At 71.6% G+C, this 56,947-nt stretch carries 46 protein-coding genes (1 of these 46 only partly in view); 23 read left to right on the top strand and 23 right to left on the bottom strand.

The genetic code is table 11. From position 1 onward, the window contains the following. The 3 genes from gyrA to FOF48_RS20465 form a co-directional block, all read right to left on the bottom strand. On the bottom strand, window positions 1-640 hold the 5' portion of the coding sequence (gyrA, locus tag FOF48_RS20475) for a DNA gyrase subunit A (RefSeq protein WP_143904165.1). It extends 2,162 nt beyond the left edge of the window; 640 of the gene's 2,802 nt are visible here — the first part of the coding sequence; the start codon lies at window positions 638-640; the stop codon falls past the left edge of the window. A gap of 238 nt (window positions 641-878) precedes the next feature. Beyond that, a complete protein-coding gene (locus FOF48_RS20470; RefSeq protein ID WP_143904163.1) occupies window positions 879-1,634 on the bottom strand; it encodes a M48 family metallopeptidase in 756 nt (251 codons plus the stop codon). 61 nt (window positions 1,635-1,695) lie between these two features. Next, a complete protein-coding gene (locus tag FOF48_RS20465) occupies window positions 1,696-2,541 on the bottom strand; it encodes a cyclopropane-fatty-acyl-phospholipid synthase family protein (RefSeq protein ID WP_161665212.1) in 846 nt (281 codons plus the stop codon). A 333-nt stretch (window positions 2,542-2,874) separates the two neighbouring features. Between FOF48_RS20465 and FOF48_RS20460 the strand changes: the two genes are divergently transcribed. Beyond that, a complete protein-coding gene (locus FOF48_RS20460; RefSeq protein WP_143904160.1) occupies window positions 2,875-4,215 on the top strand; it encodes a Xaa-Pro peptidase family protein in 1,341 nt (446 codons plus the stop codon). Between the two features lie 137 nt (window positions 4,216-4,352). Continuing rightward, complete coding sequence (locus tag FOF48_RS20455; protein WP_143904158.1) at window positions 4,353-4,712, top strand: response regulator; 360 nt, start codon at window positions 4,353-4,355, stop codon at window positions 4,710-4,712. 100 nt (window positions 4,713-4,812) lie between these two features. On the opposite strand, the gene FOF48_RS20450 is transcribed toward FOF48_RS20455, so the two are convergent. The 6 genes from FOF48_RS20450 to FOF48_RS20425 all read right to left on the bottom strand — a co-directional run bounded on the left by FOF48_RS20450 (window position 4,813) and on the right by FOF48_RS20425 (window position 10,135). Further along, a complete protein-coding gene (locus FOF48_RS20450) occupies window positions 4,813-5,616 on the bottom strand; it encodes an acyl-CoA thioesterase II (protein WP_143904156.1) in 804 nt (267 codons plus the stop codon). Between the two features lie 149 nt (window positions 5,617-5,765). Continuing rightward, entirely contained in the window at window positions 5,766-7,370 is a 1,605-nt protein-coding gene (locus tag FOF48_RS20445) for a TIM44-like domain-containing protein (RefSeq protein ID WP_143904154.1), read from the bottom strand. Further along, window positions 7,367-7,996, bottom strand: coding sequence for a TPM domain-containing protein (locus tag FOF48_RS20440; RefSeq protein WP_143904152.1), 630 nt, complete (start codon window positions 7,994-7,996; stop codon window positions 7,367-7,369). Before FOF48_RS20440 ends, FOF48_RS20445 begins: the two co-directional genes overlap by 4 nt. Before the next feature lie 41 nt (window positions 7,997-8,037). After that, the gene (locus FOF48_RS20435) at window positions 8,038-8,715 is read right to left on the bottom strand and encodes a uracil-DNA glycosylase (RefSeq protein WP_143904150.1); all 678 of its coding nucleotides are present in this window, start codon (window positions 8,713-8,715) and stop codon (window positions 8,038-8,040) included. Window positions 8,716-8,819: 104 nt separating this feature from the next. Beyond that, window positions 8,820-9,386, bottom strand: coding sequence for a hypothetical protein (locus FOF48_RS20430; RefSeq protein ID WP_143904148.1), 567 nt, complete (start codon window positions 9,384-9,386; stop codon window positions 8,820-8,822). Beyond that, the gene (locus tag FOF48_RS20425; protein WP_143904147.1) at window positions 9,383-10,135 is read right to left on the bottom strand and encodes a hypothetical protein; all 753 of its coding nucleotides are present in this window, start codon (window positions 10,133-10,135) and stop codon (window positions 9,383-9,385) included. Before FOF48_RS20425 ends, FOF48_RS20430 begins: the two co-directional genes overlap by 4 nt. Window positions 10,136-10,275: 140 nt before the next feature. On the opposite strand from FOF48_RS20425, the gene FOF48_RS20420 reads away from it, so the two are divergent. The 4 genes from FOF48_RS20420 (at window position 10,276) to FOF48_RS20405 (ending at window position 16,906) form a co-directional block, all read left to right on the top strand. Next, complete coding sequence (locus tag FOF48_RS20420) at window positions 10,276-12,021, top strand: CpaF family protein (protein WP_143904145.1); 1,746 nt, start codon at window positions 10,276-10,278, stop codon at window positions 12,019-12,021. 305 nt (window positions 12,022-12,326) lie between these two features. Then, window positions 12,327-13,286, top strand: coding sequence for a hypothetical protein (locus FOF48_RS20415; protein ID WP_143904143.1), 960 nt, complete (start codon window positions 12,327-12,329; stop codon window positions 13,284-13,286). A 14-nt stretch (window positions 13,287-13,300) separates the two neighbouring features. Then, window positions 13,301-15,037, top strand: coding sequence for a hypothetical protein (locus FOF48_RS36505; RefSeq protein ID WP_161665206.1), 1,737 nt, complete (start codon window positions 13,301-13,303; stop codon window positions 15,035-15,037). Between the two features lie 141 nt (window positions 15,038-15,178). Beyond that, window positions 15,179-16,906, top strand: a complete 1,728-nt coding sequence (locus FOF48_RS20405) for a serine/threonine-protein kinase (RefSeq protein ID WP_143904141.1) — start codon at window positions 15,179-15,181, stop codon at window positions 16,904-16,906. Between the two features lie 15 nt (window positions 16,907-16,921). Here FOF48_RS20405 and FOF48_RS20400 read toward each other — a convergent pair whose 3' ends face one another. After that, window positions 16,922-17,704, bottom strand: a complete 783-nt coding sequence (locus FOF48_RS20400) for a transglycosylase domain-containing protein (protein ID WP_143904139.1) — start codon at window positions 17,702-17,704, stop codon at window positions 16,922-16,924. A 55-nt stretch (window positions 17,705-17,759) separates the two neighbouring features. Here FOF48_RS20400 and FOF48_RS20395 point away from each other — a divergent pair, with 55 nt between their 5' ends. After that, window positions 17,760-18,452 (top strand): NAD-binding oxidoreductase, encoded by a 693-nt coding sequence (locus tag FOF48_RS20395; protein ID WP_143904137.1) that lies wholly within the window; start codon window positions 17,760-17,762, stop codon window positions 18,450-18,452. On the opposite strand, the gene FOF48_RS20390 is transcribed toward FOF48_RS20395, so the two are convergent. The 4 genes from FOF48_RS20390 to FOF48_RS20375 form a co-directional block, all read right to left on the bottom strand. After that, on the bottom strand, window positions 18,446-20,095 hold the full coding sequence (locus tag FOF48_RS20390; RefSeq protein WP_143904135.1) for a WD40 repeat domain-containing protein: 1,650 nt from the start codon (window positions 20,093-20,095) through the stop codon (window positions 18,446-18,448). The two genes, FOF48_RS20395 and FOF48_RS20390, sit on opposite strands and share 7 nt — an antisense overlap. Continuing rightward, window positions 20,092-22,230 carry a penicillin-binding protein activator gene (locus FOF48_RS20385; protein ID WP_235685639.1) on the bottom strand — a complete coding sequence of 713 codons (2,139 nt, stop codon included), beginning with the start codon at window positions 22,228-22,230 and terminating at the stop codon, window positions 20,092-20,094. The genes FOF48_RS20390 and FOF48_RS20385 overlap by 4 nt, the downstream gene beginning before the upstream one ends. Window positions 22,231-22,406: 176 nt before the next feature. Then, on the bottom strand, window positions 22,407-23,528 hold the full coding sequence (dnaJ, locus tag FOF48_RS20380) for a molecular chaperone DnaJ (RefSeq protein ID WP_143904131.1): 1,122 nt from the start codon (window positions 23,526-23,528) through the stop codon (window positions 22,407-22,409). A gap of 123 nt (window positions 23,529-23,651) precedes the next feature. Then, a complete protein-coding gene (locus FOF48_RS20375; RefSeq protein WP_143904129.1) occupies window positions 23,652-24,092 on the bottom strand; it encodes a hypothetical protein in 441 nt (146 codons plus the stop codon). Between the two features lie 159 nt (window positions 24,093-24,251). Here FOF48_RS20375 and FOF48_RS20370 point away from each other — a divergent pair, with 159 nt between their 5' ends. The 3 genes from FOF48_RS20370 (at window position 24,252) to FOF48_RS20360 (ending at window position 27,608) form a co-directional block, all read left to right on the top strand. Then, window positions 24,252-26,015, top strand: coding sequence for an ABC transporter ATP-binding protein (locus FOF48_RS20370; RefSeq protein ID WP_143904127.1), 1,764 nt, complete (start codon window positions 24,252-24,254; stop codon window positions 26,013-26,015). A 202-nt stretch (window positions 26,016-26,217) separates the two neighbouring features. After that, entirely contained in the window at window positions 26,218-26,613 is a 396-nt protein-coding gene (locus tag FOF48_RS20365; protein WP_143904125.1) for a hypothetical protein, read from the top strand. An 80-nt stretch (window positions 26,614-26,693) separates the two neighbouring features. Next, complete coding sequence (locus FOF48_RS20360; protein ID WP_143904123.1) at window positions 26,694-27,608, top strand: hypothetical protein; 915 nt, start codon at window positions 26,694-26,696, stop codon at window positions 27,606-27,608. Here FOF48_RS20360 and FOF48_RS20355 read toward each other — a convergent pair. Further along, window positions 27,592-28,257, bottom strand: coding sequence for a hypothetical protein (locus FOF48_RS20355; RefSeq protein ID WP_235685638.1), 666 nt, complete (start codon window positions 28,255-28,257; stop codon window positions 27,592-27,594). The genes FOF48_RS20360 and FOF48_RS20355 overlap by 17 nt on opposite strands. 209 nt (window positions 28,258-28,466) lie before the next feature. Here FOF48_RS20355 and FOF48_RS20350 point away from each other — a divergent pair, with 209 nt between their 5' ends. After that, window positions 28,467-29,231 (top strand): hypothetical protein, encoded by a 765-nt coding sequence (locus FOF48_RS20350; RefSeq protein ID WP_143904119.1) that lies wholly within the window; start codon window positions 28,467-28,469, stop codon window positions 29,229-29,231. Window positions 29,232-29,233: 2 nt separating this feature from the next. Beyond that, window positions 29,234-29,788 (top strand): hypothetical protein, encoded by a 555-nt coding sequence (locus FOF48_RS20345; protein ID WP_186001986.1) that lies wholly within the window; start codon window positions 29,234-29,236, stop codon window positions 29,786-29,788. Between the two features lie 2 nt (window positions 29,789-29,790). Here FOF48_RS20345 and FOF48_RS20340 read toward each other — a convergent pair whose 3' ends face one another. The 5 genes from FOF48_RS20340 to FOF48_RS20320 form a co-directional block, all read right to left on the bottom strand. Next, the gene (locus FOF48_RS20340; protein ID WP_235685637.1) at window positions 29,791-30,471 is read right to left on the bottom strand and encodes a hypothetical protein; all 681 of its coding nucleotides are present in this window, start codon (window positions 30,469-30,471) and stop codon (window positions 29,791-29,793) included. Next, complete coding sequence (locus tag FOF48_RS20335; RefSeq protein ID WP_143904115.1) at window positions 30,468-31,448, bottom strand: hypothetical protein; 981 nt, start codon at window positions 31,446-31,448, stop codon at window positions 30,468-30,470. The genes FOF48_RS20340 and FOF48_RS20335 overlap by 4 nt, the downstream gene beginning before the upstream one ends. Before the next feature lie 3 nt (window positions 31,449-31,451). Continuing rightward, the gene (locus FOF48_RS20330) at window positions 31,452-32,990 is read right to left on the bottom strand and encodes a pilus assembly protein TadG-related protein (protein WP_143904113.1); all 1,539 of its coding nucleotides are present in this window, start codon (window positions 32,988-32,990) and stop codon (window positions 31,452-31,454) included. Continuing rightward, window positions 32,969-33,763: a TadE/TadG family type IV pilus assembly protein gene (locus FOF48_RS20325; protein ID WP_143904111.1), complete on the bottom strand. Its 795-nt coding sequence runs from the start codon at window positions 33,761-33,763 to the stop codon at window positions 32,969-32,971. Before FOF48_RS20325 ends, FOF48_RS20330 begins: the two co-directional genes overlap by 22 nt. A gap of 104 nt (window positions 33,764-33,867) precedes the next feature. Continuing rightward, complete coding sequence (locus FOF48_RS20320) at window positions 33,868-36,915, bottom strand: helicase-related protein (protein ID WP_143904109.1); 3,048 nt, start codon at window positions 36,913-36,915, stop codon at window positions 33,868-33,870. A gap of 368 nt (window positions 36,916-37,283) precedes the next feature. Here FOF48_RS20320 and FOF48_RS20315 point away from each other — a divergent pair, with 368 nt between their 5' ends. The 9 genes from FOF48_RS20315 (at window position 37,284) to FOF48_RS20275 (ending at window position 50,177) form a co-directional block, all read left to right on the top strand. Then, window positions 37,284-39,134: an ATP-binding protein gene (locus tag FOF48_RS20315; protein WP_143904107.1), complete on the top strand. Its 1,851-nt coding sequence runs from the start codon at window positions 37,284-37,286 to the stop codon at window positions 39,132-39,134. Window positions 39,135-39,404: 270 nt separating this feature from the next. Next, window positions 39,405-41,273 carry a cytochrome C gene (locus tag FOF48_RS20310; protein ID WP_143904105.1) on the top strand — a complete coding sequence of 623 codons (1,869 nt, stop codon included), beginning with the start codon at window positions 39,405-39,407 and terminating at the stop codon, window positions 41,271-41,273. 28 nt (window positions 41,274-41,301) lie between these two features. Beyond that, on the top strand, window positions 41,302-42,465 hold the full coding sequence (locus tag FOF48_RS20305; RefSeq protein WP_143904103.1) for an FIST signal transduction protein: 1,164 nt from the start codon (window positions 41,302-41,304) through the stop codon (window positions 42,463-42,465). Window positions 42,466-42,471: 6 nt separating this feature from the next. Further along, window positions 42,472-45,438 (top strand): response regulator, encoded by a 2,967-nt coding sequence (locus tag FOF48_RS20300; protein ID WP_143904101.1) that lies wholly within the window; start codon window positions 42,472-42,474, stop codon window positions 45,436-45,438. After that, window positions 45,431-45,850, top strand: a complete 420-nt coding sequence (locus FOF48_RS20295) for a response regulator (RefSeq protein WP_143904099.1) — start codon at window positions 45,431-45,433, stop codon at window positions 45,848-45,850. The genes FOF48_RS20300 and FOF48_RS20295 overlap by 8 nt, the downstream gene beginning before the upstream one ends. A gap of 212 nt (window positions 45,851-46,062) precedes the next feature. Further along, window positions 46,063-47,004 (top strand): tryptophan 2,3-dioxygenase family protein, encoded by a 942-nt coding sequence (locus FOF48_RS20290; RefSeq protein WP_143904097.1) that lies wholly within the window; start codon window positions 46,063-46,065, stop codon window positions 47,002-47,004. Then, window positions 47,001-48,146 carry an aminotransferase class V-fold PLP-dependent enzyme gene (locus FOF48_RS20285; protein ID WP_143904095.1) on the top strand — a complete coding sequence of 382 codons (1,146 nt, stop codon included), beginning with the start codon at window positions 47,001-47,003 and terminating at the stop codon, window positions 48,144-48,146. Before FOF48_RS20290 ends, FOF48_RS20285 begins: the two co-directional genes overlap by 4 nt. Then, window positions 48,143-49,189, top strand: coding sequence for a methyltransferase (locus FOF48_RS20280; protein ID WP_143904093.1), 1,047 nt, complete (start codon window positions 48,143-48,145; stop codon window positions 49,187-49,189). Before FOF48_RS20285 ends, FOF48_RS20280 begins: the two co-directional genes overlap by 4 nt. A 322-nt stretch (window positions 49,190-49,511) precedes the next feature. After that, the gene (locus tag FOF48_RS20275; RefSeq protein WP_255442430.1) at window positions 49,512-50,177 is read left to right on the top strand and encodes a dienelactone hydrolase family protein; all 666 of its coding nucleotides are present in this window, start codon (window positions 49,512-49,514) and stop codon (window positions 50,175-50,177) included. A 19-nt stretch (window positions 50,178-50,196) separates the two neighbouring features. On the opposite strand, the gene FOF48_RS20270 is transcribed toward FOF48_RS20275, so the two are convergent. Further along, on the bottom strand, window positions 50,197-50,886 hold the full coding sequence (locus FOF48_RS20270; RefSeq protein ID WP_143904091.1) for a response regulator transcription factor: 690 nt from the start codon (window positions 50,884-50,886) through the stop codon (window positions 50,197-50,199). A gap of 425 nt (window positions 50,887-51,311) precedes the next feature. Here FOF48_RS20270 and FOF48_RS20265 point away from each other — a divergent pair, with 425 nt between their 5' ends. Together FOF48_RS20265 and FOF48_RS20260 are read left to right on the top strand one after the other, a co-directional pair. Beyond that, a complete protein-coding gene (locus tag FOF48_RS20265) occupies window positions 51,312-52,559 on the top strand; it encodes a sensor histidine kinase (protein ID WP_143904089.1) in 1,248 nt (415 codons plus the stop codon). Between the two features lie 291 nt (window positions 52,560-52,850). Continuing rightward, on the top strand, window positions 52,851-53,246 hold the full coding sequence (locus FOF48_RS20260; RefSeq protein WP_143904087.1) for a response regulator: 396 nt from the start codon (window positions 52,851-52,853) through the stop codon (window positions 53,244-53,246). Between the two features lie 15 nt (window positions 53,247-53,261). Here FOF48_RS20260 and FOF48_RS20255 read toward each other — a convergent pair whose 3' ends face one another. Continuing rightward, on the bottom strand, window positions 53,262-54,572 hold the full coding sequence (locus FOF48_RS20255; protein WP_143904085.1) for an AarF/ABC1/UbiB kinase family protein: 1,311 nt from the start codon (window positions 54,570-54,572) through the stop codon (window positions 53,262-53,264). Between the two features lie 75 nt (window positions 54,573-54,647). Beyond that, entirely contained in the window at window positions 54,648-56,507 is a 1,860-nt protein-coding gene (locus tag FOF48_RS20250; RefSeq protein ID WP_235685636.1) for a serine/threonine-protein kinase, read from the bottom strand. Between the last annotated feature and the right edge of the window lie 440 nt (window positions 56,508-56,947).

Below are 56,947 nucleotides of genomic sequence, written 5' to 3'. Positions count from 1 at the left end.
TCAGGTGCAGCGTCCCGGACACCACCTCCGTCATGTTGTGCGGCGGGATGTTGGTGGTCATGCCCACCGCGATGCCGCTGCTCCCGTTGACGAGGAGGTTGGGGAACTTGGCCGGCAGGACGAGCGGCTCCTCCAGCGAGTCGTCGTAGTTGGGGCCGAACTCGACGGTCTCCTTGTCGATGTCCGACAGGAGGTCCTCCGCCAGCCGCTCCATGCGCACTTCCGTGTAACGCATGGCCGCCGGCGAGTCGCCGTCCACCGAGCCGAAGTTGCCCTGGCCGTCCACCAGCAGGTAGCGGAGGCTCCACTCCTGCGCCAGGCGCACCATGGCGTCGTAGACGGACGAGTCGCCGTGCGGGTGGTACTTACCGATGACGTCACCCACCACGCGCGCGCTCTTCTTGTAGGCGCGGTTGTGGAGGTTGCCCAGGTCGTTCATCGCGAAGAGGACGCGACGGTGCACGGGCTTCAAGCCGTCGCGCACGTCAGGCAGCGCACGGCCGATGATGACGGACATCGAGTAGTCGAGATACGAACGGCGCATCTCGTCTTCGATGTTGATGGGAATGAGCTCTCCGGCGCCGCTCGACGGAGGAGGCGCGGGGGGCGTTGCCGGCGTGTCGGTGGTGTCGTCAGCCATGGGCTCTGGAAGGTGCGGACGGGCCCCTCACGTGGGGGGCTCCGCCCGATGGGAGAGTGTTCGTAACCCCTGGATTTCCCTCAGTCAATAAGGGAAACAGGGGGGATTCGCCACGGCTGCCCGCCCGCCCGGTCCGAGGGGTCGGAGGAGGTGTTTCCGAGGCACCCGGAAGCAACACCCAGGCGGTGCGTTTTCAGCCCCGCCGGAGGGGGTTTTCGGGCCTTCTTTCGGACCTGCATCAGGCCTTCGGGCGGAGGCTCGCGGCCAGCCGTTCGGCCTCCGCGCCCACGCCGCCCTGGGGGTCCCTGGCCTTCGCGGCGTCGAACGCGGCCAGGGCCCCGGCGCGGTCGCCCCGAAGCTTCAGCGCGACGCCCACGTTGAGGTGCGCGGAGGCGTTGTCGCGGTCCATGGCGAGCGCCTCGCGGAACAGCGCGAGCGCCTGGTCCACATCACCGGACAGGAGCGCCTCGCGGCCCGCCTGCACGCGCTTGTCCGCGTCGTTGACCAGCTCGACCTCCAGCACGCTCTTGCCCACGACGTTGGCCACGAGCATGCGCAGGATGCCGCCCCAGTAGAACGACAGCCCCTCCGCGGCGACGACGGCGGCCAGGGGCAGGTCGGGCAGCAGCTGCTTGCCCCGGAACTTGAAGCGCACCTTGGTGTAGCGGCCCTTGTTGGTCCAGTGCACCAGCTCGCCCCGGAGCTTCTTGAGGCCTGCTTCCAGCTGGGCGGGATCGATCTCAAAAGGCAGCACCCCGCCCTTCGACTCACCGGCGGGCAGGCGCTTCGTGGCGCCCTCGCGAGGGTCGGCCGCGGGGCCGGTGTCGAAGACGGGCTCGCCCTCCAGCACGGGAGGCTTCGGGCCGGAGGCGGCGGCGCGGTGGGGCTCCACCTTCGCCTTCACCGGCCGGGCCGAGGGCTTCGCGGGCGCGGCCGGGCGGGCGGGCTGCTTCTTCGCCTTCGCCGGGGACTTGCGGGGTGCCGTTCTTGCCATGGAGTCCACTCTAAGCGACCCACCCCGCCGCCGCTCGTGAAGACGTGCGAAGACGCCCATCTCAGACAGTGCCCGGCCGGTGGCCCCAGACCCCCACCATCAGGCTGGGCACCAGCACGCCGCCGCCCGTGCGCAGCTCGGCGGCGAGCCGGGCGGCCAGCGTGTCGACGTCCACCTCCATGGGCAGCGCCACGCCCAGCCGCTGCATGTGGGGCAGCAGCGTGCGCACGGTCTCCACCAGGGTGTGCGTGGGGTCCGAGTCCGGCGTCACGCCCACGCGCCCTCCCACCACGCCGTCCGCCACCACCAGCCCCGCGCGCCGGAGCGTGGCCACCAGCTCCATCCCCATGTGCACCTTGATGCCCACCCGTTCGCAGGTGGGCAGCATCCAGCTCCAGATGCGGTGGAACAGCGGCAGCTTCGGGTGCACCAGGCCCATGGCCGACAGCTCCAGCTCGTGCAGCGCCATCACGCCACCGGGGCGCAGGTGCTCCGCCATCTGCTGCACGAACGCGCTGGGGTCGGGCTGGTACATCAGCACCAGCCGGCTCACGATGGCGTCGAAGGGCTCCCCGCGCTGAAGGGTCTCCAGGCTGCCCTCCTGGAAGCGGACGTGGGACAGCCCCAGCGCCTCGGCGCGGCGCCGGGCCCACGTGAGCGCGCGGGCCTCGCGGTCGAGCCCCACCACCTCGCCCGTGGAGCCCACCTGCTCCGCGGCGAGGAACGACACGCTGCCCACGCCACAGCCCACGTCCAGCACCCGCATGCCGGGCCGCAGCCCCGCGCCGCGCAGCACCGCCTCCGTCAGCGGCGCGTACAGCCGGGCCTGGAGCGCCTGCCACCGCAGCTCCCGGTCCTCATCGCCCGGGACGCGGTCCTCCGCGGATTCCGTTCTCTCGACGCGCATGGGCGACTCCTCTGGGGGACAAGGGCTGCGAGTGGAGCACCGCAAGGTCGCAAACCTCCGCCTCCCCGGCGCTCCCCCCCGAGGTCCCGGGGCAATGACAGACATCCGCCCGGCTCCGCTCCCTCGGGGCAGGCGAGCGTTCACCCGAGGACAGACCCACGCCCCGTGCGTCCAGGCCCGAGGGCCCTCCGCGGGACGCCCTCCCGCGTGCGCCATGCCTCCTGATTCCACGACAGCCCGGCGAAGCCGCTGCCGCGTGCATGCCTTCGCGGGTTCCACCGGCGCGCGGCCGTGAAACAATCCGTGGCCTCCCCCCACCCGAAAGAACGCACCATGACGCGCATCCGGCCCGTTCTCCTCTCCGCCCTGTTGTCCGCCTCCCTCGCCCACGCGGCGCCCGCCGTGCCCTCCGCGGAAGGCGCCTGGCCCCGGGTGCGCAAGGAGCGCCTCCAGAAGCTGCTGCCCCAGGCCATGGCCCGCGCGGGCGTGGATGCGTGGGTGGTGCTCTGCCGTGAGAACGACAACGACCCGCTCGCCGGCCACATTGGCGGGGAGAACGCGGGCGGCACCGCCGCGTTCCTGTTCCTGCGCGACGGCGACGCGCTGCGCTCCGTGGCGCTGTCCCCCGCGGGCGAGGCCACCGCGCTCAAGGACATGGGCGTGGTGGATGAGGTGGTGCCGCTGGAGCGGGGCACGGACCTCCACGCGCTCGTGGCCGCGCGGCTCGTGAAGGCGAAGCCCGCGAAGGTGGCCATCAATTCGTCGGAGCAGATGCCCATCGCGGACGGGCTGTCCGCCACGCAGCGCGCGAAGCTGGAGGCGGCGCTGACGCCCGCGCTGCGCAAGAAGCTGGTGTCCTCCGAGGACCTGGTCGCCGAGTGGCTGTCGGTGAAGCTGCCGGAGGAGGTGGACTTCATGCGCAAGGCCGCGGACCTCACCGCGAAGCTGGAGGAAGAGGCGTACCGCACGGTGGTGCCGGGCAAGACGCGGGACTCGGACGTGGCGCGCTTCCTGAAGAAGCGCATCGCGGAGCTGGGCGTGGGCGACGGCTGGCAGCCGGACCAGAACCCCAACGTGAACAGCGGGCCCACGCGCGGGCACTCCAACGCCACCGACCGCGTCATCCAGCCGGGGGACTTCATCCAGACGGACTTCGGCATCCGCGTGGGCGACACGTGGGTGACGGACATCCAGCGCTTCGCCTACGTGCTGGCGCCGGGGGAGACGCAGCCCCCCGCGGAGGCGCTGGCGAAGTGGGAGAAGTCGAAGAAGGGCAGCCGCATCGCGCTCGCGGCGATGAAGCCCGGCGTGCGCGGCTACGACGTGGACAAGGCCCAGCGCGACTGGATGCGCGAGGCGGGCTCCGAGCCCGTGATGTGGGGCACCGGCCATCCCGTGGGCTACTGGGCCCATGACGCGGGCCCCGCGCTGTCCGGCGCCGCGTCCGGCAAGCCGCCCACCGGCTCCGCGCTGCGCCCGCTGCGGCCCGGGCAGGTGTTCGCCTTCGACGGCTTCTTCGCGTGGAAGGACGGCAGCAGCCCGGATGCGCTGCGCATCCTCTCCGTGGAGGAGATGGCCGTCGTCACCGAGACCGGCGCCGAATACCTCAACCCACCCCAGGAAAAGCTCATCCTCATCCCGTCCCTCACCGCCGTGACGACTCCGCAACCTTGAGCCCCACCGCGCCCACACCCTGCGACGTGGGTGCATCCGACCCCGGAGACCTGCCCGGTGGGGTGTGGCGCGCGGAGACGGAGGCTCGGTTACACTCGGCCGCATCGCCGCTCAGTCAGGCGCTGGAGGGCCGCCCCATGCCAAGCGTGTTGGTCATCGACGATGACCGCTTCGTCCTCGCGACCGTGGGGGATGTCCTGCGTGGCGCGGGCTACACGGTGCTGACCGTGCAGTCCCCCGCGGAGGCGTTCCACCTGGACCTGACTGGCGTGTCCGCCATCCTGTGCGACTACAACATGCCGGAGATGACCGGCTCCGACGTGCTCGTCGCCATCCGCGAGCTGCAGGAGTGCCAGGCGCCGTTCATCTTCCTCACCGGTCACTCGGAGCTGGACGACCTGATTCCCGTCGCCATCCGCTACGGCGCGGAGCTCCTGCCCAAGCCCGTGGACCCGGCGGAGCTGACGCGGCTGTTGCGCAAGCAGCTGGCGGCCTGAGCCGGAGGCGCGGTCGCGGCGCCCGCTTCAACCCCGTTCGCTGAGCAGGGCCCCGGCGCGCGCTTCCACGCACGCGCTCCGGGCTGCTCGCGCGGGACCCTCAGCCGAGCACGGCGACGAGCTGACGGCACTGCGCGAGCAGCGTGCCGTCCTGGGTCCAGAGCAGCTGCGACTCCTCCGTGTAGCCGTCGGAGGCATGCCGGGAGCGGCCGGTGCGCAGGTAGCGCGCATCCGGCGCGAGCCCCGCCACGGGGAACGTCTGGAAGAACTGCACGCTGAAGTCCACCGACGCGGCCGCGCGGAAGCCGTCCATGCGCGACAGCACCGACGGCGGATACGCATCCATCAGCCCCACGCACAGGGGCCCATCCAGCACGGTGGGGTCGCGCGGCCGCAGCCAGCCCCCCACCTCCGCCACGGAGCCGCCCGAGTACGGCGCCGGGCCCACGCAGAAGTGGTACTCGAAGAAGCGGCAGAAGTCCGGCATCGGCGCGTCCTCGGAGACGGGCGTCAGCGCCTCCGGGGCCGGCACCTCCGGCATGACGAACTCTTGATAGGCAGGGGCGCCCCCGCGCGCGGCACCGAACGTGGCGGTCGCGACGGCGACCACGCCTCCGCTTCCCTCCACGCGCGCGGTGGCGTGGGTGACGAGCTTGCCGGCGCGCTCGATGCGCGTGTGCACATCCGCGATGCCCTCCACGGCGGGCGAGCAGAAGTGCACCGTGAGCGAGCGCACCGGCCGCCGGGCGTCATTCAGGTGGTGCTCCAGCGCGCGCAGCACCTGCCCCGCCACCACGCCGCCGTAGGCGCCACGGCCTTGATACCAGGCCGCCTCGTAGCGGGAGCGGTAGTGCCCGGGTTCCATCGGTTCAACGAGGGTGGCGGCGAGGAAGGCGGCGGTCATGATGCACCGCATCCTACGGGTGCCCGTGGGATGTCACCACGATTCGAGTCCGCGCGGGCTGTCGCTCGCCTGGACGCGCGCCCGGTGAAGGCTCCCCCACCCCCGCGAACGCGCGCGGCGGACGCGTTCGCGAAGGGACTGGGCGCGGCTCAGCCCTGATAGGACTCGTCCTGCTCGATGCGGCTGAGCACCCAATCGAATTCACCGGAGACCACCCGCGCCTGGCAGTGCGTGCAGTGGCCCGCCATGTTGATGGACAGGGGGGCGCCGCACGACGGGCACGCCTTGCGCGTCGAGGGGCTGCCCTTCACGCCCCGGCCGCGGATGAGCGTCCAGTACTCGCTGTACGCCCGCTCCCGCGTCCGGCTGCCGCCCACGACCTGCCCGTCCTGGTCCCGCACGGTGTAGTCCAGGCTGACGGCGTGCATGCGCAGGGTGACGGCGTCGAAGTAGGCATCCCGGGTCACCCGCGCGAGCGTCACGCCCGTGATGCGCGCGTCCTCCGTGATGTTGCGCAGACCGGCCTGGCGGTAGGCGTTGATCCAATAGAGCTGCGTCTGGAAGAGGTTGTCGCTGAGGAAGGGCCGCATGCCCTGCCACTCGCGCTGGGACCAGGCCGTCTGCATCTCGCCGAAGATGAACTCCAGGCGCTTGCGCACGGCCATGGCCGTCGCGGACGGATCCTCCTTCCGCAGCGCGTCCATCCGCTCCCGCGCGTGGGGGTCCTTGACCGTGGGCAGCTCGGTGCCCTCCTCCTCCGTGGTGCCGATGAGCTGGGGGCCGCGCCGCTCCCGCTCCCGCGACGTCACGCGGGTCACCACCCAGTCGTACCCGCCGGTGTTCACCACCGTGTTGCAATAGGAGCAGGTGTTCCCCTGCACCGCATCCAGCGGCGCGCCGCAGTGGGGGCACTTGAACGCGCGCACGTCCTCGGGCGGGCGTGACTTCACGAACGCGCCCCGCTCCAGGCGCCACTCCTCCGCGACGTACCAGCTCTGCTCGGACCTGGAGACCTCCGTGTAGTTGGCCTCGAAGCGCAGGACCACGCGGACGCGCCGGCTCTTCGCGCCCACGCCCTCCACCGACTCGTACGTGGTCGCGCCCACCACCACGGCCTTCACCGCGTCCGGCGTCCCCAGCTCCCTGAGCGAGGCGATGGCGCCGTCGGACAGCCAGCCGCCCAGCGTGTCCAGGCGGTCGCCGCCGCGCGCCTCGTGCACCCGGGCGAAGAGCGAATAGACGAAGTCCTCGAAGAGGACGATGGAGAAGTCCGGATCCAACGGCTGCGACCGCCCGTCCGAACCGCGAGGCCCCACGCGAGCCAGCCCCTCGAGCTTCGCGCGCAGCGAGTCCTGGCGCCGGGGCGGAGGGGCCTTCGGCGCCGTCGTGCTCCACTCCTCCTCGTCCGACCTGGACTTCGCGCGGATGGCCAGGAGGAGCACGACGGCCACGACCAGCGGCATGACGAAGACCGTTCCATTGGCGCCTCCGCCCCCCGAGGACGACGACTCGCCGCCGCTGGAGCTGGCGTAGGAGCGGCTGCCGGAGCTGGAGGAGGACCGGCTGCTGGAGCCGAACGAAGAGGAGCGGCTGCCGGAGCTGGAGGAGGACCGGCTGCCAGAGGAGCTCCGGCTGCTCGACGAGCCCCGATAGGAATTGCCGCCGCCGGGGCGCGCCTCGGAGACAGGGAGGGCGCCGAAGCCCAGCCCCAGGAGCAGCGCGACGGCGAGCAGGAAGGTCCTTGAGCCCCTCACGCGACGGCTCCGGGCATGTCCGGCAGTTCGTTCACGTCATCCTCCTGGCGGGGCAGGACGCGGGCCAGCGGCGCCTGGATGCGGAGCAGGGCCTCGAAGAAGGGGCCGGGCACGGTGGACGCGGCCAGCGTGGCGGCCAGCCGCGTCAGCGCCTCCTGCCACTCGGCGCCCAGGAGCGCGGTGTCCACGCCGTGGTCGCAGACGACCTCCACGCGGCGCTCGAAGAGGGAGACGAACACGAGGATGCCGGTGCGCCGCGAGGTGCGCGACACGCCCAGCGTGGTGAAGGCGGCTTGCGCGGCGGTGCGCACGGAGTCCTCCTGGAGCTTGCGCGAGGTGAGCGCGCGGCGGAGCGCCGGGAGCAGGCGGCTCGCCAGCGCCCCCGCGGCGAAGGCGAGGAGCACCGCGGGCGGGAAGGCGAACAGGTGGATGTCCTGGGGGATGAACAGGAGCACCAGGAGCACCCCGAACGCGGCGCCCGCGCCCAACCGGGCATCGGTGTGGGCGTAGTGGCCGGAGGCGGAGCGAACCGCCACCACGACCTCCGCGGACGTCTGCGCTTCAATGGCCGCGACAGCTTCAGCGGCCTGGGTCCGGGCGGCGTCTTCGAGGAAGGTGTTGGCCATCGTGGGCGGGCACTATAGCCAACCCACCGGCGGCCTGATTCCTACGCGGGCAGCGCCCAGTCGATGGGGTGCTGGCCGTGCTTCTCGAGCGCGGCGTTGGTGGTGCTGAAGGGCTTGCTCCCGAAGAACCCCTTGCTGGCGGACAGCGGCGAGGGGTGCACGCCCTCCAGCACGATGTGGCGCTTCGCGTCGATGAGGGCGGTCTTCTTCTGGGCGGGCTTGCCCCAGAGCAGGAAGACGACGGGGTCTGGCCTGGCGCTCACGGCGCGGATGACGGCGTCGGTGAAGTGCTCCCAGCCGTGCTTCGCGTGGCTGTTGGGCGTGGCCTGGCGCACGGTGAGCACGGTGTTGAGCAGGAGCACGCCCTGCTTCGCCCAAGGGATGAGCGACCCGTCGCGCGGCTTCGGGGCGCCCACGTCGCTCTGGAGCTCCTTGAACATGTTCACGAGCGAGGGCGGTGGGGGGACGCCGGGCTGGACGGAGAAGGCCAGGCCATGGGCCTGTCCGGGGCCGTGGTAGGGGTCCTGGCCCAGCAGCAGCACGCGCACGTCGGCGTAGGGCGTGAGACGGAACGCGGAGAACAGGTCCTCCTCCGACGGGAACACGGTGTGTTCCTTGCGTTCCTCGCGCACGAACGTCTCCAGCGCCTTGAACGACGGCGCGTGGATGGCGTCATGCAGCACCTGCTTCCAATCCTCGGGCAACCCGTCCGCCAGCATCGTTGCGTCCCTCCCAGGAGCCCTACCCTAGCCAAGACGCGAGACAAGCGGTGAAGGCGTTCACGCCCGGGGGCCGGGCGCAGGCCATCATGGAGATGGGCCGCTCAGGGGGCGGAACTCCCCGCGTCCAGCCATTGGGCTGGGAACGAGGGAAGCGCCTCGCCCCAGGAGGTATCTCCCACCGGAATGGAGGGGTCCGAGGCTCCATCGGGATTGCCCGCATCGGGGCTGCCAGACATGGGCGTTCCATTGGGCTCTCCATCGTGGAGCCGCCGCAGGATGCGTCCATCGGAGACCCGGACCGCGTAGGTGGCACTTCCATCCAGGGGAACCCCTCCCGGTGCGCAGGCACGAGGATCCACGTCCATGCGGATGAAGGCGATGTCGCCCTCTCGCAAGAGCCGGAAGCGATAGGCCTCTCGCCGGCTCCAGCAAGGCCGTCCCTCCTGCCCTTGGGGAAGGAAGTCGTCGGCCGCGACAACCATCGCGCGAAGCAGGGCGCCCTCCAGTGAGTACGTCTGGCCTGGCGCCCCCACGGACAGCACCTCCTGCGAGAACATCTCCGGGAAGACGATGGACCGGTCTTCCTGCGCCAGCGTGCCGGACGGCGCCAGTTCGCGTCGCATGCACCCGCTCCACAGCACCACCCCCAGGAGCAGCAGCCGCTTCATGGCCCCACTCCCCTCATGCAGGGTCCCTGGAGTTTCTGGATGGTGAAGTCCAATGCCTCCGCATCCTGCCACGTGACACGCCCCGTCTGCTCGCACCGCCACCCCGACGCATCGCGCGTCCATTTCAACAACTGACCCGTGAGAGGAATGTACTGGTGGAAGCCGTCACACGACGCCGGCTCCATCACGTTGGAGAAGAAGGCCACGATGGACAGCCTCACGCGGCCACTCTCCGTCTCGCTCTCGAAGCCGTGGACCCGTCCTTCGGAGACGATGAAGCGCAGGTCATTGGCGGACAGCGCGCTGCCATAGGGATGGTTGTGAAGCGCGTAGATGTAGCGAAGGGCTTCGGCCGGATACCGCGCATCCACGACCCGGGATGGCAACAGGCAGCTCTTGCTCCTTTGTACGGGATCGACCCTCGACTGGTCCGTCAGGCGACTGACGACGTAACGATGCTCCGGCGTGTAGTACAGCCAGGCGCAGTATTCGCTGGAGACGCGCCAGCGGGTGTCGAAGCTGGGATGGTCCGGGCGGCCCGCGCTTGCGTGAGGTTTCGACAGGATCTTCCCGCAAGCGGCGAGCAGTGCATCCGAGGACGACTCGAAGGGCCCCAGCAGGGGCCCCGGAATCTCCTCCAGGAAGGGGGCTCCGGACTCAGGCCGCACCAGGTCTGGGTCGGGCGGAGCGGAGGACGCACAACCCCCAAGCGAGGACAGCCACAAGCAGCACCACCAGGGACCACGCATGGGCTGAGAACCTCCGCTTCGAAATGGCGGGCCGCGGCCCGAGGTCCCCAGAGTGCTGGAGTGTCGCACCGGAAAGCGAGCAGGCAGTCAGGGTTGAGAGCTTGGGGCCGGGGCCGGGGCGCGCTAGCCTTGCGCCCGCCATGACGATGTACACCGAGTCGCTCCGCGCCTTCCTCAAGCCCGTCCTGCCCTACCTGGACGACGAGTCGGTGTCGGAAATCATGATCAACGGCCCCACCGACGTGTGGATCGAACGCAAGGGCCGGCTGATCAAGACGGATGCTTCCTTCTCCGACGAAGGCCTGCTGGGCGCCGCGCGCAACATGGCCCAGTTCGTGGGCCGCCCGCTGTCCGAGGAGCGCCCCCGCCTGGACGCGCGCCTCCCCGACGGCAGCCGCATCCACGTGGTGATTCCGCCCATCGCGCGCAACGGCACCACCATCTCCATCCGCAAGTTCTTCAAGGACAAGCTGACCATCGACTCGCTGTTGAAGTTCAAGTCGCTGACCCAGCCCATGGCGCGCCTCATCGAAGCGGGCATCGCCACCAAGCTCAACATGCTGGTGGCCGGCGGCACCGGCTCCGGCAAGACGACGCTCCTCAACATCGTCTCGTCCCTCATCCCGGACGAGGAGCGCATCCTCACCATCGAGGACTCCGCCGAGCTCCAGCTCAACCAGTCCCACATCGTGGCCTTTGAATCGCGCCCCGCCGACAAGTTCGGCAAGGGCGCGGTGGACATGGGAGACCTGCTGCACTCCGCGCTGCGTCTGCGCCCCGACCGCATCGTGGTCGGCGAGGTGCGCGGCGGCGAGGCCTTCCACCTCATGCAGGCCATGAACACCGGCCACGGCGGCTCGCTGGCGACGACGCACGCGAACACGCCCACGGACACGCTGCGCCGCATCGAGTCCCTGTGCCTCATGTCGTCCGTGGAGCTGCCCATGGTCGCCGTGCGCGCCCAGGTGGCCAGCGCCATCAACTTCGTCATCTGCTGCGAGCGCCTCCACGACGGCAGCCGCAAGACCATCGCCCTGTCGGAGGTGCTCCCGCTCAACGAGAAGGGCGAGTACCGCACGCAGGACATCTTCGTCTTCACGCCCGTCGCCAAGGACGAGCACGGCAACATCCTGGGCTACCACGCGCCCACCGGCATCATCCCCAACTTCATCCAGAAGGCGCGCGCGTACGGCTTCGACGACCTGGACGACACCTTCTTCGACCCGGCCACCTACGGAGTGCCGCCGCCGCCCAACTTCCAGGTGGGCGAGGCGTACACCCTGCGCTGGGCCCCGTCGCTGAAGCACCGCGAACAGAACCTGCCGGATCCCGCGCACTTCAAGGAGGAGTGGGCCCGCTTCGAGCAGCTCCTGAAGAACGCGGCCCCGGACGGCCCCGTCTCCGGCCACGCCTCCCCCAAGCCCGCGGCGCCCGCCGCCGCGAAGCCCGCCGCCGCCCCGCCGCCGCCGCCCGCGAAGGCCGCTCCGGCGCCGCGCCCGGCGCTGCCATCCCGTCCGCCGCCCCCGGCCGCGAACGACGACGACAAGACGCCGCCGCCCACGCGCAACCCGTTCGCCGCGGAGGAGGACACCCGCGCCTCGCCCATGTCCGAACCGCTGGTGCAGGTCTCGGAGGACCTGCTCGCGGAGGCGCCGCCCGCCCGGAACACCCCGCCCCCGCGCCGCCCTCCGCCCCCGTCCCCCGCGCGCCAGGGCCCGCCGCCGTCCAACCCCCTGCGCGCGGGTGCGACGCCGGCGCGCCGTCCGCCAGGGCCGCCACCTCCGCCCTCGGATGACGAGGACGAAGAGGATGAGCGACCCAGGACGGAGATGAACACGTCGGAGAAGACGCAGATCCGCCCGCCGCCGGAGCGCCCACGCCGGTAGGCGCGGGGTCCTGACGCCCGCGCCATCTTCGCCGCCGGACGTGTGCCGCCGGCCCCGGTGCCAGGTTCGTTTCGGCCCCCACTGCCAGCGCGACGTCTCCACGCGCACCGTCAACCTGGACCGGGGTGCGCGGCGCGGCGCGGCGACCTTCCAGGTATCCGAGGCCATGGTGACGTGACGCATCCATGCCCAGCGCCCGACGCAGGACATCGGCGTCGCCCCGGCGTGGGTGGGGCCCTGTCCCACCACCCGGGACCGCGAATCCTGACCTTGCGAGGAGGACGGGTCGGGGAGAAAGTGGCCCCGTGTTGATCCCCTTCCTCGCCGCGCTCACCCTGGTGGTCGCCCAGGCGCCCGCGCTCCCCTCCCCCGCGAAGCCCGTCACCGTGTTGTTGGCACCGACGGACGTGACGCGGGGAACGCCGCGCTATCTCGTCGGAACCGCCCAGGAGCACGTGGCCGAGCAGCTCAAGGCCCGGGGCCTGGAGGTGATCCGCGTGGAGGACGTGACGCGCACGCTGCCGAAGAAGAAGCGCACGGCGATGATGCGCTGCAACCGCACGCAGCCTTCGTGCATCGCGTCGCTGGGCACGGCCGCGAAGACGGACGTGGTGATGGTGACGGAGATTGGCCCGTACCTGAACGCCTACAAGGCCGGCGTGCGCGTCTACACCGCGCAGGACGGCGCGCCGCTGGTGGAGGAGTCCGTCCCCGGCGTGAGCGAGGACCAGGTGCTGGACGCGCTCAACAAGTCATTGGACGTGGTGGTGCCGCGCACGCTGCGGGTGCTGCGTCCGGAGCCGGTGGCGCCACCGGTGACGCCGCCCGTGGCCCAGCAGACGCCCACCGTGACACCCGGTGAGAAGCAGCCGGTGGGGCCGGACCTGACGCCGGGCGTGCTGCCTCCCAACCAGATGGACTTGACCGACACGCCGAAGGTGGAGGCGTCGGGGCGGCGCCAGTGGGCGTGGCTGCCGGCGGCGGGGGGCGTGGTGCTCGCGGGCGTGGGCACGGTGTTCTATGTGCAGTCGCGCGGCAAGTTCCGGGACCTGCAGGCGGAAGGCCCCATCACCAACGGGCAGGACCTGAAGGACTCCGGCAAGCGCGCGCAGACGCTGGGGGTGGTGGGCATGGGTGTGGGCGCGGCGGCGCTGGTGACGGGCGCGCTGATGTACTTCGTGCCGGTGAAGCAGACATCGGTTCAGCCGTCCGTGACGCTCACACCGCGAGGCGGTGGGCTGGGCGTGGCCGGAACGTGGCAGTGAGGGCAGGGAGAGCCATGCGGAACCTCTGGAAGGTCGGAGCGCTGAGCGCGGTGTTCGGTGCGGTGCTCGGCGTGGGCGGATGCCAGGACTTCGACGCGGCCTACGAAGACTGCAAGAGCGAGGGCCGCTGCGAGCCGCGGCCGGACGGTGGGACCGACGATGGCGGCAGCGACGCCGGTGACGGGGGCGATGGCGGAGACATCGTGGATCCGGAGCCGACGTGCACCTTCGTCTCCGACGCGGACGAGCCCGACCCCGAAGGCCGGGACCTGAACTGCGATGGCGTGGATGGAGTCGCGGCCGCTGGCTACTTCGTGGATCCGGTTCGCGGTAGCGACACGAACGAAGGTACCCAGTTGCTCCCGCTGCTGACCCTAAACAGGGCGCTGGAGATGATCCGCACCACGGGCGCGAGCACGGGCCGCACGCACGTGTACCTGGGTGTCGGGACGTACAACGAGCCGGAGACCGTCGTGACGACGCCCGTGTCGCTCCACGGCGGCTACAAGTGGAACGGCCCCGGGGACCGCTACTGGAGCCGCTTCAAGAGCACCGCGCCCACGCTCGTGGACGGCGGCACGCTGGCGTTCACGGTGCGCGACGTGACGGACCCAGGCGTGCTGCTGGACTCGCTGCACATTGTCTCCAGTGATGGCCTGGACGGTGGAGCCTCCATCGCTGTTCGCGCCCTCGATTCCTCCAGGTTCGTGCTGCGCAACACCGTCCTGGAAGCGGGCAAGGGTGGCCAGGGGCAGGCAGGTTCCCTGGGCGCCAACGGGCAGGCCGGCCTCGATGGACCGGGTGGAAGCACAGGCGGTGAAAACACAGGCGGCGGTGGTGGACGTCCCCTGGTGGCCATCACCTGCGCGGACGGCACCTCCATCGGGGGCGCGGGAGGGACCGGCAACCCCGGAGGCGCGGGACTGCCTGGTGCTGAAGGCAGCCCGGGATTGACCCCAGGCGGTGCCGGCGGGTATCGGAAGGACGCCGGCTGTGAAGTCGCCACCTGCTCATGCGAAGGGTCTGCAGGAGACGCTGGCTTCACTGGGAGCCCTGGGGAGATGGGCAATCCAGGGGATGCCGGCGCTGGCTCCGGCATCGTGAAGACCGGACAGTGGGAGCCCAACCAACAAGGCACGAATGGAACGCCGGGCAAGCTGGGCGCGGGGGGTGGCGGAGGAGGCGCAGGGGGAAGCTGCAATGCCCCAACGTCCAAGATCGCCGGAGGGAGTGGCGGCGGTGGAGGCGGCACAGGCGGGTGCGGTGGGTCCGGCGGCAAGGCTGGCGCGGGAGGAGGCGCATCCATTGCGCTCCTGCTCAGCCATGCGGATGTCACGCTCGCGAACGGGACCCGGCTCAGCACTCGTGGTGGTGGAGAGGGCGGAGCGGGTGGGCCTGGTGGCCTGGGTGGAGATGGAGGAATCGGAGGCAACGGTGGCCCCTATACGGACAACGTCCAGGGGACTGATTCCCAATTGCCCACCCGGAAGGTGAACACCGTGGGCGGTCAGGGCGGCATGGGGGGTGTCGGGGGACCGGGCGGACGTGGCGGCTGGGGAGGAGGCGGCGGCGGTGGCCCCTCCGTTGGCGTCTGGTGTGAGGATGCGGGCGTCACGTGGAATCCCTCAACCGTCTCGATAGACCCGGGCCTTGGTGGTGCTGGGGGCCACAGTGATGGTGGGGTAGACGGGGCGCAGGGCCTCAAGTCACGCGACCTTGGCTGCACCTTCACCGAAGCAGTAACTCCCTGACCCAGCGGCATCCGCCCGCTGCCTGACAGCAGCGGGTAAGAAAACGAGACCTTGGGGCAAGCGCTTGTCCGCTTGCCCCGCGTGGGTCGGCCTGTGCTTCGCTTCCGGGGATTTCCCCTGTTACGCTCGCCCCTGGTGGAGATGTCTTCCGAGCTGATCTGCGAAACCTGCGGCCTCACCGTTCCGTCGGAGACGGCGGTGTGCCCTCGCGATGGCACCGTCGTGCTGTCGTCGTTCCACCCGACTCCACCGGAACCGAAGGTCATCGTGGAGCACCCCGGCACCGAAGCGACCGCCATCACCGACCCCCTCATCGGCCTGAAGCTGGGCGAGTACGAGCTGCGCTCGCGCATCGGCGTGGGTGGGATGGGGCTCGTGTACGACGGCATCCAGCCGCTCATCGGTAAGCGCGTCGCCGTGAAGGTGCTCCGTCCGGAGCTGGCGCATTCGTCCGAACAGGTGGCCCGGCTCCTCGCGGAGGCCCGCGCCGTCAACGCCATCCGCCACCGTGGCATCATCGACATCTTCGGCTTCGGCCAGCTCCCCGACGGTCGCCAGTACATCGTCATGGAGTACCTGGATGGGCAGCCGCTGGACGCCATCCTCGCGGAGAAGGGCCGGCTCCCCGTCCCGGAAGCCCTGTCCCTGCTCGATGAGGTGCTGGCCGCCCTGGGCGCGGCGCATGGCGCGGGCGTGGTGCACCGCGACCTGAAGCCCAGCAACATCTTCCTGGTGCGCCAGCCGGACGGCTCGCGCTACGTGAAGCTGCTGGACTTCGGGCTCGCCAAGCGCGGCGAAGGCCCCACCGGCCGCACCGCGCAGACGCGCACCGACATGGTCGTCGGCACCCCGGAGTACATGGCGCCCGAGCAGGCCCGCGGCCAGTCCGTGGGCCCCATGACGGACCTGTACGCCATGGGCGTCGTCACCTTCGAAATCGTCACCGGCCGGCTGCCATTCATCGGCAGCTCCCCCGTGGACCTGCTGATGAAGCACGTGGAGGCCCGCCCGCCCCGGCCGTCGGAGTTCGTCCCCGACCTGCCGCCCGCCGTCGACGCCTTCATCCTGCAGATGCTCACCAAGGACCCGGAGACGCGCCCCAACTCCGCGGATGCCCTGCGTCAGCACCTGGCGAAGCTGCGCCGCACCCTCCGGGCCACGCGCACCAACCCCACCGCGCCCGCGCCCACCGAGGAGCCGCCCGCGCCGCCGAAGCCGCCCATCGTCGTCAGCGACGCGGAGGCGCGCCGGCCCACCACGCAGGTGCCCGCGCCGGTTCCGCATGACCTGGTGGTGCCCCAGGAAGAAGACCGGCCGGTGCGGCGCCTGGCGCCCGTCGTCATTGGCGCCGCCGTGCTGCTCACGGCCGTGGGCGTCGTCATCGCCACGCGCGGCGGCGGTGAAGCGGTTCAGCCCGTGGCCGTCGCGGTGAAAACGGAGCCGCCGCCCGCACCGAAGGCAGTGGAGGTGGAGCCCGCTCCGCCCCCGCCCGAGCCCCTCGCCGCGCTGGAGCCGGAGGCGCCGCCGCCCGTGCCCGCCATCGAGGCCCCTCCGCCGGTGAAGGCCGGGCCGCCCATCATCAAGGCCGTGGGTCCGAGGACCCTTCGCGAAGGCTCCGCGCCCGTTCCGAACAAGCGCCCGGAGTCGACGAGCGAGTCGGCCGTGAAGCAGCAGATCCTCGACACCGTGAGGCAGATCGAGAACAGCCCGCTGTACACCGACAACAAGGTCCACAAGGGGCTGACCCAGCAGGCCGCGCTCAACTACCTGGACAAGCAGCTCAAGCGCCTGGAGAACGCGGACGACGCGCAGGCGCGCGCGGAGATCTCCCTGGACCTCCGCGACTGGAAGCAGCGCTATCTCAAGTAGCCGCGCCCCGGAGCGCTACTTCACCGACAGGCACGCCACCGGCTGCGCGATGGCGTTGCGCGCGCGCTCCTCGCTCACCAGCGAGTAGCCCGCCAGGTCCTGCAACAGCATGTCCCGGTTCTGCCGGATGAGGCTCGCGTTCTTGCAGGCCTTGATGTCGCCGTAATAGCCATACGGCGGCAGCGCGAGCTGGAGCTCCGCCAGCTCCGACAGCTGCAGGTCGCCCAGCTCGCGGCCGAAGAGCTTGCGCGCCGCGTCCTCCACGCCGATGACGCCCCGCTCGAAGCGCAGGATGGACAGCTCGTAGGCGATGAGCTGGTCCTTCTGGAAGAAGGCGTGGAGCCGGTGGGCCGCCACGGACAGCTGCAGGTCCCCCTCGATGCCCATCTCCCGCGCGATGCGCATGGCCAGGCGCCGCTCGCACGCGCCGTCCCCCGGGGGCACCTTGCCCAGCGTCACGCCAGAGAACAGGCGCCACGCCCACGCGCGCCCGTCCTCGCGCGGTGTCTGGAAGTAGGTGGGGCAATCCATCTGCCGGATGTAGAGCGCCACCAGGTCCTTGGGCATCCGCGAGAAGTCCGGCCGCGTGAAGGGCACCGACGCGCGGTCCTTCCCACCGTCCATGCGACCGGCCAGCACACTCATCCGGTCGCCTTCGATGCGGTGGCGCAGCTGACTCTCGACGTCGAACTCGCTCTCCAGGCGCGGCAGCTTGCTGGCCGTGTAGAGATACGTGATGGGAATCACCACGCCGGCCAACCCCACGAGGAACATGAACAGCCAGAAAACGGTCTTCACCCGGCCGACTCTAGCAGGGCGGGCGCGTGTCTGGAGGCCGGGTTAGAGAGTCCTCATGAGCGACTGGCATACCGCCACGGTCACCGCCCGCACCCCCTCGGCGGATGGCCTCACCGACTGGGTGCTCGACATCGCCGGGACCGCCCTCGTGGGCGCCCACGCCCACCCCGGCCAGTACGTGCACCTGCGCCTCCCTGGCCAGGCGGCGGGCATGTTCGCCATCGCCTCGCCGCCCGCTCCCTCCGGCACGCGGTGGGAGTTCCTGCTCAAGGACGAGGGCCCCCTGCCGGCCGCGCTGCTGCACCTGCCCGTGGGCGCGCGCGTGGAGGTGTCACGGCCGGAGGGCCCCGGCTTCCCCATGGAGAAGGCGCGCGGCCATGACCTGCTGCTGTTCGCCAGCGGCTCCGGCATCTCCGCCATCCGCCCCGTCATCGCCAGCGTGCGGCAGGAGCGGCACGCGTACGGTCGGGTGACGCTGTACTTCGGCGCGCGCACGCCCCGGAGCTTCGCGTACGCGCACGAGATGGAGCAGTGGCAGGCCGGAGGCGTGCGCGTGGTGTGCACCGTGAGCCAGCCCGGCGCCAGCGGCTGGCAGGGCCTCACCGGCTACGTGCAGGCCCACCTGGGCGAGGAGCCGCTGGAGCACGCCGTCGCCTTCGTGTGCGGCCCCTCGGACATGGTGCAGGACGTGATGGCCCAGCTGCGCCAGCGCGGCGTCCCGCAGAGCGCCGTGTTCCTCAACTACTGAGCCGCCGCGGCGGCGTAGGTCCGCACCTGGGGCGTCGTGTAGCGCACCGGGGCCAGCACCGCCGCGGGGTCGCTCTCCTGATTGCCGGTGGCCTTCTGCGGCGTCCACGCGGCCACGCCCACCATGCGTCCATCCGGGGAGAAGCGCACGCGCCGCACGGACCAGCCGAACTCCAGCTCGCCCTTGGGCCCCGGCTCGCCGTCGGTGAACAGGTACACGCGCTTGTCCCAGCCCCCCGACGCCAGCGACCGCCCGTCCGGCGAGATGGCCGCGGAGGACACCACGCCGTGGTGCGCCTCCCACTTGCGCAGCACCTGACCGGAGGCCGCGTCCACCAGCGCGCCCGCGTTCCACGGGCCCCGGGGCTCCTCCACGCCCTTGCGCTCGCGCTCGTACACCTGGCGGTTGCGCTCCGCCTTCTCCGCGCTGAAGGCCACGCCCAGCCGCCGCCCCGCCGCGTCCACGGTGACGTCGTTGACGTGCGCGGGGAAGGTGAAGTCCGAACGCGGCGCGAGCCCGCGCGCCGTCATCCCGGTCGCGCCTTCCGGTGCGCCGCCCTTGAGCGTGAGCACCGCCTCCGCCGTCGTCTCGTCGAAGACCACGTCCACGCGCTCGCTGAAGGGCGCGCCCAGCACGCCCTGGTTCCCCTGGGGCACGCACGCGTCGCACACCGCCACGTCCACGCCCGGCAGCGCCAGCGCCTTGAAGCGCAGCGTGCGGCCGCGCGCCAGCCGCGCCACGGTGTTGCCCAGCGCGCCCGGCACGGTGACGGTGTCCTTCAGGAACGCCACGTCGATGCCCACCGCCGTCGCCGCCGCCGTGGTGAGCACCACCACCGGAGAGCGCGAGTCCAGCGCCAGCACCACTGGCGGACCGCCGTCCACACGGCCCTGCAGCGCCGCGAATCCGCCGCGCCGCTCGAAGTGCGTGCGCGCCGCGTCCGGCCGCAGCGACTGCACCGGCAGGTCCGACGCGCGCACGTGGCCGTCCCAGCCACCCGAATACAGCGTCCCGTCCTCCGCGAACGCCAGCGCGCTCACCGGTCCCGAGTGCAGCCTCGCCTCCGCGCTGAACGCCAGGTCCGGCACCGACAGCACCGACACCAGCCCCTGCGCGCTGCCCACCGCCATCCACCGGCCATCCGGATGGAAGGCCACCGACACCAGGGGCTCCTCCGTGGCGAGCTCCGCCAGCGCCGCGCCCGTCACCGCGTCGAAGAGCTGCACCGCGCCGCTGCGGCTCACCGTGGCCACGCGCGAGCCCTCCCGCGAGAGGGCCACGCCTTCCAGATCGAACTGCTGCGCGTTGACGGCGGGATCCGCGCGGAGCACGGGGGCGTTCGCGTCCCCAGGCTTCGCGGTGGCGGGCGCCAGGTCCCAGACAGAGACGTGGTACGCCTTGTCACCCAGGCGCGTGTACGCCACGCGGTCGCCACCAGGCGCGAAGTCCAGCGCCCAGATGAAGTCCTTGCGGTTGAGGACGGTGGGCGTCCCTTCGAAGCCCTCCACGGGCCCCTCGAGGTAGCTCCCCGCGATGGACTCCAGCTGCGACAGCGTCCACGGCGACAGGGACGAGGGCGCGTGCGCGCAGCCCGCGAGCCCCAGCACCCCCGCGAGGACGAAGGCCCCGGCGCGCGGACTCATGAACCCGAGCCGCGGGCGGCGGCCTTTTCCTTCTCGACGTTGATCTCGTTGACGCCCTTGCTGTCCACGGACAGCAGGAACAGCTGCTTGTCCGCTTCGCGCTTGTCGTTGAAGGACGTGCGGCCGGTGGCGCCGTCGAAGTCCTTCAGCCCCGCCATGGCCTCGCGCATCGCCGCGCGCGTGTTGGGCCGCTGCTTGTCAATCACCTGCCGCACCATGCGCGCCGAGTCGAAGCCGATGGCCTCCAGCAGGCCGGGGTCGCGCCCCGTCTCGCGGTACGCCTCGCGGTAGGACTTCACGAACTTCTGCGTGGCCGGCCGCTGCGAGTCCACGAAGAAGCCGTCCACGTACACCGAGCAGGTGACGAACTTGCCGCCGCGCTCCAGCAGCTCCGGCAGGCCCGAGCGGCCCTTGGGGCTGGACCACTGGTTGGTGCCGAAGAGCGTCACGGTCTTCAGGTCCTTCTTGCCCGTCGTCTTGCGGATCCGCTCCAGGTCGCGCGGGTCGCACGCGTTGGTGACGATGTCCTCCACCGCGAGCGCGGGCGTCACCAGGCTCACCCGGCGCCAGTCGTCCGGGATGAAGAGGCCCTCGAAGTCGATGATGGGCTCCACGCCGCTGCGGGCCTTCTCCATCGCCTTGCGGCGGCGGTACGCGTCGGTGATCTTCTCGTCCTGCACGTCGCGCACGGCCTCCGCGTAGTCGCCGCGGTCCTCCAGGTAGTAGCGGCCCACCAGGCGCTTGGCCTCGCCGGTGAACGTGGTCTGGTCGTAGGAATACGACTCCGCGCCGCGCACCGCGCCGCCGCGCGACACGACGTCGTCCCAGAACTCGTTCGCCAGCTCCACGCCGTAGGGGATGTTCGGGTAGAGCACCGCGAAGCGCTTGTAGCCCTTCACGTTCATCGCGTAGTCCGCGATGGCGCGCGCCTGCGCGGAGTTCGTCAGCATGTTGCGGAAGACGTACGGACCGATGTCCGTGATGCCCTCCTGACGGCTCAGCGTCAGCAGCGGCACCTGAAGCTCCTCCGCCAGCAGCGCCGCGCGCTTGGTGTCGTCCACCAGGAGCGGCCCCATCGCCGCGATGGCGCCGTCGTCGAACGCGAGCTGCTCCATCGCCTGGCCCGTCTTGTTGACGTCGCCCTGCGTGTCCTTCACCACCAGCTCGATGTCGCTGCCCTGCAGGCCCAGCTTCACGCCGCGCAGCACCGCCTCGCCGATGGGCTGGTAGCGGCCCGTCATGGGCAGCAGCACCGCCACGGTGCGCGGGCGCACCTCCACGCGGCGGGTGGCGCGCGCGAGCAGCTCCTTCGCCTGCGGCGCGAAGGTGCTGTCCGGCGCCTCGCGCAGGAAGCGCTGCAGCGTCTCCTCCAGGCGGGTCCAGTCGCGCAGGTGGTAGTAGATGCGCGCCAGCTTGAACTGGAGCACCGGCCACGCGGGGTTGGCCGAGGACAGGCCCTCCTGCACGCGCGCGATGTCGAGGAAGCTGGCGCGGCCCTCCACCAGCTTCTCCACCTTCTGCACGGCGGCCGTCTTCTCCTCCGGCGTCCGGGCGTCCCCCGCCTCGGCCACCGCGGACGACAGCGCCTGCGAGTACAGGCCCGCGCCCTCCGCCGCGCGCGAGGCCTCCCTCAGCAGCTGCTCCTTCTGCTCCCCTTCCGCGCGCTCCGCCAGGCTGGTGAGGGTCTGGTACGCGTCGCGGTAGGCGCCCACCTCCATGGCGGAGAGGGCCAGCTTGTGCTTGGCGTCCTCGGCCTGGTCGTAGAGGGGGTTCTCGAAGAGCAGCTCGTTGAAGGTCTTGCGCGCGTTGGCGTAGTCCTTCGCCTCGTAGAAGAGGACGCCCGCGTTGTAGAGCGCGTCCTGGCCGGCGGTGGTGGCCGGGTAGGCCTTGCGCACGGACAGGTACGCCTCCGCGGCCTGCTTCTTGTCCGGGTTCGCCTGCGCCTGCGTGCGGGCCTGGGCGAGCGCGGCGTTCGCGGTCGCGTCCTGCTTCGCCTCCACGCGGGGGCGGCCCTGGGAGGTGTCACCCCCGGAGGTGTCCCTTCCATCCGTCTGGGAGGGCGCCCTGGGGCAGGCGGTCAACGTCAGGGCCAGCGCGGCGACGAGCGCGCGGCGCGATGCGGAGAGGACTTCCATGGCGAGGTGCATAGCAGCGCGGGTGCGGCTCCGTCGACACTTGAGCGGGGGGAAGATTCCCCTGGAACGTCCGCTTCAATGCACCGCGCGTGCCCGCGTGCGTCACCGAGGGGAAGCCCTCGCGCCGTGGCCCCGGGACCGCGCCCACGCGCGGCCCGGGACGCACGCCCGGCCAGCTAGCCGAAGAGTTCCTTCACCTTGTCGAAGAAGGACTTCGACTGGGGGTGGGTCTCCTCGCCGGAGACCTCCGCGAAGCGCTCCAGCAGCTCGCGCTGCTTCGACGACAGCTCCGTGGGCGTTTCGATGATGACGCGCACGTGCTGATCCCCGCGCTGCTGGCTGTGCAGATGCGGGATGCCCTTGCCGCGCAGGCGGAACACCTTGCCGGACTGGGTGCCCTGCGGGATGGTCATCTTCACCTTGCCGTCCAGCGTGGGCACGTCGATCTTCGCGCCCAGCGCCGCCTGCGTGAAGGACACCGGCACCTCGCAGAAGACCTCGTACTCCTCGCGCTGGAACAGCGGGTGCTCGCGCACGATGACCGTCACGTACAGGTCGCCCGCGGGCCCGCCCCGGTCCCCGGGCTCGCCCATGCCGGACAGCCGCACGCGCGTGCCGTTGTCCACGCCGCCCGGGATGGCGACCTCGATGACCTCTTCCGACGGAATCTTCCCGGAGCCCCGGCACTTGCCGCAGGGATCCGGGATGGTGGCGCCCGTGCCGCCGCAGTCGCCGCACGGCCGGGACACCGCGAAGAAGCCCTGCGAGTAGCGCAGCTCCCCGCTGCCGCCGCACGCCGCGCACTGCCGGGGCGCCGCGCCGCTCTTGCTGCCAGAGCCGGAGCAGGTGTCGCACTTCTTCGGACGCGGGATGGTCACCTTCGGGCGGCAGCCGAACGCCGCCTCCTCGAAGGAGATCTCCAGGTTGTAGCGCAGGTCCGCGCCGCGGCTGGTCTGCCGCCGCCCCCGGCCGCCGCCGCCCCCGAAGATGTCTCCGAAGATCTCCCCGAAGATGTCGTTGATGTTGACGCCCTGGAAGCCACCGCCCGCGTCCCCGAAGGGGTTGCCCGCGTGCCCGAAGCGGTCGTACTTCGTGCGCCGGTCCGGATCGCTCAGGACCTCATAGGCCTCCGAGGCTTCCTTGAACTTCTCCTCGGCCTCGTGGTTCCCGGGGTTGCGGTCCGGGTGGTACTGCAACGCGACCTTGCGGAACGCGCTCTTCAGGTCCTGCGCCGAGACAGTCTTCTGGACGCCCAGGACCTCGTAGTAGTCGCGCTTCTGCCCTGCGGCCCCTGCCATCGAATCGAACCCCTGGAATTTGCTGGCGTTTTCAAGCTGCGTTGAGAATCCGAGTCACTATAACGCAGCGAAACTCGCCAGCAATCCAGGCCCGGGTTCCCCCGGGTGAAGCCCGTGGGGGTGCTACACGGTCCAGACGCGGTTGACCGTCAGCTCCATGCGGGCGAGCCGGCGCTTGAGGGCCGGGTCCACGGGGCCGTTGACGCTCCACTTGGGGACCACGAAGTGCAGCTCCGCGTTGTAGAGCTTCGCGGCGCTCGCGAGCAGGCTCCAGCGGTTCTCCGCCGTCGGATCATCCACCATGCCCGGGGTGACGATCTCCAGGATGATGGGCGTGCGGGCGGAGTCGGACTGACGGCAGGTGAAGTCCGGGCGGTGGTCCTCGATGGTGCCGGAGAGCACGGGCGGCGGCATGAAACCAGGCAGCCGGGCCTTGATGTCCGAGTAACCGATGGTCCGGAAGTACTCGGCCATCAGCCAGAGCAGACGGCGGCGCTCTTCGTCCTCCACGACCGACTCACAGCCGGGATTGAACAGGACTTCTTTCTCGGAGTTGGTTTCCATGGCGCATCTCAAGCTGTCCGCATGTGTGGGATGCGGCAACGCAGGCAGGCACGAGCGCTCCCTGGCTGGCCGTGGGGCAGCCGGACATGCACGGCCGCGCCCCACGCCCCTTTCGCTTGGACGTCACCGTTGGCTCGGTGACAGAGTGCGCCCCCTCCCGTGGCCCCCCGTCCCTCCGCCCACGTCTACCGCCGGCTCCTCGCCTACCTGAGCCCGTACCGCCGGCTGCTCGCCGCGGGCACGCTGGCGTCGGTCGCCGCCGCGGCCGCCACCGCCGCGTACGCCTGGATTGTCGGACCGCTGCTGCGCGCCGTCCTCACGGGCGCCCCCGTCACGGTCGCGGGGATGACCCTGGCGCCAGAGCTGCTGCTGTCCCGGTTGCCCCTCCTGGTCGTCGCGGTGGCCATCGTGAAGGCCACCGCCCAGTTCCTCCAAGGCGGCCTGATGCAGCGCCTGGGCCAGCGGGTGATGGCGGACCTGAGGGGCTTTCTCTACGGCCGCCTGCTCGTCCAACCCCCGGCCTTCTTCGAGCAGCGCCACTCGGGGGAGCTGGTGGCCCGCTTCACCTCGGACGTACCGCTGGTGGAGTTCTCCGTCACCCAGGCGCTGTCATCGTACGTCCGGGATGGGTTGCAGATCTGCTCACTGCTGGCGACCTGCTTCCTCATCGACGCGAAACTCTTCCTCTTCACGTTCGTCGTCGTCCCCGTGACGGTGGTGCCCGTCAGCCGCTTCGCCCGCTCGCTCAAGAAGGTGGCGACCCGCTCGCAGGCGAACCTGGGCGCGCTCAGCGCCATCACCGCCGAGCAGCTCCAGAACCTCCCCGTGGTGCAGGCGTACGGCACGGTGCCGCGCGCGCTGGAGACGTTCGACGCGGAGGCGGAGGCGTACCTCCAGGAGATGCGCCGCTCGCTCTTCATCCGCGGCGCCTTCAGCCCCACGGTGGAGCTGTTGGGCATCGTGGGCGTGGCGGTGGCGGTGGCGTGGGGCGCGCGCGCCGTGTCCATGGACCCCTCGCTCGCCGGGCGGCTGCTGTCCTTCATGGCGGCGGCGCTGCTGCTCTACCAGCCGGTGAAGTCGCTGAGCGGCACGCTGTCCCAGGTGCTCACCGGCCTCGCGGCGGCGGAGCGCCTCTTCGCGCTCGCGGACGCGCCGGTGCCTCCGGACGTGGGCGCGGACGCCCCGCCGCTGTCGCGCGCCCTGGAGCTGTCCGGCGTGAGGGCCACCTACGCGGACGGCCGCGAGGCCCTGAAGGGCGTGGACCTGACCATCCCCGCGGGCGCGCGCGTGGCGCTGGTGGGGCCCTCCGGCGCGGGCAAGACGACGCTGTTCTCCGTGCTGCTGGGCTTCCTGTCGCCCAGCGGCGGCGAGGTGCGGTGGGACGGCCAGCCCCTGTCGTCGCTCAAGGCGTCCAGCGTGCGCGGCCAGGTGGCGTGGGTGCCCCAGGAGCCGGTGCTCTTCTCCGGCACCGTGCGCCACAACCTGCGCCTGGGCCAGCCGGACGCTCCGGACGACGCGCTGTGGGAAGCGCTGCGGCTGGCGCACGCGGAGGACTTCGTGCGGGCGCTGCCCGGCGGCCTGGATGAGCCCGTGGGCGAGCGCGGCGGCCGGCTCTCCGGCGGTCAGCGGCAGCGGCTGGCCCTGGCGCGCGCCTTCCTGTGCCGGCCGTCGCTGCTGCTCCTGGATGAGCCCACCAGCGCCCTGGACGCCACCAGCGAGGCGGCGGTGGGCGCGGGGCTCGCGGCCCTGATGAAGGGCCGCACGGTGCTGGTCATCGCGCACCGGCTCAGCACCGTGCGCGACGCGGACCTCATCGCCGTGGTGGAGGGAGGCCGGGTGGTGGAGTCCGGCACCCACGACCAGCTGCTCGCGCTGCGCGGCCGCTACGCCCGGCTCCTGGGCGAGGGCGCTGTCGCCGCCTGAAGCGCCGGCACCCGCGACCGGCTGCTCGCGCCGCGCGGCCGCTACGCCCGGCTCCTGGGCGAGGGCGCCGTCGCCGCCTGAAGCCGGCACCGCGGGGCCATGCCTCCGTCCGCGAGGATGCGAGAGCCTTGGAGCCCGTGCCCACCGGCCCCGGACCTGCTTGCGCGACCGGGCACGCCCTGCGAGCCTTCGGCCCAGGCCCATGCCTCCGACGCCGCCGCCCCGCGAACGAGAGCCGCTGTCCCTGAACGCGCTCCTGCTGGCGCCCGCCCTGCTCCTGGCCGCGGGCGCGTGCGTGGCGGTGGCCGCCCGGCACTTCGCGCTGGCCGCCGCCGCCACCGGCACCCTCGTCCTGGTCCCGCTCGTCTTCCGGCTGTGGACACGCCCCTGGTACCGCGGGCTCGTGCTGCGCGGCCTGGGCCTGTTCATCGCCGGCATGCACCTGCCCATGCTCACCGGCGGCGTGCTCGCCTACGGGCGCATCGGCTGTCAGGGCGCGGACTGTCACCAGCTGCTGCTCTGGGGCATCGTCCTCGCCCCCGTGGCCGGCGCCATCTGCACTGTCGTCTACTGGCTCGTGGGTCGTCCCCCCGTCTGAATTACCAGGAATAGCCAGAGACCCTATTCTTACTGGAAATGCTTGTTCCAGTCAGACCCCACGTCGCGCCCAGCTTGTTCGTGGCGCTGGCCGTTCCCGCCACGGCGTGCGTGCTGGCCGGCACGCTGCCGGTGCTCCTGGGCAGTCCCGCCAGCCTGTTGAGCGTGGTGGTCTCCGCGGGGCCGTTCGCGGTGCTGGTGGGACTGGCGCTGCTGGTGGAGGTGCCCCTGCTGACGGTGGCGGCGGGGACCACCCTGGTGGGCCGGACGGTGCCGCTGGCGGTGATGGTGGGCATGGCGACGGTGCCGTGGACGCTGGGCCTGCTGGGCACGGAGGTGCTGCTGGAGCGGATGCAGGCGGCGCTGCCGCTGGTGGCCGCGACCGACGCGGGCGTCGCGCTGACGGCGGGCATGGGCAAGGCGATGGCGCCCCGGCTGCTGGGAGCGTGGACGAGCGCGGTGCTGCTGGGGTCGCTGTCGGTGGCGCTGGGCATGGCGCACTTCAGCGCGGAGCGCCTGGGCCACGACGCGCGGCGAGGGCTGCTGCTGGGCAGCCTCGTCTCCGCGGCGCTCGCGGGCATGGCGGTGGTGGGCACGCTGGAGGCGCACCAATTGTTCACGCTGCTGTCGCGGCTGTCGCGGGCCCCGGGCACGCTGCGGCCGGACCTGATGGCGGAGGGCATGGCGCAGGCGGCGCGGCTGCGCACGGTGCGCTGGAGCTGCCTGGGCTGCCTGCTGGTGCTGGGCTTCACCTGGCTGATGACGTACCGCGCGCGCGAGGCCCGGCGCACGCACGCGCTGGAGTGGGTGGGCGGCCTGGTGCTCACCGTCGCGGTGGCCGTCCTGCTGGTGCTGGACGCGCACCCGCTGCACACCACGCTGGGCCCGGAGCGCATCACCACCGGGCGCAGGACCTCCGCCCCGGTGCCCACCGACGCGGACGTGACGCACCTGATGCGCGCGGACTCGCCCGCGCGCCTCAGCCTCCCCGCATGAGGACGACCAGCATCAGGATGGCCACCACGATGGCCACGCAGAAGACGCCCACCATCACCAGCCCCTCCGAGCGGCGTACCACCGGCGGCGGCACCTCGTTGGGCAGCGGCTGACCGTAGCGCAGCAGCACCGGCTCCGGCTCCGGCGCGGCCTCCGGCTCCGCGGCGGCCACGGGCTCCGGCGGCGTCACCGGCGTGAAGGTCACCGTCCGGGTGGTGACGGTGTCGCGCGTGGAGGACTCCCGCGACAGGAAGTCCGGCGCGGTGACGCTGGACATCTCCAGGCCCTCGCGCGCCAGCGCCAGCACCCGCTGCATGTGCAGGATGTAGCGGTCCTGCCCCTCGTAGGTGGCCAGCGCCTGCGCGGCGCGCACCAGCCGCTGGGGCACCAGCTCTGGATCCGCGTGGACCTCCGTGGCCACCGGCGGACGGCGCGACTCCCCCGCCTCCACGCGGCCCGTGCGCACGCCCTGGCCGCTGGCCCAGATGCAGTGCTCGTCCAGGAGCGTGAGCTCCTGCCGGCGCACGCGGCCGTCCTCGTCCACCAGCGACATCAGCTCCGCGCCCTGGGGCGACAGGTGCCAGACGGTGCGCAGGCCGTTCTCCCCCAGGGGCCCCTCCACCGCGCGCGCCCGGTAGAGTTCCTGCATCGCGGACTTCAAGGGGTCGGACGAGGGTTCCACGGCCATGAATGGCGCAGAGTAGGGGCGCCCCGTCCGAAACGGAAGCCAAGCCCGTCCCGGGGGCCGTCCGCTCCCCGGCCCGGCCCCCGCCCGCTGTCGTCCGTCCGGCGCACGCGCACCCGCGCGTGAATGGCCCGTGCGCGGACGCCCACCTTGTGCCTACCGTCGCCCCCACGATGAGCCGTTCCAAGAACCGAGCCCCCGACTTCGTCCGCCAGTTCGAGGGAGCCCAGACGCTCGACGGACTGCTGGAGCTGGCTGGCAGTCCCTGCGACACCCCCGAGGTCCTCGAGCGCATGCGCGAGGCGCGCGCGGAGGGCGCCGACGCCGGCGAGGTGATTCCCACGCTCTTCGAGGAGGAGCCCCGCTTCCAGGACCCGGAGCTGGCGCGCCGCCTGTACCAGAACCTGCTGGGCCTCTGGGACCTGGTGCTGGAGGGCAAGGCGGTGCGGCTGGAGGACGACGGCCCGCGCCCGCCGCGCCCGAAGAAGGAGCGGCTGCAGCCGCCCGCGCCCTTCCACCCCGGCGAGCCGTCCGGCGAATTCGTGGAGGCCGCCTGGCGTTACCTGGAGGACGACGACAAGGCGCGCACGCGGCTGATGCATGCGTACGAGAACCGGCAGGACAGCCTGCTGGGTGCGCTTGACGCCGCTGGCCTCACGGACGAAGGTTATGGGGTCGCCCGCCACCTGCTCTTCGAGCTGCACGCCATGCTGGAGCTGGGCTGGCCACCGGGGCTCACGGCCGCGGAGGCGAAGGCCCTGGACAGGGAACCGGACGCGCCGCCCGCGCCCGAAGCCCTCCAGGAATACGTGACGGAAGCGCTGTTCGAGGCGGAGCAGGATGAGGAGCACCCCCTCGCCCCCGAGGAGCTGGCGCAGGTGCGCACCCTCGTCCGGCGGGGACTGGCGGCGCTGTGGCGCGCCCGCAAGGGGAGATGAAGATGGCCCGAGACGACAACGACGGTGGCGGCTTCACCGGCAAGCGCAACAAGTCCTACCGCGAGCTGGACGCCCAGCGCGGCAAGAGCAAGTACCACTCGCGCCAGGATGACCCGGCGCAGCAGAAGCTGGAGCGCAGCGCCAGCTACCAGAAATACAAGACGGCCGCGGACGCCCTCTTCACCGGCGGCGAGCTGCCCGAAGGCCTGGCGAAGACGTTCGACCCCGAAGGCAAGCGCAAGGCCCAGAAGGCCGCCCTGCAGAAGGTGCAGGACTCGGAGACGCGCGCGGACTGGGTGAAGGGCGTGGTGGACTACCTGGAGAAGTACCCGGACATGCCCGAGGACGCGTACTTCCTGGACAGCCTGCTGGACCACCCGCGCGAGCGCATCGTGGACAAGGCGCTGGCGAAGCTGGAGGCGCTCCAGGAGGCCGGCACGCTCCAGAAGAAGCTGCCCAAGAGCCTGGACCAGCGCCTGAAGTCCATCGAGCTCACCGGCCTGGACCCCGACATGCAGGGCCGCGCGAAGACGCTGCGCGAGAAGCTGCGCGCCTGACCTCAGCGCGCGCGCTGCTGGTGGAGCAGCACCACGGACGTCTGCCCTGGTGACCCGGGCTGGTGCGTGAGCCGCAGCTCCGCGCCGGGCCGCGAATAGAGGCCGGGCTCGTCGCCGCGCTTCCACCCGGCCTTCGCCAGCGCGTCGTCGTAGAAGGCCTGCACCTGGGAGCCCGCGAGGGGCACCTGGAACGTGAGCGTGCGCGACCCCTCGGCGTTGACGCGCAGCACGCCGGTGGCCTGCGGCGGCAGCGGCGCGAAGTCCCCGTCGGCCTGGGGCGGGCGCGCCAGCGCGTGGTTGGCCTCCCCCAGGTACAGCTGGGTGGTGCCATCCACCTGCGGCATCAGGACCACCGTGTAGGTGATGCGGCGGCGTGGATCCAACGCGGTGAGCATGACCGCGTTGTTGGCGTACTGCGCCTGCTCCTTGCCGGGCGGCACGTAGAGGCCGCCGTCGCGGAACGCGTCCGCGAAGCGCTGGACCAGGACGCGCACGGGCTCCTTCACGTGCACCGCGCGCAGCGCCACGGGGATGCCGCCCGCCTCGACGAGGTTGCTCGACTCCACCTGCTCCAGCACCTGGAGCCGGGGCCACGCGAAGCGCGGCGCGTCCGGCACGCCCGCGTCCTGGGCGCCAGCGGACAGGGCCAGCAGCAGCGCCAGCACGCCTGCGGCCCACCTCAATGCGGCACGCCTCCCAGCCACTTGTTGCGCCGCGGGATGTCGTACTTGGGGGAGATGTTCTCCGCCTTGAAGGGCGTGGTCTCCCAGACGGACTGGTTGCCCGCGTGCGACGCGCCGATGTTCTCCTCGTAGTTGTCTTCCTTGCCGCGGAAGCTCATGAAGAACTGGTCCTCGTTCACGCCGCCCAGCGCGCCCACCCCCGCCATCAGCGCGCTGCCCGCGCCCCCGGCCGCGCCGTTCTCGCGGTACACGCGCTGCGCCCACTCGTAGTAGTCCGGGTTCGCGCACGTCGCGGCGCCGTTGATGTTGAGCCCGCAGGCACGCCCCTCCGCCACGCCGGCCAGCCCCCAGTCGTCCAGCAGCATGAAGAAGCGCCGCGTGCAGCGCCCGCCTGACGCGCGACCGGCGGCGCACACGCGGAACTGGTCGCTGGCCAGCCGGTGCGACACCTTGAAGAACTCCGGCTCCATGAAGTTGCCCAGGCGCTCCGCGCGCAGCGTGGTGGAGGCCGTGCAGGAGATGCCGTCGGACTGGATGTCCATGGCCTTGCGCAGCGCCTCCGAGCCTGGATCCGCGTCCTGCGGGCGCGTGCCCAGGATGGCCACGTCGCTGCCCGGAGGCCGCGTCGGTTCGCAGTCCACCTCCACGCGCGTGGCGCGCGCCAGGGCCAGCTGGAAGGTCATCGCGCCGCTGGTGCGGCCGGCCCGGCCGTCGAAGTCCTGGTAGCGCGCGGCGGCCTCCGAGGACGCCAGCGCCTCCGCGTTGGAGCGCTGGAAGACGCCGGTCTCCGGGTCGTGCATCACGTGCCCGGTGGCCTCCCACAGCGCGAAGTTGGCGGCCTCCTGCACCTTGAGGGTCAGCGCGGCCACTTCCGCGAAGTAGATGCCGAACATCAGGACGGTGACGAACACCAGCGACCCCAGTGCCGTCTCGACGAGCGCCTGTCCCCGGCGCGAAGCGGAAGTGCGCGAGGCCATGGGTCAGTACCTCCCGCCCGTGTGGCTGCCGCCGCGGTAGCCCGCGCCGTCCAGCTTGCGCAGCGCGTCCGCGTGCTCCGTGAAGCCCGCCTGGTCCAGGCTGCTCGCGGGCTTGTCGTCGCGGGCGCCCTCGGCGCTCACCAGCGTGGCGCGCCAGAAGGGGTTGAGGAAGTTGGGGGGCTCCTCCCAGCCGCCGCCCACCGCCGCGGGGCGGGGCCGGTGGTAGTAGGCGAGCCCCGCGGCCAGGGCCACCTGGTTGCGCTGCACGTCCTCGCGGCCCGTGGGCTGGATGCGGCCCAGGGGCGCGGAGTTGTCGAACTCCACGTCCTGGTTGGCGAACTTGAAGGTGAACAGCAGGTTCCAGGGATCCGGCCGCGCGCGGCGCGAGGGGCTGGCGTAGTCGCGCAGGAGCACCGCGTACAGCTTGGGCTGGCCGTAGTCATTCTCGTCGGCGTTGCCCTGCAGGAGCCCCGCGTTGAAGCCAATCGAGTAGGGCCAGATGCCGGGGCACACGTTGCAGGCGCCCAGCGTGTGGCGCTCATCCACGGTGGTGTTGTCCTCCGCGCCCTGGCCCGGCGGCGGCTTGCCCGCGCCGTACACGTGCTGGTCCTGCGTGGACTGCAGCTCGTCGGACATCACCCAGGCGTCGGACGCGGCGCCCGGATAGGTGTTGCCGTCCGGGCAGATGACGGGCGTGGCCCGGCCGTGGTCGTGCGCCCACGAGTTGCGGCCGGAGATGGTCTGGTAGGTGGAGGAGTCCATCGAGGACGCGCTGGCGTAGCGCCGGAAGCCGGGGTTGTTCGCCGCGGCGCCCGAACCGAAGCCCGCGCTGCCGCTCCCCCGGTTGTGCACCCACGTCCACCCCAGGCTGCCCATGGTGGCGTTCAGCGTGACGGTGCCATGGCCTCCGGCGAGCGCCACCGCGCCGGAGCTGGACGGCACCCCGCCGGTGCGCTCCTGCTCCATGTACTGCTCGTAGCTGGTGCCCGCGGACGAACCGCCGGACACCTCCGACAGCGACTTGCCTGAGCCTTCCGGAGGCGCGTCGAGCTCCGGGTTGATCTGCCGGGCGATGAGCTTCGTGAGCCCCTGCCCCGCAAGGTGGGTCCCCACCAGCCGGTTGTACATGACCAGCTCCGCCCGGAACATGTCGCCCGCGCGGCCCTGCAGCTGCTGCACCTGCGTGGCCGCGGCCTGGTCCAGGCCAGACCAGGCCGTGGAGGGCAGGGGGCACGGGGACGCCTGCCGGGCGGCGTACTGCTGGCTGCCGTAGCTGATCATCGACTGGGTGCCCGCCATCGCCACCATGTGGGCGATCTGCGCGCGGTTCATCACCGCGATGGCGTTGAACGTGCGCGCCGTGGACACCGCCTGGCTGTACGCCGCCGCGTCCGCCGCCATCTGGATTTCGACGCGCTCCTTGGCGCGCATGCCGAAGCCCAGCGTCATCAACACCATCAACGTCAGGAGCAGGAGCGACAGCGAGAACAGCACCAGCGCCTGTCCACGTCCGCCATGCCTCAGAAGCCGTGCAGGCTGCATCCGGCACCTCCCTGGAAGTTCTCCGCCCGCACCGGGGTCATCATCCGCATGGTCGCGTGCACCTGGATGGGGAACAGGTAGTGCCCCTGCGCGCTCCAGCGCACCATCCGGTCGCCCAGGTCCCCGCCGGGCCAGTCATCCGGCCCCAGCTCCACGTCGGTGTCCGCCCACCAGTCCGACTCCTTCTGCGCCGGGCTGAGCGGGTTGTCCGCCGTGTAGTTCTTCAGGTGGAACTGGGCCAGGAACATCCGGCTCATCACCCAGTCCGCGAACGGGACGCGCATGTAGTACCAGGCCACCATGCGGATCTCGAGCGTGTGCCGCCGCAGCTCCGCGGCGTTGTCCGTGGGCACGTCGAACATCAGGTCCTCTTCGCCCAGCCCCCGCACCCACGCCACGTCCGGCGACTCCCGGACGATCTCCACCATGGGCCCTTCCGTGAACAGCGTGCCCCGCGAGCCGCGCACGCGCAGGTAGTTGCGCCGGCGCGGCTCGAACGCGTTCGCCAGCTGCGCGGGCGTCCGGGTGTGCTCCACCGTGGGCAGCATCGTCACCATCGCCGCGTGCGTCATCGCCTCGCAGCTGCCGTGATTCAGGCTGCCCGCGCGCACCGCGCGGTACACCGCCACCTGCGCCAGGATGCGGCCCTGCAACAGCATGAAGAGCTGCAGCGTGCCCAGCACCATGAACACCACCAACGGCATGCACAGCGCCGCCTCGACAGCGGCCTGACCGGACTCGAGCTGCCGACGTGGGGGGCGGGGGAAGGCCATGGGGGGGCAGGGTGCCTTCCTCCTAGATTCTCGGTGATTGGGGAATCGGTCAAATGGCCGAAGCCCCGTCAGGACCGATTCCATTGTGACTCAATGGTTTGGCTTCAGCGGTTGAGGGTGAAGCCGCAGGCCGCGTCCAAAACCACCGTGGCCCCCGCGAGCGCCTGGAGCAGCCGTGCCGAGTGATGGCGCTCCGCGTCAACCTGGGCCTCCACCGCCTCCGGAGGCAGCCCCTGGTGGGCGAGGGAGAGGCGCAGGCGGGCGGCGGCGGCATCGCGTTCAGCCTCCAGGGCGGCCTGGGCCTTCTTCGCGCGCCGCTGGAGCTCCGCCTGGGCGGCGGCCTGGGCCACGGGGAGCGCGGCGTCCACGAAGGCGCCGAAGCCGGGGAAGGCCTGGTGGACCTCGTCGCCCTTGAGGGCCTTGCCGTCCGCCTCCAGCGCGGGGAGGACGGAGTCGTCCGCCACGGGGCCCTGGGGGCCGTCCACCACGGCGACGGGCAGCAGGGTGCGCTCCAGGAAGCGCGCCAGCTGGCGGCTGGGCACGCGCGCGCCGGGCGAGGTGTCCTCGGGCTCCGGCAGCTGGATGTGGAAGAGCAGCTCCAGGCCGCGCGCGGGCTTCTTCAGCCCGCGCTTCTCGATGAGGCGGAAGCCGCTGCGGCCGTAGGGGCCGTCCTTGAGGAAGCCGAACAGCGCCTCCACCAGCGGGTGGCCGGTGGCGAAGTACTCCAGCTCCTCCGCCTCCACGGCGGTGTCGCGCCAGAAGGTGCCCAGCACCGTGCGGTCCTGCATCACGTCGATGCCGGGCAGGCCCTCCACGTTGAGCGCGTGGCCGAACTGGAAGGCCACCTGGAAGGCCTCCACCTGCTCGTCGGTGTCCACGCCAATGCCCACGCGGCGCGCCAGCTCCGTGACGGTCTCCTCCAGGCGCTCGTCCAGGTCGCGGGCCACGCTCCACAGCCCGTCCTCCAGGGGCGGGGCCTCCTCGTCCGAGTCCTCGTCGGGGGGCTCCTCGCCCATGCGCTCCTGCGCGCGCGCCACCAGCCGCGCGACCGCGGGCTTGTCGAAGCTGCGCACGTCCAGGAGCGGATCATACGCGCGCTGCACCTGTTCGCGCGCCGCCTCCACGCGGGCCTTCAGCTGGGCCGCGTATTCGACGCGCGCCTCGCGGGGCAGCAGGGCCAGCTCCGCGATGCGGTCCTCCACCTCCTCCAGCACCGCGTCCAGGCCGCCCACCGTCTCACCGAAGACGCCGACGGCGTCCGCCAGCAGCATCAGCACGTCCGCCGCGAGCGTGCCCGCGGGGTCGAACACGTGGATCTCCACCGGGTGCGTCTGACCGATGCGGTCCAGGCGGCCGATGCGCTGCTCCACCGTGGAGGGACTCCAGGGCAGGTCGTAGTGGACCAGGTGGTGCGCGAACTGGAAGTTGCGGCCCTCGCCGCCCACCTCCGTGCACAGCAGCACCCGGGGGCCCTCGGGGTCCCGGAAGCGCGCCACCTGCCGGTCGCGCTCCACGAGCGGCAGGTCGCCGTGGTAGCCCAGCGCCTCCACGCCCTCGCGCGACAGCTCCGACTGGAGCGACTCCAGCGTGTCGCGGCTCTCCGTGAACACGAGCACCTTCGCGCGCGGCTCCGCCTTCCAGATGCCGCGCAGCACGTCCACGAACACGAGCAGCTTCGCGTCGCGGCCGGTCAGCTTGAGGTCCGCGCCCTTCAGCGCCGGGTTCGCCTTCACCGCGCCCGCGAACGCCGCGGGGCTGGACTCCAGGCGCCGGAGCACGTTGGCCAGCGGCGCGCCGCGCAGCGTGCCCTGCGCCAGCGTGGCGAGCGCCGCATCGCGCGCCTTCAGCTCCTCCGGCGTGAGCTGGACCGGGTGCCGGTGGAGCCGGCGCGTGGAGAAGCCGCCCACCACCGCGCGCCGGTTGCGCACCAGCCGGTCCGACAGGCTGTACGTCTCCGCCAGGTGCGCGAGCAGCGCCTCCTTCTCCTTCAGCGTCTGGAGGCGCGCGTCCTCCGGGAAGCGGCTGGCGAGCGCGGCCACGGCCGCCTTCGCGTCCTTGCCCTCCCTCAGCGCGCGCACCGCGGCGGACAGCTCCTCCTGGCGCTGCAGCCGCGCCTCGAAGCCCTTCACCGTGGGCGCGGTGGCCGCGTCGATGAGGGTGAGCAGGCCGTGGTACTCCGCCGGGTCCAGCTGCATGGGCGTGGCGGTGAGCAGCAGCAGGCCCCAGGAGTTCGCGGCCAGCCCCTTCGCGGCGGCGAAGGCCTTCTCGCCCTTGAGGTGGTGCGCCTCGTCGATGATGACCAGGTCCCAGAAGGCGTCCTCGGCCGCCACCTCCTCGCGGTGCTCGCGGGTGCGGCTGAGCAGCTCCAGGCTCGTCACCACCAGCGGGAAGCGCGCCCACGGAGACACGTCCGGCGCCTCCTTGAGCGACTGCTCGTAGCGGTCCGAGTCCATCAGCGTGAAGAGCTGGTTGAACTTGTGGAACAGCTCCACCAGCCACTGCACGGTGAGGTGGCTGGGCGCCACGACCAGGCACCTGCGCGCCAGCCCCACCAGCCGCAGCGCGCTGAACACCATGCCCGCTTCAATCGTCTTGCCCAACCCCACTTCATCCGCCAGCACGAAGCGCGGCCGGCGCGCGGACAGCACCCGCTGCACCACGCCCACCTGGTGCGGCTTCACCATCACCCGGCTGGCCAGGAGCGCCCCCAGCGCGTCACCCCGCCGCTCGTCGTCCAGCACCAGCGCCTGCTTGCGCAGCATGAACGCCTTCGCGTCCCCCACCCGCCCGTCGCGCAGCGTGGACAGCAGGTCGGAGCGCGGCGCCAGCGCGCGCACCTCGGACTCCGGCAGCTCGTCCTCCTCGCCCGAGTCCTCGTACCGCACCACGTACCGCCGCAGCCCGCGCGCACCCGGCTCCTCGCCCAGGATGGTCGCCTTGCGCCCCTTCGGCGTCTGGATGGGCTCGCCCTTGGGCAGCTGACAGGGCACCAGCGCGCCGCCTCGGGTGGACACCAGCACCGGCGCGTCCTCGCGGGACGGGAAGGCGATGAGCGCCTTCGCCCCCTGCTCCTGGAGCGACACCAGATGTCCCACACCCCATTCGGGCTGCGGGAGGTAGCGGACCTTCAGACCTTCGACGAGAGACGCCATATGCGAGTGCAACACCCAGGTGCGAAGAGGGGCGCGCTCCATAACGTCCCGGCGCCCGGAAGGCCATTTCACGGGCAGCCGGAGCGCCTGCCCCCTCCTCCCCCACCCTCCCTCCAACCCCTTGATTCCAGGCCCCAACCCCCCGGAATCCAGGGGGCCTCCGTCCACCCGCGGACGGCCCCGTCACCTCTCCGGGCCGGCGGACTTCCCACCCTCCTGGGTAGGAACCATCATTTCGTGACTTTCAGGTAAAAACCGGGTAATTGGATACCCTGCCCGACAGTGCGATGTCGCTCACCCCACCCTTTCGGTGATGTTGAGGATCCTTCTGCACAGAAGCGCTCGGTGCCGTCGGGGGGGAGTGCCACATGTTGCGTCGTTGGACCTTCGCTCAGCGGGTCGGGGCGGGTCTGTCCGTATGCCTGCTGGCCGGACTCATCCTGCTCGCCACCCTGGTGTCCGCGGCCCGAACGATGGCGGTGGATGGCCGGCCGTGGCCGCATCAGGCGTCGGACCTGCTGGCGGGGCTGCTGGGCCTGGGCGCGCTGGCCGCGCTGGGCATGGTGCTGCGCAACGCGCTGGGGCCCATGCACGCGGAGCGGCTGCAGAGTGAACAGCGGTTGCACCTGTTCATGGATGGCGTGAGTGACTACGCGCTGTGCTTCCTGGAGCCGGACGGCACGGTGTCCTGCTGGAGCACCGGCGCGGAGCGGCTCACGGGCTGGGAGTCCTCGGACATCGTGGGCCAGGGCGTGGAGTGCCTGCACGTGCCGGACGCGGTGCTGCACGGCCTGCCGGCGTCCTACCGCGAGCGGGCCGCGCGCGAGCGGCGCCTGCAGTCCGAGGGCTGGCGGATGCGCAAGGACGGCTCGCGCTTCTGGGCGGAGACGCTGCTCACCGCGCTGTACACGGAGAGCGGCACGCTGCAGGGCTTCGCGGAGGTGACGCGCGACATCACCGAGCGCAAGCGGACCGAGCGCATGCAGGCGCTGCTCGCGGAGGCCGGCCGCGTCCTGCAGCCCCAGGCGGGCGCGGAGGCCCTGGGCGCCGCGCTCACCCGCCTGTGCGTGCCGGAGGTGGCGGACGCGTGCGTGCTCTACCTCCCGGACGAGCACGGGCTGGTGCGCCCCGGCGCGGTGGCGTGCGCGGACGCGGCCACCCAGACGCGGCTGTGGGAGCCGCTGCTGCGCAGGCCGTCGTCGGACGAGCCCGGCCCCGCGCGCGTCGTCCACACCGGCCGCGCGGAGCGCTTCGCGGAGGTGGATCCCGACCGGCTGCCGCCCTCCGTGAGCGACAGCACCTACGCGGAGCTGTGGCGCGCGCTGGGCGTGCGCTCCGCGCTGAGCGTGCCGCTCGTCGTGGACAACCGCGTGCTGGGCGCGCTGTGCCTGCTGTCCACCCGGCCGCACCGCCACTACGGCGCGGTGGACCAGGCCTTCCTGGAGGAGCTGTCCGCGCGGGCCGCGCTGGCGCTGGACAACGCCCGCCTGATGGCGGCGACCCAGAACGCGCTGGAGCTCATCGGCGTGGCGGCGCACGACCTGGGCACCCCGCTGAGCTCGCTGCAGCTGCGCCTGCGCCGCCTGCGCCTGCAGTGCGCGCCTCCCCACGGCGACGACGCCCGCCTGCGCGAGGGCCTGCTCCTGGCCGAGGACGAGACCAAGCGCCTGGGGCGCCTGGTGCACAACCTGCTGGACCTGTCGCGCCTGTCCGGCGGCCGGATGGCGCTGGAGACCCAGCCCATGGACCTGGCGGAGCTGGCGCACGAAGTGGTGGCCCGCCACGAGGACCAGGCCGCCGCCGCCGGCTGTCCCCTCACCGTCCACGCCCGGGGCGAGGCGCGCGGCCGGTGGGACCGCCAGCGCCTGGACCGCGTCCTCACCAACCTGGTCAGCAACGCCCTCAAGTTCGGCGGGGGCAAGCCCGTGGAGGTCCGGGTGGAGCAGGACGCCCACCGCGCCCGGCTCATCGTGCGCGACCACGGCACCGGCATCCCCCCGGAGGCCCAGCAGCGGCTCTTCACCCGCTTCGAGCGAGTCACCACCGACACCCGCACCCCCGGCTTCGGCCTGGGCCTCTACATCGTCCGTCAGCTCGTGGAGGCCCACGGCGGCGCCATCCGCGTCCACAGCCGCCAGGACGAAGGCGCCGAGTTCACGGTAGAACTCCCGTTCACCCCGGAATCCGGGGTCGCTGTCGCATCCTCGATTCGTGCATGACCCTCCCGGGTGGGTTGCGCTCTACACCGCCTTCCCATTCAGTCGCCAACAGTCCGAATTCTCCTCTGAGTAGAATTATTCTCAGAAGTTGAATCGCTCTGTTGATTATGGATATTCTCCGTACGGCTAGAAATGCTCACTCCCGGTAAAAACCGGCATTGAGCGCGGCCCCTCCCGCCACCGTCCCCCCGACGCAAGGGCACCTGGGTCCACTGGCCGCGACGCTGCTCCGGCAAGCGTCCGCAAATACGCGTTCGGAGGAGTCCCCTCATGGTTGGAGCTGACACGATTCGGGAGCGGTGTACTCGCACTTCCCCCCGCCTGGGTTCGGCGGGCCGCGCGAGCCTGCTGGCGGCGCTGACCAGCCTGACGCTGGCGTGTGGCGGCCCGGACGCCCCGGAGATGCAGAGCGCCTCCGCGCTGGACGCCGAGGCCGCGTTCGCGACGCAGGGCCAGGCGCTGTCGGACGACGACGCGCGCAAGGGCACCAGCGGTTCCAGCGCGGCCGTGGGCCTGGCGCTGGAGGTGGACAACGGCCTGGGCATCCCGCTGAAGGTGAAGGCCGGGCAGACCTTCTACGTGAACCAGATTGACCTGCGCGCCTCCCTCTTCGCCACGAAGGACGAGGGCGTGGACGGCCTGAAGCGCAACAGCGACTTCGTGGCGCTGGGGTGGTCGGGTGTGCGTCAGGCGGACCAGGAGTTCGTGGGCCTGTCGAATGCGGACGGCACCTTCACCCGCCGCCGGTTCTACCGCGACGCGGCCTGGATGAAGGTGACCAGCCTCTTCACCGTGGAGCCGGTGGACGCCCGGGGCGTGCTGACGGGCCCGCCGGTGCTGCTGAACATCGGCAGCGACGAGACGCGCCGCACGGAGCGCGACGACTTCTTCATCCGCCGCCTGCGCGCCATCCAGTGGACGCGCGACTGCCGCTCGCTCACGGACTGCAAGGGCGCGAAGGCCTACGAGGAAGAGGCGCTGGTGGAGGTGCGCAACGCGTACGACCACGCGAAGAAGCAGACCCTCACCTTCACCTCCCAGACGCGCGGCCTGCGCCTGCGCTGGAGCCTGCGCCCCTTCTCGCCGTACTACATCCCCGTCACGCAGGTCTCCAAGCCGGAGTTCGACTACGGCTTCGCCATCGACATCAAGCCGCTGACCGCGGCGCGCAAGGACGGCACCTACGCCCCTGGGTCCAACGTCACCTTCCAGATGACGCTGAAGGACGGCAAGGGCAAGCGGCTGCACCCGGCGGGCAGCCTTCCAACCTACAATGAAGTCGCACCTCCGGGCGCTCCCGGCAATCCGGCGGGAATCCAGTACTATCAGGCCTTCTTCGACCCGACGACGACCTACTACCGCCGCAAGCACCGGGAACGGATGATGATGACGCAGCTCATCGGGCCGGCGCAGGACATCCAGCCCATCCGGAGCATCGTCGACCTGGAGGCCTTCCTGGATGACTCGCAGGACGTGCAGACCATCGCCACCCAGGCGCGCGACGGCGTCTACGCGCAGTTCATGACCTTCCCGCCGGCCAACAAGCTCTTCGGCGGCGCCTTCTTCCCCAACGACGGCCGCTGGGACGCGCCCGTGAGCGACACGTGGACGTACCGCATCCCCGCGGACGCGAAGTCCGGCACCTACCTGGTGACCGCCAAGGCCCGCCGCGTCTACCTGGGCGAGGACGAGCCCGCGTCGCGCACCATCGAAATCCAGGTGGGGACGAAGACGCACACGGAGGCCACGCTGACCACCGGCCCCTGCAACAGCTGCCACAGCAAGGGCGGCGAGCTGGGCGAGGTCCTCCATGCGAACGACAACCGCGCCGCGTGCTCGTCGTGCCATGCTCCGCTGGGCTTCGAACTGGAAGGCCCCATCTTCGTGCGCACGCACTTCATCCACTCGCGCTCCAACCGCTTCGACGCGCCCCTGCAGAAGTGCTCCTCGTGCCACCTGAAGCCGGACACGACGCAGCGCACCAGCAAGGCCGCGTGCCTGTCGTGCCACAAGAGCTACCCGGCCAGCCACGTGGCATCCTTCGGCCCCATCGAAAGCATGTATGTGGGTGGCGGCCGGGAATCGTTCCAGCAGTGCACCGGCAGTTGCCACAAGACACACCCCGGCAGCGGCTTCTAGCCGCCGCCGGTTCGCACGGAGGTCCCCCATGGCACACGTGAAGATGCAGACGGCTCGCTCCACCCTCACGGACCCCGTCGCCGCCGCGGAGGACCTCCTGCGCCAGCTTCACGGCCCCGCGCCGAAGCTGGTGACGCTGTTCGCGTCGCGCCAGCGCGACCAGCGCGCGCTCAACCGCGCGGTGCGCGAGCGGCTGCCCAAGGAGACCCGGCTCGTCGGCGCCACCACCGCCGGCGAGCTGGACAACAACGGCATCCACGAGAACAGCGTGGTGCTGGGCGCGCTGTCCGGCGACTTCGAGGTGGGCCTGGGCCTGGGTTCGGGCCTCACCGGGGACGCCATCGCCGCGGGCGCGCAGGCCATCCGCCGCGCCTGCGAGGAGCTGGGCGTGCGCCAGCAGGACCTGGACGCGCGCCGGTACGTGGGCCTCGTGATTGACGACGGCTTCCGTTACAAGAAGGAAGAGCTGCTGCTGGGCATCCTGGAGAAGAACCAGACGCTGGTGCTGGTGGGCGGCGGCGCCAACGACTCGGAGACGGACCCCGCGCGCCAGTCCGCGCTCATCCACGTGGACGGGGAGGTGGCCGGCGACGGCGTGCTGGTGGCCCTCTTCAAGACGAACGCGCCCTGGGCCGCGCTGCGCTCCCACTGGTACGTGCCCACCGGCGAGCGGCTCACCATCACCAAGGTGGATGAGACGCACACGCGCGCCCTGGAGATCGACGGACTGCCCGCGGCCCGGCGCTACGCGGACATCCTGGGGGTGGACAACATCGCCGACCTGGAGTTCGGCCGGCCCGGCGGCTTCGCGTCGCGCCCCACCGCGCTCAAGGTGGGCCGCGAGTACTTCATCCGCGCCGCGTGGCGCCCCCTGGAGGACGGCTCCATCCTCTTCGCCAACCTCCTGGAGGAGGGCAGCGAGCTGGACCTGATGAAGGCCGGGGACCTGGCGGGCATGACCCGCGACTTCTTCACGGAAGAGCTGCCCCGGCGGGTGCAGAACCCCCAGGCGGCCCTCCTGTTCCACTGCAGCGGACGCATGTGGTACGCCGGAGCCACCGGCACGGTCCCGAAGCTGTCCGAGGCCATGAAGCTCGCGCCGGCCGCCGCTGGGATGAACGTGCACTTCGAGATCTACTCGGGGTTCCACATCAACACCACGCTGACCGTGCTCGCGTTCGGTTCCAACTAAGAGACCATGGCCCCTCACCCGTTCGACGTGGCCCTCGCGGAAGCACCCCTCGGTTACACCCTGTCCCTGCTGCTGGTGGGCAGCGAGCGCGAGACGCGCGCCATGCGCGACGCGCTGGAGCGGGAGGACATCCTCTCCATGCTCACGCTGGAGCCCGCATGTACGCGCGAGGCCCTGGAGCAGGCGATGGAGCGCCCCTGGGCCCTGGTGCTGGCGGGCGCGGAGGTGCCCGGCATGACCTGGGAGGACATCCAGGCGGCGTGGGTGAAGCGCGGCAAGGAGCTGGCCTTCGTGGTGAGCGCGCCCACGTGGAGCGTGGACACGCTGGCCTCCGCCATGCGCGCCGGCGCGCGCGACTACGTCACCGAGGACCGCTACGGCCACCTGCCCTTCGTGGTGGCGCGCGAGCTGCGCCTGCACGCCGAGCGCGCCCAGCACCAGGTGACGGGCGTGGAGCTCAAGCGCACCAACTACCTGCTCAGCAACATCATCGACGCGCTGCCCTTCGTGCTGTTCGTGAAGGAGGCGGAGACGCGCCGGCTGGTGGTGGTGAACAAGACGTTCGCGGACGCCTTCAAGGTCACCAAGGAGTGGTTGCTGGGGAAGCTGGACCACGACTACTTCCCGGCGGAGCAGGCGGAGTCGTTCATCGCCATCGACACGGAAATCCTCGAAACGCGCAAGATGAAGACGTTCGAGGAGGTCGCCCGCGCGGACGGCCAGGACCGCATCTTCGCCACGCGCAAGATTCCCCTGGTGGATGACCAGGGCGTCGCGCGCTTCGTGATGGGCGTCACGGACGACATCACCGAGCGCAAGCAGAACGAGGCGATGCTGCGCGCCTCCAAGGAGGAGCTGGAGGCCGCCAACAAGCAGCTGGCCGCCAGCCTGGAGGAGATCAAGAAGACGCGCGCGGTGTCCGCCCGGTCGCTGGCGAGCTACCAGCAGCGCGCGCTCCAGATGGAGATCATCCGCCAGCAGAACGAGGACCTGGACCGGCTGGCGCAGGAGCTCTCCGTCGCCAAGCGCAACGAAGAGGAGCGCGCCCGCGAGGCCGAGGGCGCCGTGCGCCTCAAGAGCGAGTTCCTGGCGAACTTCAGCCATGAGATCCGCACCCCGCTCAACGGCATCATCGGCTACTGCGACCTCCTGATGCGCGAGGAGGGCAACCGCCTGACGCCGCACGGCCGGCGCGACCTCAACGTGGTGAAGACGAACGCCAAGACGCTGCTGGCGCTCATCAACGACATCCTGGACCTGTCGAAGATCGAAGCGGGCCGCGTGGAGGTCGTCACCGAACCGGTGGACGTGCAGGAGCTGGCCGACGAGTGCATGGCCACGGTGAAGGAGTACCTCAAGGGCAAGGACGTGGCCCTCACGGTGCAGGTGGACGACGACGCGAAGGAGATCCGCACCGACGCGCTCAAGCTGCGGCAGATCATGCTCAACCTGCTGAGCAACGCGGCCAAGTTCACCGACACGGGCGAGGTGGCCCTGACGGTGGTGCCCGCGGGCTCGGGGGAGTTGCTGATGACGGTGGAGGACACCGGCGTGGGCATCCCGTCGGATCAGCTCCCCTTCATCTTCGAGAAGTTCCGCCAGGTGGACGGCTCCACCACGCGCAAGGTGGGCGGCACGGGGCTGGGGCTCGCCATCGTGCGCGAGCTGACCCGCGTGCTGGGCGGCACCGTGGACGTGAAGAGCACGCTGGGGCGCGGCTCCACCTTCACCGTGCGGCTGCCGGACGTGCTGGCGCGCACGGTGGGCGCGGACAGCCCGCACGCCACCGAGCGCCTGGTGCCGGTGCACGACGTGGCCCAGCGGCTCGCGCCCATGGCGCGGCCGGGCAGCACGGTGCTGGTGGTGGACGACGACGTGCTCATCCAGCAGCTCGTCACCGGGCAGCTGGAGCCCGCGGGCTTCAAGGTGGTGACGGCGGATGACGGCATCGCCGCGCTGAAGCTGGCGCGGGAGCTGAAGCCCCAGGCCATCCTCCTGGACATCCACCTGCCCCGCATGGACGGCTGGTCCGTGCTGAGCCAGCTGAAGAGCGAACCCACGCTCGCGGGCATCCCGGTCATCCTCGTGTCGGTGGAGGAGCAGCGCGCGCGCGGCTTCAGCCTGGGCGCGTGCGAGTACCTGGTGAAGCCGGTGGAGCCGGAGCGGCTGGTGGAGGTGGTGCAGAAGAGCCTGGCCTCCGCGGGCGCCACGGCCGCCACGGGCGACGTGCTGGTGGTGGACGACGACGCGGCCACGCGCGAGCTGGTCAGCCGCAACCTGCGCCGCGCGGGCTTCTCCACCAACGAGGCGCGCAACGGCGAGGACGCGCTGCTCAAGGCGCGCGTGTCGCCGCCGTCGCTGGTGGTGCTGGACCTGATGATGCCGAACCTGGACGGCTTCGAGGTCCTGCGCCGCCTGCGCGCGGAGAAGCTGTCCGTGCCGGTGGTGGTGCTCACCGGCAAGACGCTCTCCTCGGAGGAGGAGGCGCTCCTGCGCGACGGCTTCGCCGGCTTCGTGCGCAAGGGCGGCCACGCGCTGGAGGACGTCATCGCGCAGGCCAAGGGGCTGCTGATGTCCCAGCGGGCCGCCTCCGCCGGGAAGCTGCCCCGCGTGCTGTACGTGGAAGACAGTGAGCAGAACCGCGACATCGTCCGCCGCTACCTGGGCGGACTGTATGACCTCATCGAGGCGGAGGACGGCGAACAGGGCCTGGAGCGCGCCCGCAACGACACGCCGGACCTCATCCTCATGGACCTGTCCCTGCCGAGACTCGACGGCTGGGAAGTCACCCGCAGGCTCCGGGCGTTTCCGGATGGGCAGAACGTGCCCGTCATCGCTGTTACGGCGCACGCGGGTCGCGAATACCAGGACAAGGCCCAGGCGGCCGGCTGCACGGCCTACCTGACCAAACCCCTGGACCGCGAGCAGCTCATCGAGACGATTCGCCAGTACCTAGGGAGAAGCCATGGCTGAAGCAAAACCGCGCGTCCTGGTGGTGGACGACGATCCGGACCTGCTCGACCTCGTGCAGCGCTCGCTGAGCGCGTACGGGTTCGATGTGCAGACCCACACGTCCGCCCTGGGCGTGTCCAACATCGTGCGCGCCTCCGAGCCGGACTTCGTGCTCATTGACGTGAACTTCCCCGCCCTCAAGGGGGACAAGGTCGTGGGCCTGGCGCGCCAGTACGCCCCCCCCGGCACCCGCTTCATCCTCTACTCCGCCTCCGACGAGGCCAAGCTGCGCTCGCTGGCCATCGCCTCCGGCGCGGACGGCTACATCTCCAAGAGCGTCCAGGGCGCCGACCTGGCCCAGAAGCTCAACGCCATGCGTCTGAAGCCCAGGCCGGCGTCGCCGAACCGCAATCCCTCACCTGTTGAGAGCTGACCCGCCTCCGGGGTACGCCCGACCCCTCGGGCTACCCCGTCCTCTGGGACGAGTGGAATCTCAAGAATCGATAACCCGCAAGCCCGGTATGACTTGAAGTTCACAAAAAGGCCTGTAAGGTAGTCGCTTCTAGAGTTTTACGCGCTCACTGTTCTCCCCGGACTGGGGCGCGCACCACCCACCACGAATGCCTGCGTCCCCCCGGAGGCACCTTGCACACGTCGACTGATTACAGCCATGCGGAAAAGCTGAAGCAGGAACTGACTCAGCCCCTGTTCAACCCGATGCTGAAGAAGTGGGTCGGCAAGGGAGAGCTGGACTACGAGCGGTACCTGCACACCGGCACGCTGCTGGCGCTTCAGTCGCCCGAGGACGAGCGCGTCTCGCACGACGAGCTGATGTTCCAGATCGTCCACCAGTCGCAGGAGCTGTACCTGAAGCTGGCGTCCCGCGAGATGGTGGAGGTGGTGGCGGAGATGGACCGCGACGCGCTGTGGGCCGTGGTGGCGCGGCTGGCGCGGGTGCAGAAGATCCTCCAGTGCATCAGCGCGGAGATGGCCATCCTGGAGACGATGACCCCGTCTGACTACCAGGTCATCCGCCGCAGCCTGGGCAACGGCAGCGGCCAGGAGTCGCCGGGCTACAACACGCTCCGGCACGCGGCGGACGGGCTGGAGTCCGCGATGGAGCGCATGCTGGAGCGCCGGGGCGTCACGCTGCTGGAGGTCTATTCGGCTGGGGGGCCGGCGGACCTGAGGCACGTGTGCGAGCAGCTGGTGACGGTGGACGAGGGCTTCCAGGGGTGGCTGTACGCGCACTTCCAGCTGGTGCGCCGGACGATTGGCGTGGACCGCTCCGTGAAGGCGCTGGACGGCCTGCCTTCGCAGGTGCTGGCGGCCCGGATGAACCTGCCGCTGTTCCGCGCGCTGTGGGACGTGCGCGTGGAGCTGACCGCGGGCTGGAAGCGCGAGGGGGGCTACGCGCCGGGCGCGCACCGCCCGAGCACGGACGCGCATGAGCCCCGCGTCGGCGGCGGCTGCCCGATGCACGCGATGCACTCCTCCCACGCGGCGCACGTGCCGCACCCGCACCCGGCGCCGCATGCGCACGCGTCGGCGTTCGCGCACGCCCAGGAGCTGCGGAGCCAGTCGTGACGGTGGCGGTGCTCCCGGGAGCGCTGCGCGCGGAGTACCCGCTGCTCCAGAGCTGCACGTACCTCAACAGCAACTCCACCGGGGCGCTGCCCCGGGCGGCGGAGCAGGTGCTGGCGGACTACTGGCGCACGATGCGCGCGTGGCGCGATGACACCTGGGACGCGTGGCTGTCCCAGATGCAGGCGTACGCGGACGGCGTGGCGGGCCTCATCGGCGCGCCCGCGGGCTGCGTGGCGCTGGACACGAACCTGAGCGCGCACCTGTCGCGGCTGGGCACGTGCCTGGACTTCTCCGGAGAGCGCCGCCGCGTCGTGGTCACCGACCTGGAGTTCCCCACGGTGCCCTTCATCTGGAAGGGCTTCGCGCGCTACGGGGCGGAGCTGGTGGTGGTGCCTTCGAAGGACGGCCGCGTGGACGAGGCCGCGCTGGAGGCGGCCATCGACGCGCGCACGCGGCTGGTCTGCGTGTCGCACGGGGCCTTCGCCACCGGCGCGCTGCTGGACGTCGCGCGCGTGGCGAGGGCGGCGCACGCGGCCGGGGCGCTCATCGCCACGGACGCGTACCAGACGGTGGGCGCCGTGCCGGTGGACGTGCGCGCGCTGGACGTGGACTTCCTGCTGGGCGGCGCGCACAAGTGGCTGGGCGGCTCGGAGACCGCCTTCATGTACGTGCGCCCGGAGCTGCTGCCCACGCTGCGGCCCGCGGCCACCGGGTGGCTGGCCGGCGCGTCGCCGCTGGGCTTCCAGCAGACGTCGGACTACGCGCCGGACGCGCGGCGGATGATGGGCGGCACGCCCGCGCCGCTGATGGTGCTGCTGTCGCGGCCGGGGCTGGAGCTGCTCAAGGGCGTGGGCATGGGCGCGGTGCGCGAGCACTCGCTGCAGCTCACGGACCGGCTGATGGCGCGCGCGGACGAGGCCGGGCTGCACGTGGTGACCCCGCGCGAGCCGCACCGGCGCGGCGGCGTGGTGGCGCTGCGCTTCCCCGGCGACGCCCAGGTGACGCAGCGGCTGGTGGCGCGCGGCTTCATCTGCAGCCACCGGGGCTTCCTGCGCGCGGCGCCGCACTTCTACAACACGCTGGAGGAAGTGGACGCCTTCATGGACGCGCTCCTCCACGAGCAGCGCAAGGAGGCCGCATGAGCGCGGCGCCCCTCCCCTCCCCTCGCGAGGCCCCTTCGCCCCGCGCCCTGCTGCACCTGTTGTTCAACGGCGCGCGCGCGCTGGACGTGGTGGAGTCCGCGCTGGGGCTGGGCCTGCTGGACGCGCTGGAGCCCGGCCCGGTGACGCTGGGGGAGCTGGCCACGCGGCACGGCCTGCTGCCCAAGCGGCTCTACAAGTTCCTGGACTGCCTGGAGAGCCTGGGGCTGGTGCAGCGCGAGCAGACCTCCGACGCGCTGGAGGCCGCGCGCTACCGCGGCGTGCCGGGGCTGCGCGCGGCGGCGGAGGCCGTGCTGGGCGCGCGCTCGCTGGAGCGCGACCGGGAGAAGTACGACTGGAAGGCCCTCCACGGCCGGCTGCCGGAGGTGCTGCGCGGAGAGCACGCGATGTCCGCCGCGTCCTTCGACTGGCCTCCGCGCACGCCCGAGCAGGTGGAGGGCTTCGAGGCCAGCATGGCCGCGGGCCTGGGCCCCATCCTGGAGACGTTCCGCGCGCACGCGGGCACGCTGTGGCCTTCCGGGGCCCGGCTGCTGGACGTGGGCGGCGGGGACGGGACGCTCGCCGAGCACCTGCTGCGCCAGCACCCGGCGCTGGCCGTGGACGTCTACAACCTGCCGGCCACGGAGCCGCTGGTCGCGCGCACTCGCGAGCGCGCCGGCCTGCCCGCCCAGCGGCTGGGCTTCGTGGGCGGCGACTTCCTGCGCGAACCGCTGCCCCGGGACTACGACGCGCTGTCGTTCGTGCGCGTGCTGCACGACTGGCCCGCGGAGGTGGCGCGGACGCTGATGCAGGCCGCCTTCGCCGCGCTGCCCTCCGGCGGCCGCGTGCTCATCTGCGAGGAGTTCCGCACCCCGGAGCGGCTGGCGGCGCAGTTCTTCTGGTCGTACTTCCTCATCGGCGTGGACACGTGCGTGAGCCGGCTGCGCGAGGTGGAGTTCTACCTGGAGGGGCTCACCGCCGCGGGCTTCGCGAACGCGCACGTGCTGCCCGGCCCCTTCGAGCTGGTGGTGGCCACGAAGCCCTGAAGCGCCGCGCGCCGGACACAACCCCCACCCTCCGGGGAGGGGGTGCCCCCCCGGGACGTCCTGCGCGCCGACCGGCGCCGTGTCGTACGCTGGACAGGCCGCAGCTTCCGCCAGGTCTCGGCGGCAGGGGCGGTGCTCAACTTGTCCCCAGCCACACGCGGTACCCAGCCACACGCAGACGGGAGGAGCCTGTATGCCAGGTCCCCGGTCACGAACGGGGTTGAAGGCGGTTGCAGGGCAGGACCACGGGTTGGAGGAGGCGCGGGAAGCCCCCGCGCAGCGTGGAGGAAGGCCGGCGGCGCGCACGCATCTGGAGCGTGAGGTGCAGGTTCCGGTCGATGACTCCGTCCTCGTCAGGGGGCGGTGGGCGGTGCCCGCGGGGGCCCGGGGCGTGGTGGTGCTGGCGCGCGGCAGCGACAGCAGCCTCCAGAGTCCCCGGCTCGCGCAGACCTCGCGCCTGTTCCAGGCGATGGGGCTGGGCACCCTGCTGATGGACCTGCTCACCCGCGAGGAGATGGAGGAGCGCCGCACGCGGCAGCTGCGCTTCAACGTGGGCCTGCTCGGCATGCGCATGGCGGGCGCGGCGCGGTGGCTGCAACGCGAGGCCCCCACCGCGGGCCTGCGCGTCGGCTACTTCGGCGCGCACACCGGCGCGGGCGCGGCGCTGTCGGCCGCGGCCTTCCGGCCTGATCAGGTGGAGGCCGTCGTCTCGCGCGGCGGACGTCCGGACCTGGCCGGCGCGGTGCTGCCCCGGGTGCGGGCCCCCACGCTGCTGCTGGTGGGCGGCGCGGACGCGCTGGGCCTGGACATCAACCGCCGGGCCTACGAAGCGCTCCGCGCAAAGAAGCGCATGGACATCATCCCGGGCGCGACCCACCACTTCCAGGAGGACCTGGAGCTGGAGCAGGTGGCGGAGCTCGCGGGCGAGTGGTTCCTCCAACACCTGGGCGCGCCCCGGGACGGCGCGGAGCAAGGCCCCGCGCCGTGAGCCAGCGCCGCGCCCCGCCCTACGCCATCACGGGGCGGGGGACGCCCAGCTCGCACGCCATCACCGCGAGCTGGGCGCGGTTCTCCGGCCCCAGCTTGCGGTAGATGCTCGTCAGGTGGGCCTTCACGGTGCGCTCGGTGATGCCCAGGTGCGCGGCGATCTTCAGGTTGTCCGCGCCGGCCGCCACGTAGCCCAGCACCTCGCGCTCGCGGAAGGTGAGCTGGGTGAGGACCGAAGGCGGCATGTCCCCGCCGTCCAGGTGCAGGGCCTGCGCGTGGAGCAGGTCCACGGGCAGCAGCCGCTCGCCCCGGGCCACGCGGCCCACGGCTCGCACCACGTCGTCACACCCCACCGTGAGCTTGCACAGGTAGCCCGCGGCCCCCACCTGGAAGCAGCGCTCCACCACGTCCGGCTCCTGATGGCCCGACAACACCAGCGCGCGCACCTGCGGATGGAAGTCGTGCAGGTACTTCAGCGCGCTCATCCCATCCTCCGCGCCAGCGCGGCCCACGTGCTCCAGCCGCAGGTCCACCACGGCGACGTCGGCCGCGGCGGCGCGCATGTTGGACAGAAACGCGCCCGTCTCCGCGCAGCGGGCCACCACCTTCATCCCCGCGCCTTCGAGCAGAGCCACCAGGCTCTCCCGGAACAACTGCTGATCCTCCAACAGCGCCACACGGATCTCCCGCCCCACTGCATTCAGCTCCATGGCTGGCACCCTTCTCTTCCCATCGAATCGAACTCCCCCCTGGGAAGGGACCCGTGGAGCCTATGTCACTCCCCCGCACCGAATGGAACCGGGCCTCCGGTGGAGCACACCGGAGGATGTTCACCGAACGTTTCAACGCACGACGCTTCGGACAGATGGCGTGTCCGCGACTCTTTCATCTGTAGGAGAATGCAGGTCTTGCCCGGCTATATCCGCTGGGCTACTTCCCCTCCGCATGGCGACCCAGCCCCCCGAGACCGAGCGCTCGAAGCCATCCCAGAGAAGAGGAGGCAGGTCCGTCACGACGAGCGCGCCATGCGGGCCACGGACGGCCACGCGCCGGGCTCCCGCATCCGCTCCGAGGACACGCCTCGCGCCTCCGCGCTCCAGGAAGAGCACCGCCGTCTCCAGGCCCGTCTGAAGGCATGAGCCCGCGCGCCGCCACCCATCCGCCTCCCCCCAACAGCGCTGGAGTTCCCGACGCGCCGGAGCTGCCGCGCAAGCACCGTGAGCCGCTGGCCAGTCACTCCGCCCTGGTGCGCAAGCTGGGGGCGGGCACCGGGAGGCAGGCCATCATCTTCGAGCTCGCGCGCTGGGCGCTGGAGCTGAACGACACCGCGCTCGCGGTGCTGACCCCGACCACCGTCGTGCTGGCCAACCCCCGCTGGCACGCGCTGGGACGCGTTCGCGGGCCGTGGCGGCGCGAGGGCGAAGCCGGGCGGTGGATGGCCCTGCGCGACGTGGGCCAGGAGGAGGCGGCGGCGGTGCGAGCCCAAGCGGCGGAGGGGCCGCGCGTCACGCGCTACCGCCAGGAGGGCGACGTCCGGCCCCGGCTGCTGGAGGTGCGCGCCGAGCGCGTCGCCGGCACCGCGCGGGGACAGGTGCTGCTCCAGGTGCGCGACATCACCGCCCAGGCGCGCGCCGAGGAGGAGCTGACGAGCGCGCGCGCCGCCCTGCGGGAGCGCGAGCAGCTGCGCGCCCTGGGAGAGCTGACGGCGGGCATCGCGCACGACCTGCGCAACACGCTCAACGCCATGCGGATGCGGCTGGAGATGTTCCAGGCGGAGGCGGCCCCCTCGCCATCCGGCCGGGATCACCTGGAGGCGATGGAGCGCATCGTGTCCGACGCGAGCGCCCGCGTGGACCGCCTGCGGGACTTCTCCCGCGGCAAGACGGGCGCCGTCCTGGAGCGCATCCAGTTGGCGGACGTGGTCCGCGACGCGGTGGACCTCGCCCGGAGCGGCCTGGAGCACCGGCCCCGGAAGGGGGGCAAGGCGCTGCGCCTGGACGTGGAGACGCAGGAGCGGCTTCCGGAGGTCTCCGGTTCGGCGATGGAGCTGCGGTACGTCATCATCAACCTGCTCATCAACGCGCGTGAAGCGATGCCCCGGGGCGGCCTGCTGCGCGTGCGCGCCTTCAAGGCGGGGAGGTCGGTGCGCATCACCGTGGAGGACGAGGGCCTGGGCATCCCGGAGGAGTCCCTGCCCCACCTCTTCACGTCCTTCTTCACCACCAAGGGAGACAAGGGCACGGGCCTGGGCCTCGCCATGGCCCACGGCGTGGTGACGCGCGCGGGCGGCCGGCTCACCGCGGCCAACCGTCCCGAGGGGGGCGCGGTGATGACCCTCAGCTTCCCCGCGCTGAAGTCGCCCGGGCACCTCAAGGCCTCCTAGCGCCCCACGCCCACATCCGCGCAGGGTCGCTGCCTCCCCGCCGCGTCTGGGCCTCGTTCGCCACGCGGCCGCATCCGGACTCCTGGCGCGGGGGAATGGCTGTCCCAGCGTGCCCACCCAGAGGGATGGGTGAGGGTGAGATATCGGTCGGAAGAATCCAGAAAATTCCAGGGAGGCTGGCCAGTGGGGAGAGCCCTGGGCGATACTCCGGGCGTGCTCGGGTCGCAGGTTCCTGGGGCGGCGTGTCCGAGACACCCCATTTCGCCGGTTCGGTTCCAGGGGGAGCCATCCATGTCGGAGACGAAGATTCGCGTCCTCATCGTGGACGATGATGCGGACCAGCTCGCGCTGGCGGAGCGGACGCTGTCCTCCTACAACTTCGAGGTGCGCACGCACCGCTCGTCGCTGGGGGTCTCCAACCTGGTGCGGACCACGGCGCCGGACCTGGTGTTGCTGGACGTGAACATCCCGGCGCTCAGCGGCGACAAGGTGCTGACGCTGGCCCGGCAGCAGGCCCCGGAGCACACGCGCTTCGTCCTCTACTCCGCCTCCGACGAGTCGAAGCTGCGCGCGCTGGCGCTGGCCGCGGGCGCGGACGGCTACCTGTCCAAGAGCACGCAGGGCGCGGACCTGGCGCGCAAGCTGGAGCGGCTGCACAAGCGCCCGCGCGTCGCCGCCGGGACGTAAGCGCGCGCAAAAGGCTCAGTCGCCCGCGAGCGCGCCGACGTCCAGGAACACCTGCCGGAAGTCGCCGCTCGCGCCCACCAGGCGCAGGTTCTGGGACAGGCCTCCGGTGGCGCGGAAGAACATCATCGCTTCCGGGGGCGGCTTGATGCGCAGGAAGCGCGCGGCGTTGCGCGTGAAGTGATTGCGCAGGTCGCGGTTGATGTCGCTGGTGCCGTAGTCGAACGGGGACGCGCGCATGGGCCGCCCGGCGATGTGCAGCACCTCGCGCAGCAGCTCCTCCGCCTCCGCCTCCGGCAGCTCCATGGAGAAGCCGACCTCGCGGCACAGCCCCAGCACGTCCAGCATCTCCAGGCGCAGCGCCTGCTGGAACATGCGGCGGTTGGAGGTGACGAAGCCCGGGCTGAAGCGCTTGATGGAGCCGAAGTCCAGCAGGCCCATGCGCCCGTCCGGCATCACCATGAAGTTGCCCGGGTGGGGGTCCGCGTGGATTTCGCCCGCGACCAGGAAGGGGCCGTAGGTGGCGCGGATGAGCTGGCTCGCGACGCGGAAGCGCGCGGCGTTGTCCGGTGACGTCGTCACCCAGTCCTTGAGCGTCTGGCCCTCCAGCAGCTCCAGCGTGAGGACGCGGCGCGCGCTCCGGTCCTCGATGACCTGGGGCACGTACAGGTCCGGCAGCGTCGCCACGCTCTTCGCGAAGCCGGCGGCGAGCTTCGCCTCGCGGCGGTAGTCCAGCTCCAGCATGAGCTCGTCGCGGAACTCCCGGAAGTACGCGGTGCCGTCCATCATCCGCGACGTCTTGGACACCGTCTTCACGAGGAGGCCCAGGTTGTCCATGTCATGGCCCATGGACGCGTCGATGCCGGGGTACTGCACCTTCACCGCCACGTGACGGCCGTCATGCAGCACCGCGCGGTGCACCTGGCCGAGCGACGCGGCGGCCAGCGCGTCCGGGGAGAACTCACGGAACAGCTCCTCCGGCGGCGCGCCCAGCTCCTCCTTCACCACGCGCGACACCTGCGCGTAGGACATGGCGGGCGCCTGGTTCTGGAGCCGGGCCAGCATCTGCCGCACCTCCGGCGTGAGCAGGTCCGGGTCCATGGAGAGCGCCTGGCCCAGCTTCATGGCCGCGCCCTTCATCTCCCCCAGGGTGGCCACCAGCTTCTCCGCGGCCCCCAGGGTGAGCAGGTCCGAGGGGTCTCCCCCGGAGAGGCGCCGGGCCCCCGTCTTGAGCACCTCCGACCCCACCTGCATGGAGAGGCCCGCCAGCTTGCGCAGGCGGTTGAAGCGCCCCTGGGGCGGCAGCTTGTCGTCGGGTTCGGAAGCCATGGGAGAGCAGAGAGTTAACGGGCACTCCTCTCCCATACGCAAGACGACCCGGGGACGGATGTGTGTCCGGTCCCTCTACCGGGTGACGGTCGAGCCCCGCACCCGGGCCCGGAGGAAGCGCCAGCGCTTGAGCCCCTCCAGGTCCAGCGGGTCCGCGCGGACCGCCAGCTCATACGCGGCGAGCGCCTCTTCCAGGCGGCCCACGGACGCCAGCGCGTCCCCGGACAGCCGGTGCACCGCGGCGCGGCCCTCGCGGCCGGTGTTGCCCGCGAGGAAGCGGCGGCGGCACTGCTCCAGCATGGTGGCGGTGAGGCCCGCGGCGAGGCAGCGCTCGATGCCCTCCACGTTGCCCAGCGTGGCGTCGTACTCCACGCGCCGCTCCACATGCCCCAGCGTGTGGAGCGCGCCGGCCACGCGCTCCAGCGCCCGGTCCACCTGGTTGCGCTGGGCGTCCGACAGCTGCCGGGCCTTGAGCAGCTCCAGGGCGCCGCGCGAGCGCTGGGCGGCGGTGCGCACGGCCTCCAGGGTGGCGTCCCGAGGCAGCTCCAGGACGGCGTAGGGGTCCCCGGCGAGCCGCCGGCGGAAGCCCTGGAGGACGGCCTCCGCCTGCGCGTCCTCGGGCGTGGGGAAGCCGCCCGCCGCCGTGGGCTGCGAGGCCCCCGGCCGCGTGCCGGTGCGCAGCTGGGCGAGCTGGGCCTGGAAGGCGGGGCTGGAGTCGCGCAGCTGCACGCCGAAGCCCGGGGACATGTGCCACGACTGGGCCTGCTCGGCGGTGACGTGGCGGACCACCTGCGCGGCGCAGGGCAGGTCGCCCCCAGGCAGCCGCAGCACCAGCGACACGTCCGACAGGAGCGCGGGGGGCGGGGCGGTGAGCTGGAAGAAGAGGCCGGAGCGGCCCACCCACTCGCCCTTGAGCTCGACGGAGGCCAGGGCGCCGGTGCCGCGCAGGAGCGCGGTGAGCGGCGCGGCGGACGGCGCGGGCGGCGGCGCGAGGGCCGCCTCCAGGGCGGCTCGCAGCTCGATGGCGGAGGTGAAGCGGTGTTCGGGCCGCTTGGCCAGGGCGCGCAGCAGCACGCGGGACAGGGCCTCCGGCACGGCGGGGTTCAGCTCGTGCGGCGCGACCGGCTCCTTCTGCAGGTGACCCACGAGGATTTCAGCGGCGGTGCGGCCGACGAAGGGCACCTGGCCGGTGAGCAGCAGGTACGCGAGCACGCCGGCCGCGTAGATGTCGCTGCGCGCGTCCACCAGTCCATCGCCGCACTGCTCGGGGGCCATGAACTCCGGGGTGCCCAGCAGGACGCCCACCTCGGTGGTCATCTCCCCGGCGGGGCGGGACAGAAGCTTGGCGATGCCGAAGTCGAGCAGCTTCACGCGGTGCCGACCGTTGGGGCCGGGGACGAGGAAGACGTTGGCGGGCTTGAGGTCGCGGTGGACGATGCCGTGCGCGTGCGCGGCGCCCAGCGCGTCACAGACCTGGGTCATCAGGTCGACCACCAGCGCCGGGGCCATGGGGCCGCGGGCGAAGTTGGCGAGGCTGTCCCCCTCCAGGTACTCCATGACGAGGTACGGGCGCCCGTCGCGCGAGTCCAGGTCATAGAGGGTGACGACGTTCTCGTGCTGCACGAGCGTGAGCGTGCGGGCCTCGGAGAGGAAGCGCGCGATGAGCTCCGGGGCCTGGGCCAGGTGCGCGTGGAGCACCTTGATGGCCACGCGCTTCTGGATGAGGGTGTGCTCCGCGAGGAACACGGTGCCCATGCCGCCGCGGCCCAGCTCGCGCACGATGCGGAAGCGGCCGAACTCCTGGCCCACCAGCGACGGCACCACGGGCGTGGGCGACGACATGGGCGACGGCGTCACGGGCACCACCCCGGCCGGTCCCGGCGGCGGCGTGCCGGCGTAGAGCATCGTGCCGCCGGTCGCATCCAGTCCGCGCATCAGCGTAGGACACGCCTCCGCTTCGGAGTGGGGCTGACCGCAGGAGCAGATGTGAGGCGACGGGGCGAGCACGAGGGGACCGGACCTGGGAGGCGAAGCGGGGGTGGAACAGCGTCAGCGGCCGATGCGAGGGATGTGCCAGGAGCCGGGATTTTCCGGCTCACGCGGGCGGACCCGCCAACCGGTTGATCCGCTTCGTCTTCGCGACACTCGAATGCGGCGTGGGTTCCAGCTCATCCGAAGACACCCCTCGGTTTCGGGGATTTTTTACAGCCCCGGGACGGAACTGTTTTCCGTCCTGCCCATCCCAATACGTTGGGTCCGCCAGACCTTGAGCACTTCCGCCCTGATTCCCCTTCAACGTCGCTGCCGCACCGCGCAGTCCCTCAACGATGACAGCAGCCCCCGCGCGTTTCCAGTGCGTGACAACACGAACACCG

Origin of the sequence: Corallococcus sp. Z5C101001 (assembly GCF_007352635.1) — a bacterium.
Taxonomy (GTDB): Bacteria; Myxococcota; Myxococcia; order Myxococcales; family Myxococcaceae; genus Corallococcus; species Corallococcus silvisoli.
Note: the sequence above shows the minus strand (reverse complement) of the source record. Positions and strands in the feature narration are given on the sequence as shown.

What these genes read in the sequence shown, in the direction of transcription:
- FOF48_RS20325 (WP_143904111.1), bottom strand. Translation starts at nt 33,763, where the DNA reads ATGGCCTTCCCCCGCCCCCCACGTCGGCAGCTCGAGTCCGGTCAGGCC.
- FOF48_RS20255 (WP_143904085.1), bottom strand. Translation starts at nt 54,572, where the DNA reads ATGGCTTCCGAACCCGACGACAAGCTGCCGCCCCAGGGGCGCTTCAAC.
- FOF48_RS20345 (WP_186001986.1), top strand. Translation starts at nt 29,234, where the DNA reads ATGGCCCGAGACGACAACGACGGTGGCGGCTTCACCGGCAAGCGCAAC.
- FOF48_RS20265 (WP_143904089.1), top strand. Translation starts at nt 51,312, where the DNA reads ATGAGCCCGCGCGCCGCCACCCATCCGCCTCCCCCCAACAGCGCTGGA.
- FOF48_RS20390 (WP_143904135.1), bottom strand. Translation starts at nt 20,095, where the DNA reads ATGAGTCCGCGCGCCGGGGCCTTCGTCCTCGCGGGGGTGCTGGGGCTC.
- FOF48_RS20375 (WP_143904129.1), bottom strand. Translation starts at nt 24,092, where the DNA reads ATGGAAACCAACTCCGAGAAAGAAGTCCTGTTCAATCCCGGCTGTGAG.
- FOF48_RS20470 (WP_143904163.1), bottom strand. Translation starts at nt 1,634, where the DNA reads ATGGCAAGAACGGCACCCCGCAAGTCCCCGGCGAAGGCGAAGAAGCAG.
- dnaJ (WP_143904131.1), bottom strand. Translation starts at nt 23,528, where the DNA reads ATGGCAGGGGCCGCAGGGCAGAAGCGCGACTACTACGAGGTCCTGGGC.
- FOF48_RS20425 (WP_143904147.1), bottom strand. Translation starts at nt 10,135, where the DNA reads ATGCGTGGTCCCTGGTGGTGCTGCTTGTGGCTGTCCTCGCTTGGGGGT.
- FOF48_RS20455 (WP_143904158.1), top strand. Translation starts at nt 4,353, where the DNA reads ATGCCAAGCGTGTTGGTCATCGACGATGACCGCTTCGTCCTCGCGACC.
- FOF48_RS20260 (WP_143904087.1), top strand. Translation starts at nt 52,851, where the DNA reads ATGTCGGAGACGAAGATTCGCGTCCTCATCGTGGACGATGATGCGGAC.
- FOF48_RS20365 (WP_143904125.1), top strand. Translation starts at nt 26,218, where the DNA reads ATGCCTCCGACGCCGCCGCCCCGCGAACGAGAGCCGCTGTCCCTGAAC.
- FOF48_RS20420 (WP_143904145.1), top strand. Translation starts at nt 10,276, where the DNA reads ATGACGATGTACACCGAGTCGCTCCGCGCCTTCCTCAAGCCCGTCCTG.
- FOF48_RS20295 (WP_143904099.1), top strand. Translation starts at nt 45,431, where the DNA reads ATGGCTGAAGCAAAACCGCGCGTCCTGGTGGTGGACGACGATCCGGAC.
- FOF48_RS20405 (WP_143904141.1), top strand. Translation starts at nt 15,179, where the DNA reads ATGTCTTCCGAGCTGATCTGCGAAACCTGCGGCCTCACCGTTCCGTCG.
- FOF48_RS20250 (WP_235685636.1), bottom strand. Translation starts at nt 56,507, where the DNA reads ATGCGCGGACTGGATGCGACCGGCGGCACGATGCTCTACGCCGGCACG.
- FOF48_RS20435 (WP_143904150.1), bottom strand. Translation starts at nt 8,715, where the DNA reads ATGCTGGCGGACGGGTTGCCCGAGGATTGGAAGCAGGTGCTGCATGAC.
- FOF48_RS20385 (WP_235685639.1), bottom strand. Translation starts at nt 22,230, where the DNA reads ATGGAAGTCCTCTCCGCATCGCGCCGCGCGCTCGTCGCCGCGCTGGCC.
- FOF48_RS20440 (WP_143904152.1), bottom strand. Translation starts at nt 7,996, where the DNA reads ATGGCCAACACCTTCCTCGAAGACGCCGCCCGGACCCAGGCCGCTGAA.
- FOF48_RS20395 (WP_143904137.1), top strand. Translation starts at nt 17,760, where the DNA reads ATGAGCGACTGGCATACCGCCACGGTCACCGCCCGCACCCCCTCGGCG.
- FOF48_RS20320 (WP_143904109.1), bottom strand. Translation starts at nt 36,915, where the DNA reads ATGGCGTCTCTCGTCGAAGGTCTGAAGGTCCGCTACCTCCCGCAGCCC.
- FOF48_RS20430 (WP_143904148.1), bottom strand. Translation starts at nt 9,386, where the DNA reads ATGAAGCGGCTGCTGCTCCTGGGGGTGGTGCTGTGGAGCGGGTGCATG.
- FOF48_RS20305 (WP_143904103.1), top strand. Translation starts at nt 41,302, where the DNA reads ATGGCACACGTGAAGATGCAGACGGCTCGCTCCACCCTCACGGACCCC.
- FOF48_RS20330 (WP_143904113.1), bottom strand. Translation starts at nt 32,990, where the DNA reads ATGCAGCCTGCACGGCTTCTGAGGCATGGCGGACGTGGACAGGCGCTG.
- FOF48_RS20335 (WP_143904115.1), bottom strand. Translation starts at nt 31,448, where the DNA reads ATGGCCTCGCGCACTTCCGCTTCGCGCCGGGGACAGGCGCTCGTCGAG.
- FOF48_RS20355 (WP_235685638.1), bottom strand. Translation starts at nt 28,257, where the DNA reads ATGCAGGAACTCTACCGGGCGCGCGCGGTGGAGGGGCCCCTGGGGGAG.
- FOF48_RS20460 (WP_143904160.1), top strand. Translation starts at nt 2,875, where the DNA reads ATGACGCGCATCCGGCCCGTTCTCCTCTCCGCCCTGTTGTCCGCCTCC.
- FOF48_RS20280 (WP_143904093.1), top strand. Translation starts at nt 48,143, where the DNA reads ATGAGCGCGGCGCCCCTCCCCTCCCCTCGCGAGGCCCCTTCGCCCCGC.
- FOF48_RS36505 (WP_161665206.1), top strand. Translation starts at nt 13,301, where the DNA reads ATGCGGAACCTCTGGAAGGTCGGAGCGCTGAGCGCGGTGTTCGGTGCG.
- FOF48_RS20270 (WP_143904091.1), bottom strand. Translation starts at nt 50,886, where the DNA reads ATGGAGCTGAATGCAGTGGGGCGGGAGATCCGTGTGGCGCTGTTGGAG.
- FOF48_RS20310 (WP_143904105.1), top strand. Translation starts at nt 39,405, where the DNA reads ATGGTTGGAGCTGACACGATTCGGGAGCGGTGTACTCGCACTTCCCCC.
- FOF48_RS20300 (WP_143904101.1), top strand. Translation starts at nt 42,472, where the DNA reads ATGGCCCCTCACCCGTTCGACGTGGCCCTCGCGGAAGCACCCCTCGGT.
- FOF48_RS20315 (WP_143904107.1), top strand. Translation starts at nt 37,284, where the DNA reads ATGTTGCGTCGTTGGACCTTCGCTCAGCGGGTCGGGGCGGGTCTGTCC.
- FOF48_RS20350 (WP_143904119.1), top strand. Translation starts at nt 28,467, where the DNA reads ATGAGCCGTTCCAAGAACCGAGCCCCCGACTTCGTCCGCCAGTTCGAG.
- FOF48_RS20450 (WP_143904156.1), bottom strand. Translation starts at nt 5,616, where the DNA reads ATGACCGCCGCCTTCCTCGCCGCCACCCTCGTTGAACCGATGGAACCC.
- FOF48_RS20465 (WP_161665212.1), bottom strand. Translation starts at nt 2,541, where the DNA reads ATGCGCGTCGAGAGAACGGAATCCGCGGAGGACCGCGTCCCGGGCGAT.